The sequence below is a fragment of the Azospirillum brasilense genome (assembly GCF_005222205.1).
Taxonomy (GTDB): domain Bacteria; phylum Pseudomonadota; class Alphaproteobacteria; order Azospirillales; family Azospirillaceae; genus Azospirillum; species Azospirillum brasilense_G.
Genome location: NZ_CP032346.1, coordinates 1182672 through 1227500, shown reverse-complemented (window position 1 = coordinate 1227500; position 44829 = coordinate 1182672). Strand labels below are relative to the sequence as shown.

General features: G+C 68.8%; 38 protein-coding genes, 6 tRNA genes and 2 rRNA genes (2 of these 46 running past the window's edge). 25 read left to right on the top strand and 21 right to left on the bottom strand.

All coding sequences use genetic code 11. The annotated features are described in order from the left end of the window. The 3 genes from D3869_RS19615 to D3869_RS19605 form a co-directional block, all read left to right on the top strand. A 23S ribosomal RNA gene (locus D3869_RS19615) occupies nt 1-1187 on the top strand; it begins 1560 nt to the left of the window's first position. A 132-nt stretch (nt 1188-1319) separates the two neighbouring features. Further along, nucleotides 1320-1435, top strand: a 5S ribosomal RNA gene (gene rrf, locus D3869_RS19610). A gap of 95 nt (nt 1436-1530) precedes the next feature. After that, a tRNA-Met gene (locus D3869_RS19605) sits at nt 1531-1607 on the top strand. Nucleotides 1608-1795: 188 nt separating this feature from the next. Here D3869_RS19605 and D3869_RS19600 read toward each other — a convergent pair. The 4 genes from D3869_RS19600 to D3869_RS19585 all read right to left on the bottom strand — a co-directional run bounded on the left by D3869_RS19600 (nt 1796) and on the right by D3869_RS19585 (nt 5507). Continuing rightward, on the bottom strand, nt 1796-2422 hold the full coding sequence (locus D3869_RS19600; RefSeq protein WP_137141528.1) for a DAK2 domain-containing protein: 627 nt from the start codon (nt 2420-2422) through the stop codon (nt 1796-1798). Between the two features lie 2 nt (nt 2423-2424). Beyond that, nucleotides 2425-3423, bottom strand: coding sequence for a dihydroxyacetone kinase subunit DhaK (locus D3869_RS19595; protein ID WP_137141527.1), 999 nt, complete (start codon nt 3421-3423; stop codon nt 2425-2427). 146 nt (nt 3424-3569) lie between these two features. Beyond that, nucleotides 3570-4343: an IclR family transcriptional regulator gene (locus tag D3869_RS19590; RefSeq protein WP_282190183.1), complete on the bottom strand. Its 774-nt coding sequence runs from the start codon at nt 4341-4343 to the stop codon at nt 3570-3572. 249 nt (nt 4344-4592) lie between these two features. After that, a complete protein-coding gene (locus D3869_RS19585; protein ID WP_137141525.1) occupies nt 4593-5507 on the bottom strand; it encodes a dihydrodipicolinate synthase family protein in 915 nt (304 codons plus the stop codon). Nucleotides 5508-5698: 191 nt separating this feature from the next. Between D3869_RS19585 and D3869_RS19580 the strand changes: the two genes are divergently transcribed. The 11 genes from D3869_RS19580 to D3869_RS19530 all read left to right on the top strand — a co-directional run bounded on the left by D3869_RS19580 (nt 5699) and on the right by D3869_RS19530 (nt 18933). Further along, complete coding sequence (locus D3869_RS19580) at nt 5699-6688, top strand: Bug family tripartite tricarboxylate transporter substrate binding protein (RefSeq protein WP_137141524.1); 990 nt, start codon at nt 5699-5701, stop codon at nt 6686-6688. A gap of 51 nt (nt 6689-6739) precedes the next feature. After that, nucleotides 6740-7702 carry a Bug family tripartite tricarboxylate transporter substrate binding protein gene (locus D3869_RS19575; protein ID WP_137141523.1) on the top strand — a complete coding sequence of 321 codons (963 nt, stop codon included), beginning with the start codon at nt 6740-6742 and terminating at the stop codon, nt 7700-7702. Nucleotides 7703-7757: 55 nt separating this feature from the next. Beyond that, nucleotides 7758-8243, top strand: coding sequence for a tripartite tricarboxylate transporter TctB family protein (locus D3869_RS19570; protein ID WP_137141522.1), 486 nt, complete (start codon nt 7758-7760; stop codon nt 8241-8243). Next, nucleotides 8237-9739, top strand: a complete 1503-nt coding sequence (locus D3869_RS19565) for a tripartite tricarboxylate transporter permease (protein WP_137141521.1) — start codon at nt 8237-8239, stop codon at nt 9737-9739. Before D3869_RS19570 ends, D3869_RS19565 begins: the two co-directional genes overlap by 7 nt. Before the next feature lie 94 nt (nt 9740-9833). Continuing rightward, the gene (locus D3869_RS19560) at nt 9834-11435 is read left to right on the top strand and encodes an aldehyde dehydrogenase (NADP(+)) (protein ID WP_137141520.1); all 1602 of its coding nucleotides are present in this window, start codon (nt 9834-9836) and stop codon (nt 11433-11435) included. A 220-nt stretch (nt 11436-11655) separates the two neighbouring features. Further along, nucleotides 11656-13590, top strand: a complete 1935-nt coding sequence (locus D3869_RS19555; protein ID WP_137141519.1) for a sigma-54-dependent Fis family transcriptional regulator — start codon at nt 11656-11658, stop codon at nt 13588-13590. A 175-nt stretch (nt 13591-13765) separates the two neighbouring features. Beyond that, nucleotides 13766-14824, top strand: coding sequence for an ATP-NAD kinase family protein (locus tag D3869_RS19550; RefSeq protein WP_137115765.1), 1059 nt, complete (start codon nt 13766-13768; stop codon nt 14822-14824). 54 nt (nt 14825-14878) lie between these two features. Continuing rightward, a complete protein-coding gene (locus tag D3869_RS19545) occupies nt 14879-15862 on the top strand; it encodes a thiamine pyrophosphate-dependent dehydrogenase E1 component subunit alpha (protein WP_137115766.1) in 984 nt (327 codons plus the stop codon). Nucleotides 15863-15903: 41 nt separating this feature from the next. Then, nucleotides 15904-16935 (top strand): alpha-ketoacid dehydrogenase subunit beta, encoded by a 1032-nt coding sequence (locus D3869_RS19540; protein ID WP_137141518.1) that lies wholly within the window; start codon nt 15904-15906, stop codon nt 16933-16935. An 18-nt stretch (nt 16936-16953) separates the two neighbouring features. Then, entirely contained in the window at nt 16954-18087 is a 1134-nt protein-coding gene (locus D3869_RS19535) for an acetoin dehydrogenase dihydrolipoyllysine-residue acetyltransferase subunit (protein ID WP_137141517.1), read from the top strand. Nucleotides 18088-18147: 60 nt separating this feature from the next. Beyond that, entirely contained in the window at nt 18148-18933 is a 786-nt protein-coding gene (locus tag D3869_RS19530) for an SDR family NAD(P)-dependent oxidoreductase (RefSeq protein ID WP_137141516.1), read from the top strand. Nucleotides 18934-19381: 448 nt separating this feature from the next. Here D3869_RS19530 and D3869_RS19525 read toward each other — a convergent pair. The 5 genes from D3869_RS19525 to D3869_RS19505 all read right to left on the bottom strand — a co-directional run bounded on the left by D3869_RS19525 (nt 19382) and on the right by D3869_RS19505 (nt 19893). Beyond that, nucleotides 19382-19455, bottom strand: a tRNA-Gln gene (locus D3869_RS19525). A 1-nt stretch (nt 19456) separates the two neighbouring features. Continuing rightward, nucleotides 19457-19531, bottom strand: a tRNA-Val gene (locus D3869_RS19520). 34 nt (nt 19532-19565) lie between these two features. After that, a tRNA-Asp gene (locus D3869_RS19515) sits at nt 19566-19642 on the bottom strand. A 99-nt stretch (nt 19643-19741) separates the two neighbouring features. After that, nucleotides 19742-19817 (bottom strand) — tRNA-Ala (locus D3869_RS19510). Nucleotide 19818: 1 nt separating this feature from the next. Beyond that, nucleotides 19819-19893: transfer RNA gene (locus D3869_RS19505), tRNA-Thr, on the bottom strand. Nucleotides 19894-20070: 177 nt separating this feature from the next. On the opposite strand from D3869_RS19505, the gene D3869_RS19500 reads away from it, so the two are divergent. Continuing rightward, nucleotides 20071-21405 carry a class I SAM-dependent methyltransferase gene (locus D3869_RS19500; RefSeq protein ID WP_247895793.1) on the top strand — a complete coding sequence of 445 codons (1335 nt, stop codon included), beginning with the start codon at nt 20071-20073 and terminating at the stop codon, nt 21403-21405. Between the two features lie 114 nt (nt 21406-21519). Here D3869_RS19500 and D3869_RS19495 read toward each other — a convergent pair whose 3' ends face one another. Beyond that, the gene (locus D3869_RS19495; RefSeq protein ID WP_137141514.1) at nt 21520-21993 is read right to left on the bottom strand and encodes an RT0821/Lpp0805 family surface protein; all 474 of its coding nucleotides are present in this window, start codon (nt 21991-21993) and stop codon (nt 21520-21522) included. Nucleotides 21994-22229: 236 nt separating this feature from the next. Here D3869_RS19495 and D3869_RS19490 point away from each other — a divergent pair, with 236 nt between their 5' ends. Continuing rightward, nucleotides 22230-25019, top strand: coding sequence for a carbohydrate-binding domain-containing protein (locus D3869_RS19490; RefSeq protein WP_137141513.1), 2790 nt, complete (start codon nt 22230-22232; stop codon nt 25017-25019). 52 nt (nt 25020-25071) lie between these two features. Further along, on the top strand, nt 25072-25248 hold the full coding sequence (locus D3869_RS19485) for a YqaE/Pmp3 family membrane protein (protein WP_014197684.1): 177 nt from the start codon (nt 25072-25074) through the stop codon (nt 25246-25248). A 183-nt stretch (nt 25249-25431) separates the two neighbouring features. Here the strand turns inward: D3869_RS19485 and D3869_RS19480 are convergent, their stop codons facing one another. From D3869_RS19480 to D3869_RS19465, 4 genes are all read right to left on the bottom strand, one after another. Then, on the bottom strand, nt 25432-27135 hold the full coding sequence (locus D3869_RS19480; RefSeq protein ID WP_137141512.1) for a methyl-accepting chemotaxis protein: 1704 nt from the start codon (nt 27133-27135) through the stop codon (nt 25432-25434). 337 nt (nt 27136-27472) lie between these two features. Next, nucleotides 27473-28294, bottom strand: coding sequence for a metallophosphoesterase family protein (locus tag D3869_RS19475; protein ID WP_137141511.1), 822 nt, complete (start codon nt 28292-28294; stop codon nt 27473-27475). Between the two features lie 13 nt (nt 28295-28307). Then, nucleotides 28308-29528, bottom strand: a complete 1221-nt coding sequence (locus D3869_RS19470; RefSeq protein WP_137141510.1) for an ATP-grasp domain-containing protein — start codon at nt 29526-29528, stop codon at nt 28308-28310. A gap of 62 nt (nt 29529-29590) precedes the next feature. Continuing rightward, entirely contained in the window at nt 29591-30772 is a 1182-nt protein-coding gene (locus D3869_RS19465; protein ID WP_247895792.1) for a GNAT family N-acetyltransferase, read from the bottom strand. Nucleotides 30773-31188: 416 nt separating this feature from the next. Between D3869_RS19465 and D3869_RS19460 the strand changes: the two genes are divergently transcribed. From D3869_RS19460 to D3869_RS19450, 3 genes are all read left to right on the top strand, one after another. Beyond that, on the top strand, nt 31189-31638 hold the full coding sequence (locus D3869_RS19460; RefSeq protein ID WP_014197677.1) for a Fur family transcriptional regulator: 450 nt from the start codon (nt 31189-31191) through the stop codon (nt 31636-31638). Next, the gene (locus D3869_RS19455) at nt 31638-31889 is read left to right on the top strand and encodes a hypothetical protein (protein WP_137141508.1); all 252 of its coding nucleotides are present in this window, start codon (nt 31638-31640) and stop codon (nt 31887-31889) included. The genes D3869_RS19460 and D3869_RS19455 overlap by 1 nt, the downstream gene beginning before the upstream one ends. Before the next feature lie 90 nt (nt 31890-31979). Further along, nucleotides 31980-32195, top strand: a complete 216-nt coding sequence (locus D3869_RS19450; protein ID WP_137141507.1) for a SlyX family protein — start codon at nt 31980-31982, stop codon at nt 32193-32195. 17 nt (nt 32196-32212) lie between these two features. On the opposite strand, the gene D3869_RS19445 is transcribed toward D3869_RS19450, so the two are convergent. The 6 genes from D3869_RS19445 to paoA all read right to left on the bottom strand — a co-directional run bounded on the left by D3869_RS19445 (nt 32213) and on the right by paoA (nt 39321). Next, a complete protein-coding gene (locus tag D3869_RS19445; RefSeq protein WP_094305106.1) occupies nt 32213-32473 on the bottom strand; it encodes a hypothetical protein in 261 nt (86 codons plus the stop codon). 155 nt (nt 32474-32628) lie between these two features. Further along, nucleotides 32629-34314 (bottom strand): sensor domain-containing diguanylate cyclase, encoded by a 1686-nt coding sequence (locus D3869_RS19440; protein WP_137141506.1) that lies wholly within the window; start codon nt 34312-34314, stop codon nt 32629-32631. Between the two features lie 145 nt (nt 34315-34459). Then, nucleotides 34460-35251, bottom strand: coding sequence for an HNH endonuclease family protein (locus tag D3869_RS19435; protein ID WP_137141505.1), 792 nt, complete (start codon nt 35249-35251; stop codon nt 34460-34462). Nucleotides 35252-35491: 240 nt separating this feature from the next. Continuing rightward, nucleotides 35492-37684: an aldehyde oxidoreductase molybdenum-binding subunit PaoC gene (paoC, locus tag D3869_RS19430; protein ID WP_137141504.1), complete on the bottom strand. Its 2193-nt coding sequence runs from the start codon at nt 37682-37684 to the stop codon at nt 35492-35494. Nucleotides 37685-37690: 6 nt separating this feature from the next. Further along, nucleotides 37691-38641: an FAD binding domain-containing protein gene (locus D3869_RS19425; protein WP_137141503.1), complete on the bottom strand. Its 951-nt coding sequence runs from the start codon at nt 38639-38641 to the stop codon at nt 37691-37693. Further along, nucleotides 38638-39321 carry an aldehyde dehydrogenase iron-sulfur subunit PaoA gene (paoA, locus tag D3869_RS19420; RefSeq protein ID WP_137141502.1) on the bottom strand — a complete coding sequence of 228 codons (684 nt, stop codon included), beginning with the start codon at nt 39319-39321 and terminating at the stop codon, nt 38638-38640. The genes D3869_RS19425 and paoA overlap by 4 nt, the downstream gene beginning before the upstream one ends. Nucleotides 39322-39634: 313 nt before the next feature. Between paoA and D3869_RS19415 the strand changes: the two genes are divergently transcribed. Continuing rightward, a complete protein-coding gene (locus D3869_RS19415; protein ID WP_137141501.1) occupies nt 39635-40573 on the top strand; it encodes a LysR family transcriptional regulator in 939 nt (312 codons plus the stop codon). Nucleotides 40574-40707: 134 nt separating this feature from the next. Here the strand turns inward: D3869_RS19415 and D3869_RS19410 are convergent, their stop codons facing one another. Beyond that, nucleotides 40708-41292 carry a hypothetical protein gene (locus D3869_RS19410; protein ID WP_137142014.1) on the bottom strand — a complete coding sequence of 195 codons (585 nt, stop codon included), beginning with the start codon at nt 41290-41292 and terminating at the stop codon, nt 40708-40710. Nucleotides 41293-41714: 422 nt separating this feature from the next. Between D3869_RS19410 and D3869_RS19405 the strand changes: the two genes are divergently transcribed. The 4 genes in view from D3869_RS19405 to D3869_RS19390 are tightly spaced (at most 37 nt apart) and all read left to right on the top strand, a layout consistent with a single transcriptional unit that may run on beyond the window. After that, nucleotides 41715-42842: a CaiB/BaiF CoA transferase family protein gene (locus tag D3869_RS19405; RefSeq protein ID WP_137141500.1), complete on the top strand. Its 1128-nt coding sequence runs from the start codon at nt 41715-41717 to the stop codon at nt 42840-42842. Nucleotides 42843-42857: 15 nt separating this feature from the next. Beyond that, complete coding sequence (locus D3869_RS19400) at nt 42858-43697, top strand: FAS1-like dehydratase domain-containing protein (protein ID WP_137141499.1); 840 nt, start codon at nt 42858-42860, stop codon at nt 43695-43697. Between the two features lie 37 nt (nt 43698-43734). Then, entirely contained in the window at nt 43735-44598 is an 864-nt protein-coding gene (locus D3869_RS19395) for an HpcH/HpaI aldolase/citrate lyase family protein (RefSeq protein WP_137141498.1), read from the top strand. Between the two features lie 36 nt (nt 44599-44634). Then, nucleotides 44635-44829, top strand: partial view of an acyl-CoA dehydrogenase family protein gene (locus tag D3869_RS19390; RefSeq protein ID WP_137141497.1) — the start only. 969 nt of this gene lie beyond the right edge of the window; only the first 195 of its 1164 coding nucleotides appear in the window; it begins with the start codon at nt 44635-44637; its stop codon lies beyond the right edge, outside the window.

Genomic DNA, 44829 nt, shown 5'->3' with positions numbered 1-44829 from the left:
ATTGCCCTCGTAACTTCGGAAGAAGAGGGCCCCGTTGTGGCGCAAGCCATGGCGGGGGGCACAGACCAGGGGGTGGCGACTGTTTACTAAAAACACAGGGCTCTGCGAAGCCGTACAAGGCGACGTATAGGGTCTGACGCCTGCCCGGTGCCGGAAGGTTAAGAGGAGGGGTTCACGCTCCGAATTGAAGCCCCGGTAAACGGCGGCCGTAACTATAACGGTCCTAAGGTAGCGAAATTCCTTGTCGGGTAAGTTCCGACCTGCACGAATGGCGTAACGACTTCCCCGCTGTCTCCAACACCAACTCAGCGAAATTGAACTCTCCGTGAAGATGCGGAGTACCCGCGGTCAGACGGAAAGACCCCGTGCACCTTTACTACAGCTTTGCAGTGGTGCTAGGGATCTCATGTGTAGGATAGGTGGGAGGCTAGGAAGCCCGGGCGCCAGCTCGGGTGGAGCCATCCTTGAAATACCACCCTTGAGGTCTCTGGCATCTAACCGCGCTCCGTTCATCCGGAGCCGGGACCCTGCATGGCGGGTAGTTTGACTGGGGCGGTCGCCTCCCAAAGTGTAACGGAGGCGCGCGATGGTGGGCTCAGAGCGGTCGGAAATCGCTCGTCGAGTGCAATGGCATAAGCCCGCCTGACTGCAAGACAGACAAGTCGAGCAGAGACGAAAGTCGGCCATAGTGATCCGGTGGTTCCATGTGGACGGGCCATCGCTCAACGGATAAAAGGTACGCCGGGGATAACAGGCTGATGACTCCCAAGAGTCCATATCGACGGAGTCGTTTGGCACCTCGATGTCGGCTCATCACATCCTGGGGCTGGAGCAGGTCCCAAGGGTTCGGCTGTTCGCCGATTAAAGTGGTACGTGAGCTGGGTTTAGAACGTCGTGAGACAGTTCGGTCCCTATCTGCCGTGGGTGTCGGAGTTTTGCGAGGATCTGTCCCTAGTACGAGAGGACCGGGATGGACATACCTCTGGTGCACCGGTTGTCACGCCAGTGGCATGGCCGGGTAGCTAAGTATGGACGGGATAACCGCTGAAAGCATCTAAGCGGGAAACCCACCTCTAAACCAGAACTCCCTTGAGAGCCGTGACAGACCATCACGTCGATAGGAGGCATGTGGACGGGCGGCAACGCCTGAAGCTGAGCCTTACTAATCGCTCGATCGGCTTGATCCTTCCCAGCCGGCGGCCCGCGCGCAGCGGCAAGCCCTGGGCGCACGAGCCAACACCGCAAAGAACAAGAACGCATACGTCCTCGCTTAACGAAACCTGCCGTCCAGTCCGGATGGTTCGCGTGTGCCTTGGTGACCTGGTGGTCATGGCGAGGCTCCCAACACCCGATCCCATTCCGAACTCGGCCGTGAAACGCCTCAGCGCCGATGGTACTGCGTCTTAAGACGTGGGAGAGTAGGTCGCCGCCAGGTCACCACGGCACACGCCACACCACACCGGATGTGGACGCAGAAGGGCTCAAACACACTTGACAATCGTCGCACACCGTCCCTTCCCAAGGAACACCCGCGGGGTGGAGCAGCCCGGTAGCTCGTCAGGCTCATAACCTGAAGGTCGCAGGTTCAAATCCTGCCCCCGCAACCAAACATAAGCCCCTGGAAACAAACCGTTTCCAGGGGCTTTTTTGCATCCGAAATCACCGTCATCCGAAGCATCTTCGGAATCGAATCGGCTGCACGTCGCCTTCGATCACCGGTTCCGTATGATCCGACGCTTTCCCGCGCCGCCCCGCTTCGGCGCGGCGCGGAAAACGTGGATGGCAACAGGCTGACTCAGGACCCAACGTCACGGTCACGCTGACAGATACCCGCAGTGAGGCGCGCGAAGGCGAGCATGCCGGGATCATCCATGCCGATGCTCTTCTCGGCATACATGCGGGCACGTCCCATGCGGCAAGGTTCATTCCGGAAGCGGACAAGCGCCTCGTCACAGGCTGCGACCGCTCTTGAGCGGATCGCTGCCTGATCCCCGGCACCGGCCAAGGCCGAGGAAACCGCATCGAGCGCATCGACCACGGTCTTGTCCCCAAGCTTCGCGCCGCCTCGCGCCATGACGGCATCGCGCGCCTGTTCGAGAAGGGGGGCCAGTTCGCTCCAGGGGACTTCGGCCCGTCCCTTCGTCCTTTTCGACATCGTCAGGAGCCCGGTCGCGAGCAAGGTGCCAAGGCTCGATCCCGTGGCGGCGGCCGCGGCCTTGGCAAGGATGCCCAGGCTCACCCCGACATCGTCAATCCCATCCATCCGCTGCTCGGCCATGAGGTCCAGCACCCGGCGCAACATGCCGCCGGTGTCCCCATCGCCGAGCCTGGAGTCGGCCATATTGAGTTCCTGTTCAAGGGTTGTCATGCGCGCGTGCGCGAGAGAGACGCCGGCGGCAATGTGCGTGACGGTCAGGCCCATGATCAACCAACCTTCCAGAAGGGACAGGACGCCGGAGCGGCAAGAAGCCGTTCCAGCTCTTCATCGAGGAAGCAAAGGCTGAGCGACACGCCGGCCATTTCCATCGAGGTCACATAAGGTCCGACCAGGGGCTGGACGACCGTCAGCCCAGCCTTGTCCAGCCGTGCCGCAAGGCGCCGGTACAGGATGAAGAGCTCTTCCAGCGGGGTGGCGCCGAGGCTGTTGACCAGAACCGACACGCGACGTCCGCTGCCCTCGGGTCGTTCCGCCAGGAGGCGGTCGACCATCTCGTCCACGACGGCATCCGCCGGCTTGAGCGTGTCGCGCCAGATGCCGGGTTCGCCGTGGATGCCGATCCCCATCTCCATTTCGCCTGGGGCGATGCGGAACGACGGCTCCGCCGCGCCGGGGATCTGGCAGGACGACAGGGCGCAGCCGATGGTCCGCGTCCGCTCCACGGCCTTCGCCGCCGCCGCGGTCACCTCGGCCAGCGAGGCGCCTTCGTCGGCCCGGGCGCCCGCGATTTTGTAGGCGTAGACGATGCCGGCGACGCCGCGTCTCCTGTTGCGTTCGTCGGGGGCGGCGCTGGCGATATCGTCGGTGCCGAGGACCGTGCTCAGCTCCAGGCCATCGTCTTCCAGGAACTCCCCCGCCATATCGAAGTTCATGCGGTCGCCACCGTAGTTCCCGTACAGGCGCAGGACACCGCGCCCGCCGTCCGCCGCCTTGATCGCGGCTATGCAGGAATCCACGGTGGGGCCTTCGAAGACGTTGCCGATCGAGCAGGCGTCGACCAGGCCCGGACCGACATAGCCGGTGAACAGGGGCAGGTGTCCGGATCCGCCGCCGGTCACGATGCCGACCTTGCCCGCCCGGGCGCCTTCGGTGCGGCGGATCACCCGCCCCGCCGGTCCATCCCGCGTGAGTGACGGATGGGCTGCGCACAGCCCGTCGAGCATCTCGTCCACATAGTGCGCAGGATCGTTGATCAGCTTCTTCACGATGGATTCCTCCCGTTGCGCCGCGTCCGCGCGCCATGGCAGCCCTCCGCCCGCAGCGCTCCGGCGCTTCGGCGGCTGGAAGGGGTCGATGGTCGGATGCAGGCTTGTGGGGCTTGGGGCCGGACGCTGGGGTCCGGTCCCGCCCGTTACGTGATGGGTGTGGCGAGCGCCGGCGCCACGGCGTCGTCACCGTTGCTGTAGCCCAGCTGGAGCGAAATCGATTCCGCGTGGCTCATGACGACCGGGGCGAGGCTCTGCACCCGTTCGTGCGTCATGCGCGTGGCGGGGCCGCTCACGCTCACCGCGGCGAAGACATGGCCGCTGGTGTTGCGGATCGGCGCGGCGACGCAGCGCACGCCGATGTCGATCTCACCGTCGTCGATGGCGTATCCGCGCTGGCGGATCAATGCCAGATCCTCCCTCAGCCGGTCGGGGTCGGTGAGGGTGTTGCGTGTGTAGGCCGGAAGCCCCATCCCAAGGACGCGGTCGATGACGAGGTCCGATTGGAAGGCCAGGGTCGCCTTGCCGACACCGGTGCAATGGCAGGGCGACGCCTCCATCGTCGTCGTCGCGTTGTTCGGGCCGGATCGGCCCCCCGCGCCCCGCTCGATGAAGACCATCTTCATGCCGTCGAAGACGCACAGGTGGACGGTCTCGCGCGACAGGGTGCTGAGCGCGTCCACGTAAGGCTTCGCCACGCGGTGCACGTCCATGTTGGCCAGAACGATCGATCCCAGCTCGAAGAGCTTGATGCCGAGCCGGTACTCGTCGCGGCTGTGGTCCTGTTCCAGGAACCCGATTTCCTTGAGCGTGAGGATAAGGCGGTGCGCCGTGCTGCGCGGAAGCTTGGTCCGGCGCGCCACATCGGCGAGCGACAACCTGCGGTCGACCGTGGAAAAACATTCAAGGACGCTGAGCATCTTTCCAGCTGACTTGATGTTGTTCGTCTTCAAGAATGCCTGTTCCTTCTGCTCCCCTGCCGGACAGGCGTATCGGGCTTGGTCGTCGAGCCCCGTTCCGCCTGCTTCAGGCGCAGGGCGAAGCAAAGATCGGCCAACCGGCCCTTCGGGGTCAAGTCGTGTCGACGCGCTCATCGTCCCTCCCAGGGGATGCCACCCTCGCAAGCGCTTGCGAGGGTGGCCGGCATTCCTTGGCGTCGGCTGACGCCGCTATTCCGCCGCGGCCGTTGTCGGCGAGGCCTCGTAACGAAGCACCTCGCGCAGGGCGGCATCGATGCGCGCCTTCTGCGCCTCCGTGGCGGCGGGCATCGGCTGGCGCGGGACGCCGACCTCGCACCCCTGCCGGCTGAGCGAATGCTTGACGCACCCAGGCAGGTTGTCGCCGTTGATCGTGTTCCAGAAGGTCAGCAGACTCCGGTGGATCTCCAGCGCGCGCGGATGATCGCCGGCCTGCACGGCATTCCACAGCGCGACGGTCACGCCGGGCACCGCGGCCGGGTTCGCCGCGATGGTGCCGTGGGCTCCCAGCGCGAAGGACGGGTAGAGAAGCGCGTCCACCGCCGTGAAGACGAGCTTGCCCGGCACCTGCTCGTTCAGCAGATCGGCCATCAGCTTGAGGTCGCCCGCGCTCTGCTTGACGCCGATGACGCTGTCGATCTCCTTCATGATGCGGACCAGGAGCGACGGCGACAGGTAGTTCCAAGGCACCACGTTGTAGATGACGATCGGCATCCGCGTCTCGCCCGCGAGCGTGCGGAAATGCGCCAGCGTCGCGTCCTCGTCGGGTTTGAAGACGTAGTGGACGGGCGTCACCTGCAATGCCGCCACCGGCAGATGCTCCAGGGCCCTGGCCTTGGCGATGGCGTCGCGGGTGCTGTTGACGATGATGCCCGCCACGACGGGAACGGCGCCGTCGACCTCCTCGCAGGAAATGGCCACGAGACGCGTCAGTTCCTCGGTCGAGAGGGTATGCCCCTCGCCGGTGCTTCCTCCGACGCAGACCCCGTGGACGCCCTTTTGCAGCATGAACCGCACCTGGGCGCGGAACGCTGCCTCATCGATCTCCCCGTCGGCCGTGAACGGCGTGACCAGGGGAGGGATGATGCCGCTCAGCGATGTTGACATTTGGACGTTTCCTCTTTGCGTGTCCCACAATGCGGTATGTACATTCCAAGCCCATCGCCTGTCAACGCGCAACAGGCCCTTTCTGGCTGGACATGACGGGATGTTTGCTTGACGAACATCCCGTATTGTGGGATACGGCAGAAAAGGCGGGGCACCGAAGCGCCCTGCGGCATGTCTTGGAGGAGACGCTTATGATGGGACTGCCCACAGGCAGGCTCGGCCGTGGAACGGCGGCCACCGTTGCCATGCTGACGTGTCTTGCGGGGGCCGCTCCGGCTCTCGCCGAATGGCCCGAGCGGCCGGTGACGCTGATCGTCATCGCCGGGGCCGGGGGCGGCAGCGACTACACGATGCGTCTGCTCGCCCGGGAACTCGAAGCCAACCTCGGCCGCCCCTTCAACGTCGTGAACCAGCCGCAGGCGTCGGGCGTCGTCGGGATGACGACCTATACGACGGCCAAGCCCGACGGCTACACGCTTGGCCAGATCGCCCCGTTCGCCCAGTACAAGCTGCTGGGACAGGCCGATTTCACGTCGGCGAGCTTCACCCCGATCGCCCAGTTCAACGCCGATCCTGCGGCGGTGCATGTTGCGCAGAATTCCCCGCTGAAGAGCGTGGCGGACATCGTGGCCAAGCTGAAGGCGGATCCCGGCTCGCTCCGCATCTCGTGCGGCGGCACGTGCAACGCCAGTTGGGACATCCCCTTCATTTCCCTGCTACTCGACCAGGGCGTCGATGCCAAACGGCTCAATCTGATTCCGGCTGCCGGATCGGCGGCCGGGCTGCAGGAACTGGCGTCCGGCGGCGTCGATGTTGTCCTGTGCTCGCTACCCGAGGTCGACGCGTTGCGCGACGCGGGCCGGGTCCGCAGCATCGCGGTGATGAGCGAGACGCGCGTCGAGGGCTATCCGGACGTCGCCACCGTCGGCGAACAGGTCGGGAAGCCGTACAGCGGCGGCACCTGGCGCGGTCTGGCCGGTCCCCCCGGCATGGACCCCGCGCTCGTGGCGCGGATCGAATCGGCGGTGAAGGACGCGTTCGAGAGCGACCGCTTCCAGCACGAGATGAAGGCGCGCCGGTTCGGGGCGGCCTGGCTTGGACGGACCGAGCTGAAGGCTTTCATGGAGCAGCACGAGCAGGAGACCGCACGGGCGATCAACGCCGTCGGGTACAACAAGTAAGATATCGATCCGATGGCGTGCGCGCCTCGGACGGCAATGGGAGGAAAATCCATGCGTATCAGCGTTCTTGCATCCGTCCTGATGGCTTTCGCCGGGCTGGCCGGCACGGCGCAGGCCGAATACCCCGAGCGCCCGGTCACGATCATCGTTCCGGCGGCGGCCGGCGGCGGCGGCGATACGACAACCCGCATCCTGGCACGGGAACTGAAGGAGATCCTCGGGCAGCCAATCACCATCGTCAACCAGGGCCAGGGCGGCGGCGTGGTCGGCCTGACGGCGATCAAGAACGCCACGCCCGACGGCTACACCGTCGGGCTTCTCTTCCCCTACGCGGGTTACAAGGCGACGGGACAGGCCGACTTCTCGGCCGGGGACTTCACGCCGATCGCCAACTTCAACGGTGATTCCTCCTCCCTTCTGGTTGGTTCCGGGTCCCGCTTCAAGGACCTGAAGACGGCCCTGGAGGCGATCAAGGCCAACCCGGGCTCCTTCAAGGTTCATTGCAGCGGCGGCTGCGGCAGCGTGTGGGACATCCCGGTGGCCGGCATGATGCTCGACTATGGGATCGACGTTGCCGCGATCAAATGGGTGCCGGGCCAGGGCGCCGCACCCGGCCTCATCGAACTCGCGGCGGGCGGCGTGGATTTCCAGACCGCCTCCCTTCCCGAGGCGTCGGCCCTGATGTCGGCCGGCCGCGTGCGTCCCCTGGCCGTTCTGAGCCCCGAGCCGGTGCCCGGATTCCCCGACGCCCCCACCACCAAGCAGTCCATAGGCACCGCCGTTGACGGCGGAACCTGGCGGGCCCTCGGCGGTCCGGCCGGAATGCCGGGCGATGTGGTCGCGAAGCTGGACGCCGCGGTCGCCAAGGCAACGCAGAGCCCGGCGTACAAGGAGGCCATGGCGAAGGCGAACTTCGGGGTCAAGTACCTGAGCGGCAAGCAGCTTGAGGAGCTGATGCTGCGGCACGAGAAGGACACCGCCCGCGTCATGGACGCCCTTGGTTACGGCAAGTGATCGGCGGGGGGCCGGGCAAACCATGCATTCCTTCTGACGGTGGAGGCTATCCGCCATGAAAGTTCAAGACGTCCTCGTCGGCCTGTTCTTCATCGTGATCGGCGTCCTGATGATCGACCACGCGGCCGACCTGAAGCCGCCGCGCCACCTCAAGTTCGGCCCCGGATTCTTCCCGCTGCTCATCGGCTCGGGGCTGATCCTCGTCGGAGGGGTCATCGCGCTGCTCGGCCTCCGCACTTTGCGCACCGAACCCCTCTGGCACCGGCCGGAGTGGTCGCGGACCCGGCAGGGCTGGGTGCGGTTCTGCTCCATCCCCGCCGCGATCGCCCTCTACGTGCTGATCGTCGACGCGGCCGGCTTCCTGCTCACCGCCGTCCTGGTGATGGTCCTCGTGCTGACCGTCTCCGGTGAGCCCCTGCGCCGCAGCGTGCCGGCGGGAGCCGTCACCGCGGTCGTGCTGACGGCGATCTTCGCCTCCGTGCTCCACGTACCCCTGCCGTGGGGACCGCTTCAGACCATTTCGGGGTGGCTGCTATGGTGATCCTAACGGACGTTCTCGGCGTCCTGCTCGACGTCCACCTGCTGCTGGTGATCGTCGCTTCGGCCATCTACGGGCTGGTGCTGGGGGCGATCCCCGGCCTCACCGCGCTGATGGCCACGGCCCTGCTGGTGCCGGTCGTCATGTTCATGGAACCCGTTCCGGCGATCGCGGCCATCATCACCTCCTCCGCCATGGCCATCTTTGCCGGCGACATCCCGGGCGCGCTCATGCGCATGCCGGGCACGCCGGCGTCGGCGGCCTACACCGACGACGCGTACAGCCTGACGCGCGAAGGCAAGGCCGGACTGTCCCTCGGGGCCGGCCTGTTCTCCTCGGTCCTGGGGGGCCTGCTGAGCGCCCTGGTCCTGACCCTGGCGGCTCCGAACCTCGCCGAACTGGCGCTTCAGTTCAGCAGCGTGGAGTATTTCTGGCTCGCGGTCCTGGGCCTCAGCTGCGCGACCTTCGTCGGCGGCTCGTCGCTTCTCAAGGGGGTGGCATCCCTGCTGTTCGGGCTGGGGCTGTCGACCATCGGCATGGACCCGGTCTCCGGAACCCCCCGCTTCACCTTCGGCGTCACCAATCTGCTCGGCGGCCTCGGCCTGATTCCGCTGCTCATCGGCGTGTTCGCGATCTCGGAGCTGCTGCGCACGGTGACGCATCCGGCAACCGGCGGCCGGCATGCGCAGTCGGCGGTCGGCTCGGTCAGCGCCGGCATGGGCCGCCTGATGTGGCGACACCGCCGCGAGGTCCTGCGCGGGAGCACGCTGGGAACGCTCGTCGGCGCCCTGCCGGGGGCCGGCGCCGACATCGCCGCATGGATCTCCTACGCGGTCACCCGCCGGTCGCAGAAGGGCAAGGACCCGAACGCTCTCGACCAGAAGGTCGAACGCCTCGTCTCCGCCGGCGCGGCGAACAACGCCGCCCTGGGGGGAGCCTACATCCCGGCGACCGTGTTCGGAATCCCGGGGGACGCGATCACCGCCATCGTGATCAGCGTCATGTTCCTGAAGGGCCTCAACCCCGGCCCGACCATCTTCCTCAACAACCCGACGGCGATCTATTCGATCTTCGCGATCTTCTTCATCGCGAACCTCCTGATGATTCCGCTGGGCATCCTGTGCATCCGCACCTTCGGCCTGATCCTGAAGGTGCCGACGGCCTACCTGACGCCGATCATCCTGCTCTTCTGCATCGTTGGGGCCTTCTCGGTCGAGAACACGCTGTTTGCGGTCGGAATCATCGCCGTTGTCGGTTTGCTCGGCTATTTCATGGAAGCCAACGACATCCCCATGGCTCCGGCGGTGCTCGGTCTGATTCTCGGGCCTGTGATCGAGCAGACCTTCATGACGTCCATGTTGAAGAGCGGCGGCGACGTGTCCGTGTTCTTCGACCGTCCGCTCGCCATCGCCCTTGCGGTGGTGACCCTCGGCTCCTGGGCCCTGGCGGGCGCCTTGAAGCTCGTGGACGCAGCCAGGGCGCGCCCCGTCCTGACGTGACGCCTCGGCCCTTCCTCATCGTGACCACGCGTGGAGGGCTCGCGGGAGTCCTCCACGCCGCGGTTCCCGCAACCCCTGACAAGGTACCCATGCCATGACGATTACGGGCGAGATGCTGATCGGCGGCGACGCCGTGTATGGCAAGGGCATCGCCTTCCGGGCTGTCGGCCCCGCCACCGGCCGCGAGATGGAGCCGGCGTTCGGCGGCGGCGGCGAGGAGGAGGTGGAGCGCGCCTGCGCGCTGGCCTGGGAGGCGTTCGACATCTTTCGTGAAACAGGCCCGGAAACCCGCGCCCGCTTCCTTGAGACCATTGCCCGGCGCATCCTCGACCTGGGTGACGCGCTGGTCGAGCGGGCCGTTGCCGAGAGCGGCCTGCCGCGTCCCCGCATCGAGGGCGAGCGCGGCCGGACCGTCGGCCAATTGCGCCTGTTCGCCCAAGTGGTGCGGGAGGGCGGTTGGCTCGACACCCATATCGACCGGGCACAGCCCGAGCGCAGCCCCCTGCCGCGGCCCGACCTGCGCCAGCGCCATATCGCGCTGGGCCCCGTGGCGGTGTTCGGTGCCAGCAATTTCCCGCTGGCCTTTTCCGTGGCCGGCGGCGACACCGCGTCGGCCCTGGCCGCCGGTTGCCCGGTGGTCGTCAAGGCGCACGCCGCCCATCCCGGAACGTCGGAACTGGTCGGACGCGCCATTCAGACGGCGGTTGCCGAGTGTCGCCTGCCGGAAGGCGTGTTCTCCATGCTGTTCGATTCCGGCCATGCGGTCGGAACCGCGCTGGTCGCCGATCGGCGCATCAAGGCCGTGGGCTTCACCGGCTCTCGCCGGGGTGGCCTCGCGCTGATGAGCGTCGCGGCCGCACGGCGGGAGCCCATCCCCGTCTATGCCGAGATGAGCAGCATCAACCCGATCTTCCTGCTGCCTGCCGCTCTGGCGACGCGCGCGGCGACGCTCGGCAAGGCGTTCGCCGCCTCGTTGACCATGGGCGCCGGCCAGTTCTGCACGAATCCGGGGCTCGTCCTCGCGGTGGACGGCCCCGGCCTGGACCGCTTCCTGGAGGCGGCCTCGGCAGCCCTGCGGGAGAGCGCGGCGGCCACCATGCTGACGCCGGGCATCCACGCCGCCTATGACGACGGCGTGCGCCGGCTGACGGCGCGTTCGGACGTGCGGACGGTCGCGCGCGGGCGGGCCTGCGCCGGGCCGAACCAGTGCCAGGCGGCGCTCTTCGCCACCGACGCCGCGGCCTTCCTGTCCGACCCCGGCTTGCAGGAGGAGGTGTTCGGCTCCGCCTCGCTGGTGGTCCGCTGCCCCGAGGTGGCGACGATGCGTGCGGTGGCCGAGCGTCTGGAGGGCCAACTCACCGCCACCGTGCACGCCGACGACGCGGACGCCGACGAGGCCCGGCAGCTCTTCCCGACGCTGGAACGGAAGGCTGGACGGGTGCTGTTCAATGGCTGGCCGACGGGGGTCGAGGTGTGCCACGCCATCGTCCACGGCGGGCCCTTTCCGGCGACCTCCGACAGCCGCACCACCTCGGTGGGGGCGCTGGCGATCCGCCGTTTCCTGCGCCCCGTCTGTTACCAGGATGTTCCGGCGGCGCTGCTGCCCGACGCGGTTCAGGATGGCAACCCGCTCAACCTGTGGCGCCGTGTCGACGGCGATCTCCAGCGACCCGACGCGAAGAACGCCTCCGTTTGAGAGCCTGCCGGCAGCGGCGAGCGCGGCGCCCGCCGATCGCCGCGCGAGCGTCCGGAAGGTCGCGCCCGGCGGGGCGGGTCGAATATGGGGCGTTGACTGGGGCGCGGCACGGGCGCCTGCAATACCATTGCACAAATTGCCTGAGCGGCGCGGCGCTTGATATATTGCTCCGATTCGGCTGACCAGATCAGAGCGCTTGCGCTCCAGGGAGGATACGCTGATGGAGAACGCCAAAGCGGCGCACATCAACGAATTGGTCCGCGTTTCGGAAGGGGTCGCGTCGAAGCGCGACGCCATCATCACCGCATCCTGGCTCCGCTGCGTGGCCGATCACAAGCTGGACCCGACCGTCCGGCGCGAGGCCTACATCCTGCCGCACGAGCGTCTGTGCCTGCATCGCGACGCGATGGACGAATTCCTGCGCATGGCCCGCTTCGGGCTGGAGGCGCTGTATCGCCAGGTGGCCGGCATGGGCTACGCCCTGCTGCTGACCGACAGCAACGGCGTCACCGTCGACTTCATCGGCGACCGGGCGTCGGACGACGACCTGCGCCGGACCGGCCTCTATCTCGGCGCCGACTGGAACGAGGGCCGGGCCGGCACCTGCGCGGTCGGCACCTGCATCGCCACGGGCGAGGCGTTGACCGTCCACCAGACCGACCATTTCGACGCGACGCACATCCCCCTCACCTGCACGGCGGCCCCGGTGTTCCACAGCGGCGGCGGGCTTGCGGCGGTGCTGGACATCTCCGCGCTCCGTTCGCCCGAGCCCAAGATCAGCCAGTATCTGGCCCTCCAACTGGTCAAGGCCTACACGCACAAGATCGAAAACGCCAATCTCTACAACAATTTCCGCCGGGAGTGGGTGGTCAAGCTCTCCGCCTCCCAGGAGTTCGCGGAAGTCGATCCGGACTTCGTGATCGCGCTGGACGGCGCCGGGCGGGTCATCGGCTTCAATCACCGCGCGAGGCAACTGCTGGCCGGTGAGGGGGAGGACCGGGACCATCTCATCGGCCGATCCTTCTCCGACCTGTTCGACTGCCAGGTGGACGACCTCGTGCGGTTCGTGCGCTCTCTGCCCACCGACCAGCGCACCCTCCGCCTGCGGCGCAGCGGGACACCCCTGTTCGCGCAGGCGATGCCGCCGCCGGCCATCGCCGTTCCGCGCCCACGGAACGGAGACGAGGGAAGCCTGCCCAAGCCGCTCCAGGCAATGTGCGGCGGCGATCCGGCGCTGAAGACGGTGCTGACGCGCGCGGCGAAGCTGGTGAACACGCGGATGAGCCTGCTGATCCATGGCGAGACCGGCACCGGCAAGGAACACCTCGCCAAGGCCCTGCACCAGTCGAGCGCGCGCGCGGCCAAGCCCTTCGTCGCCGTGAACTGCGCCGCGCTGCCGGAGGCGCTGATCGAGAGCGAGTTGTTCGGCCATGAGCCCGGCTCCTTCACCGGGGCCGCGTCGCGGGGCAAGAAGGGGCTGATCCTGGAGGCGGACGGCGGGACCCTGTTCCTGGACGAGATCGGCGACATGCCGCTGTCCTCGCAGACACGCCTGCTGCGCGTCCTGGCGGAGCGGGAGGTCACCCCCATCGGCCGCACCAGGGCGGTGTCGGTGGATGTGCGCGTCATCGCCGCGACCCACCGCGATCTGGTCGACCTGATCAAGGCCGGGACGTTCCGCGACGACTTGTATTTCCGTCTCAACGGCGCGGTGTTCACCGTGCCGCCGCTGCGCCAGCGCGGCGACCTCGACTGGCTGATCGACCGGCTGCTGGCCGAGCGGACGGAGCGGGACGGCATCGCCTACACCATCGCCGCTCCGGCGCTGGCGGCCCTGCGCGCCCACGGCTGGCCCGGCAACGTGCGCGAGCTGGTGAACGCGCTCGACTACGCCTGCGCCGTCTGCACCGACGGGCTGATCGAACTGATGGACATTCCCGACCCCGTGCAGCGCAGCGGCGTGTTCGAGGCGTGGCCGGCGGGCGCTCCGACGCCCGTCCCGGACAGCGCCGACCCCGCGGTCCGCCTGCGCGAGGTGCTGCGCCGCCTGCACTGGAACGTGTCGGCGGCGGCGCGGGACATGGGCGTGGACCGCTCGACCATCCACCGCCAGATGCGCCGTTTCGGCATCGTCCCGCCGCACCGGCTGGATTGAGGCGTGCAACACCTGTTGCAACGCCCCTGCAACAGGTCATGCAACAGGTGAGGTGATCGCAACACCGCCGCTCGTCGTGCAAACTGTTGCGGAACCACGATAGTCAGCCGCACGCACATTTGGCACGGCTCTTGCCATAAACCCCTTCAAAACATCGAAGCGAAGGGGAGGGCGCGTGGCACCGGTCGTCGGCATCATTGCCAATCCAGTATCCGCACGCGACATCCGCCGGGTCGTCGCGAACGCGGCGAACCTCCAGATCACGGATCGCGCCAACATCGTCCTGCGGGTGCTGGCCGCGCTGCGCGCCTGCGGGGTCACCGACGTCCTGATGATGCCGGAGCATGGCGGCATCGGGCGTCATGTGGCGCGCGGGCTGTCGCGGGCGGCGGCGCACGGCGAGGCGCCCTATCCCGCCATCCACCCGCTGCCGATGCCGGTCAGCGGCACCGTTGCCGACACCCATCGGGCGGCGGACGAGATGCGCCGGGCGGGAGTCGCCGCCATCGTCGTTCTGGGCGGCGACGGCACGCACCGCGCCGTGGTGGCGCATTGCGGGGCGGTGCCCGTGGCCGGCATCTCCACCGGCACCAACAACGCCTTTCCCGAACACCGCGAGCCGACCATCACCGGGCTGGCGACCGGCTTGGCCGTGACCGGGCGAGTGCCGGCGCACATCGCCTTCGCGGCGAACAAGCGCATCGACGTGTCGCTCAACGGCCGGGTGGAGGAGATCGCGCTGGTCGATGTCGCCCTGGTGACCGAGCGCTACGTCGGGGCCCGCGCCCTGTGGAAGCCGGACAGCTTCCGCGAACTGTTCGTCACCTTCGCCGACCCGGAGGTCATCGGCATGTCGGCCATCGCCGGCCTGCTGGAGCCCGTGACGCGGGAGGAGAGCGGCGGGCTGATGGTGCGTCTCGGCACACCCGCACCCGGCACGGCGGCGTCCGGCGTGACGGTGCTGCGCGCGCCCATCGCGCCGGGGCTGATGGCCTCGGTCGGCGTCGCTGATTGGCGCCGCATGCCGGCCGGCGTGCCCTTCGTGCCGGAGGTGAAGGCCGGCTCCATCGCGCTCGACGGCGAGCGGGAAATCGCATTCTCGGCGCAGGACCGTGTCTCCCTGACGCTCCGGGACGACGCCTTCCGCACCGTGAACGTGGGCGGCTGCATGCAGCACGCCGCCCAATACAGGCTGCTGACCGGCACCCCGGCGCCGGTCACGGCCGAGCTTTAAAAACCTGCCTTTGAAAAAACCGCCTTTGAAAAACCAGACAAGGGAGAAACGTCCGTGACCGACAATCCTTATCCACTCGACAAAGCGGACCTGCTGCAAGCCTACCGGACTATGCGGACCATCCGCGAGTTCGAGGAGCGTCTGCACATCGACTTCGCCAAGGGCGACATTCCGGGCTTCGTCCACCTCTACGCCGGTGAGGAGGCCTGCGCCACCGGCATCATGATGCACCTGAACGACAACGACCGCATCGCCTCGACCCATCGCGGCCACGGTCATTGCATCGCCAAGGGGGTCGATGTCCACGAGATGATGGCGGAGATCTACGGCCGCTCCACCGGCGCCTGCCGGGGCAAGGGCGGGTCGATGCACATCGCCGACCTGTCGAAGGGCATGATGGGCGCCAACGGCATCCTGGGCGCCGGCGCGCCGCTGATCTGCGGGGCGGCGCTGGCCGCCAAGTTCCGGGGCGACGGCGGGGTCGGCATCACCTTCGTCGGCGACGGCGCGTCGAACCAGGGCACTTTCCTGGAGAGCATGAACCTCGCGGCGGTGTGGAACCTGCCGGTCATCTTCGTGGTGGAGAACAACGGCTACGCCGAGTCCACCGCCATGGAATGGGCGGTCTCCTGCGACAGCTACATCGACCGCGCCACCGGCTTCGGCCTGCCGGGCGTGACGGTGGACGGCACCGACTTCTTCGCGGTGCACGAGGCGGCCGGCGAAATCATCCGGCGCGCCCGCGAAGGCGGCGGCCCGGCGCTGCTGGAATGCAACATGATCCGCTTCTACGGCCATTTCGAAGGCGACGCCCAGACCTACCGCGCCAAGGGCGAGGTGGAGAGCCTGCGCGCCAACCGCGACTGCATCAAGCTGCTCGCCCAGCGCCTGACCGAGACCGGCACCGTCGCCCCCGCCGAGTTGGAAGCCATCGACCGCGAGGTGAACGCGCTGATCGAGGACGCCGTGCGCTGCGCCAAGGCGGCCCCGCTGCCCGTCGCCGCCGACCTGCTGAAAGACGTCTACGTCGCCTACTGAGCGGTCCACGCCAAAAAACGGCCTTCACCGGAGGAAACACCATGTCCCGCAAAATCAGCATGAAGACGGCGATCAACGAGGCGTTGGACCTCGAAATGCGCCGCGACCCGACCGTCATCCTCATGGGCGAGGACATCGTCGGCGGCACCGGCGCGCCCGGCGAGGACGACGCCTGGGGCGGCGTGCTGGGCGTCACCAAGGGCCTGTTCGCCAAGCACGGCGACCGTCTTCTGGACACGCCCCTGTCGGAATCCGCCTACATCGGTGCGGCCATCGGCGCCGCCGCCTGCGGCATGCGCCCGGTCGCGGAGCTGATGTTCATGGACTTCATGGGCGTCTGCTTCGACCAGATCTTCAATCAGGCGGCCAAGTTCCGCTACATGTTCGGCGGCAAGGCGGAGACGCCGGTGGTGATCCGCGGCATGGTCGGCGCGGGCTTCCGCGCGGCGGCCCAGCATTCGCAGATGCTCACCCCGCTGTTCACCCACATTCCGGGGCTGAAGGTCGTCTGCCCGTCGAACGCCTATGACGCCAAGGGCCTGCTGATCCAGTCGATCCGCGACAACGACCCGGTCATCTTCTGCGAGCACAAGAACCTCTACGGTTATGAGACCGAGGTGCCGGCGGAGTCCTACGCCATCCCCTTCGGCGAGGCGAACGTGCTCCGCGACGGCGATCACGTCACCATCGTCAGCTACGGCCTGACCGTCCACCGCGCCATGGAGGCCGCGGACGCGCTCGCCAGGGACAAGGTGGAGGCGGAGGTCATCGACCTGCGCACCCTGTCGCCCATCGACTGGGACACCATCATCGACAGCGTGGAACGCACCGGCCGGCTGGTCGTGGTGGACGAGGCGCATCCGCGCTGCAACCTCGCCACCGACATTTCCGCCTTCGTGGCGCAGAACGCCTTCGGCGCGCTGAAGGCCGGCATCCAGATGGTGACGCCGCCGCACACGCCGGTGCCCTTCTCGCCCTCGCTGGAAGACCTCTACATCCCCAGCGCCGAGGCCGTCGCCGCCGCCGTCCGCCGCACGCTGGCCCCCTCGCCCCGCAGCACCCTCGCCGCCTGATCCCGGAGCCGCTTTTTCATGACCACACCCAACGAGCGCATCAAGCCCATCGTCATGCCCAAGTGGGGCCTGTCCATGTCGGAGGGCAAGGTCACCGGCTGGCTGAAGCAGCCGGGGGCCACCGTCAACCTGGGCGACGACCTGCTGGAGGTCGAGACCGACAAGATCACCAACGTGGTCGAGGCCGGGGAGGCCGGCGTGCTGCGCCGGGTGCTGGGCGAGCCCGGCACCGTCTACCCGGTGAAGGCGCTGATCGCCGTGCTGGCCGAACCCGACGTGCCGGACAGCGACATCGACGCCTTCATCGCCGGCTACGCCGTTCCCGCCGCCGACGGCGAGGAGGACGGGGCGGACGTCGGTCCGCGCTACGAGTTCGCCGAGACGGCGGCGGGCACCATCCGCTACGCCAAGCGCGGCGACGGGCCGACGACCGTTCTGCTGGTCCACGGCTTCGGCGGCGACCTCGACAACTGGCTGTTCACCATCGACGCCCTGGCGGAGGGCGCCACGGTCTACGCGCTGGATCTGCCGGGGCACGGCCAGTCCGCCAAGACGCTGCCCGACCCGACGCTGACCGGCCTGTCGAGAGCGGTGCAGGGCTTCATGGACGCGGTGGGCATCGGGGCCGCGCATCTGGTCGGCCATTCCATGGGTGGGGCGGTGTCCATGCGCACGGCGCTCGACGCGCCGGAGCGGGTGGCGTCGCTGTCGCTGATCTGCTCGGCCGGCCTGGGGCGGGAGATCAACCAGGACTACATCACGGGCTTCATCGACGCGGCCTCGCGCCGCGACCTGAAGCCGGTGCTGGAGACCCTGTTCGCCGACGCCGGGCTCGTCAGTCGGCAGATGACCGACGACCTGCTGAAATACAAGCGGCTGGACGGCGTGGACGGTGCGCTTCGGGCCATTGCGTCCTCGATGTTCGGGAACGGGGAGCAGACGGTCCTTCTCGGCGAGGCGGTCGGGGCCGCGAGGGTGCCGACGCTGGTCGTGTGGGGCGCGGAGGACCGGGTCATCCCCGCCGCCCACGCCACCGCGCTGGGCTCCGCCGCGCGGGTCGAGGTGGTCCCGAACGCCGGTCACATGGTGCAGATGGAGGCGGCCGGAAAGGTCAACGCCCTCGTCAAGGACCACGTCACGAAAAACGCCTGACCCTTCCACCCGTCCGGCCGGCTTGCGGTTCTTCCCCAGGCCGGCCCTTGGAGACGCACCATGCCCAACCTCAAGGACAAGAGCATCATCGTCACCGGTGCCGGCCGCGGGATCGGCGCCACCATCGCCCGCGCGCTCGCGGCCGACGGCGCGCGGCTGGTCATCGCCGATCGCACGGAGGACGATGCGAAGACGGTGGCGGAGTCCATTCGTGCGAAGGGCGGCGACGCCGTCGCGGTCACGGTGGACGTGCGCGACCGCGCCGCGGTCCGCCGCATGATCGATACGGCCGTCGCCTCCTTCGGACGCCTCGACGTCCTCTTCAACAACGCGGGCGTCGCCCAGACCAAACCCTTCCTCGACATCACCGAGGAGGACTGGCGTTTCGTCACCGACGTCAACGCGTTGGGCGTGCTGATCGGCATGCAGGAGGCGATCAAGACCTTCCGCGCGCAGGGCAGGGGCGGAAAGATCATCAACACCGCCTCCATCGCCGGCAAGCAAGGATACGAACCACTCGCCCATTACTCGGCCAGCAAGTTCGCGGTGGTCGCCCTGACCCAGGCGGCGGCGCGCGCCTTCGGCAAGGACAGGATCACCGCCAACGCGATCTGCCCCGGCGTCGTCGCGACGGAGATGTGGAAGATCATCGACAAGGGATTCCGTGACACCGGCCTGACGACGGCCGAGGACGAGGCGTTCAACCAGTTCGCGGCCGGCGCCGTGCTGGGCCGTCCGTCGGCGGCGGAGGATCTGGTCGGGGTGGCGCGCTTCCTCGCCTCGTCCGATTCCGACTTCATGACCGGCCAATCCCTGCTGGTCGACGGCGGGATGGTCTTCGCCTGACCGCAACCCGGCGATTTCGAGCCGACGCGCACCATTCATTCAACGACAAGATCGGAGGAAACGACCATGAGCACCATGACGGCCGCCGGGTAGCACGGCCGGGGAGACATCCGGGTGGAGGATGTTCCGCTGCCCGCGACTCCGCCCGGTGGGCGCGGATCAAGGTTCATTGATGCGGCATCTGGGATGCGGCATCTGGATGTGTGCGGGGCTTGCCCGAGCGCGCCATGTCCCGCATCCCGCAAGGTGCGCGCCCGGAAGCCCTCCATTCTGGCCTGGATCGAGCGGCAGGGGGAGGCGCTCCGGCGTGTGTGTCGCACGGAATTTGGCAACGCCTGTGACGCGTTGATCCACTTCGGTTTTGGTCCGAAGCGTGGTGCAACACGCAGAAACAGCAAAGCCCACCGGAACGGCGGGCCCATATGATTGATTTTCAAGGCTTTGGAGTTGGTTGGGGGACTAGGATTCGAACCTAGGCTGGCGGAGTCAGAGTCCGCTGTCCTACCGCTAGACGATCCCCCAATGGTGGTCCCGACTGGGATTGAACCAGTGACCCCTACGATGTCAACGTAGTGCTCTCCCGCTGAGCTACAGGACCAAACCGCGAGATACTTAACCTGACCACTAGAAAGTGGCGCGAGTGACGGGACTTGAACCCGCGGCCTCCGGCGTGACAGGCCGGCGCTCTAACCAACTGAGCTACACCCGCGTCGTAGGCGACCTTCTAAAGAACAAAGACCGCCGAAGCAAGCACTAAATTCAACCTTACCCAACTTACTCAAGTCAACCAACCAACCGCCGAAGAAGTTGGTGGAGCCGAGGGGGATCGAACCCCTGACCTCCTCATTGCGAACGAGGCGCTCTCCCATCTGAGCTACGGCCCCATGGTGCTGCCAGAGAGGATTGAACTCTCGACCTCTCCCTTACCAAGGGAGTGCTCTACCACTGAGCTACGGCAGCGTCCGGCGGGAGCGGGTGAATAGCAATCCAGGCGGCCCCCTGTCAAAGGGAAAAATATCGAAGGGGGCATTTCTTTCTTTTCACCCCGGCAAGGGCCGCAGGTGGGGCTTGCATCCCGCCGCCGACGCGGGGCATCTCATGCCCCATTCCGACCATGCCGACCGACAGGTTTTCCCCGTGGATGAGGTTCTGACCGAGGCGCGCCGCCTGATCGCGGCGCGGCATTACCGGCAGGCGGTGCGCCTGCTGCGGGACACCGCGCCGGAGTCCGGCGGCTTCGCCGAGCGCGACCGGGCCGAGCGCGACCGGCTGACCGGCATGGCCGCTCTCGGCCGGCGCGACGCCGCGGCGGCCACCGCCGCGCTGCGGCGCGCCCTGGCGCGCGAGCCGGCGCATGCGGAGACCCTCCATCATCTGGCCCAGGCCGTGCTGGCCGGCGGGGACCGCCTCCAGGCGGTGCGCTGGCTGGAGCGGGTCGCCGCGGCCGATCCCGCCTTCCCCGGCCTGCGCGAGGCGCTGGCCGGCGCCTACCGCCGCGACGCCCTCTATGAGGAGGCGCTGCGGGTCACCGGGGAGGCGCTGGCCGCCGGGAACCGGTCGGCGGACATCCTCTATGAGCGGGCGGTCAGCCTCGCCCATCTCGGCGACGCCGCGGGCGCGCTGGCGGTCTTCGACGAGCGGCTGGCCGACGATCCGGAGCACGCCGCCGCGTGGTTCGGCAGCCACGCCGCGGCGCTCGGCCTGAACGGGGTGGAGGACGCGCTGCGCCGCCTGCGCCGGGCCGCGGACTGTCCGGGGGCGGCGGGCAAATACTGGGGCTTCCTGTGCGCCTACCTGCTGCTGCTGGGCCGCGACGCGGACGCCGCGACGCTGTATGGCGAGAAGCTGGCCGGACAGCCGAAGCGCTTGGCCCTGGTCGAGGCGGTGACGGCGATTCGGCCGCAACTCGCCCCGGACGTGCGGCTGTTCGGCGTGGGAGCGGAGCTGCTGCGCTTCGCGTTGGAGCGGGCGGAGATCCCTGGTCTGGTGCTGGAGTTCGGTGTGCGCCGCGGCACCTCGCTGAACCAGATCGCCGACGCGGCCGGGCAGCCCGTGCACGGCTTCGATTCGTTCGAAGGGCTGCCGGAGGGCTGGGTGAACGCGCCGCGCGGCGTGCTCAGCACGGGCAAGAGCCTGCCGCCGGTGCGCGGCAATGCGGTGCTGCACGCGGGCTGGTTCGAGGACACGCTGCCGCCTTTCCTGGCGGCCCACGACGGCGCGGTGCGCTTCGTCAATGTGGACAGCGACATCTACTCGTCGGCGCGGACGGTGCTGACCGCCCTGGCGCCCCGATTCCGGGCGGGGACGGTGCTGGTCTTCGACGAGTTCATCGGGAACCGGACGTGGCGCGAGGACGAGTACCGCGCCTTCCTGGAATACGCCGCCGAGTCCGGTGCGGCCTGGGAGATCATCGCCGTCAGCCCGCACACCAAGCAGGTGGCGATCCGGCTGACCGCGCTTCCGCCTTCGTGACTTTGGCGTCGTGACTTTGGCGTCATGACCCCGGCGTCGTGAGGGGGCTCCCGCCCCGGCCGCCGTTTCCGCGGCTTGCGGAAGGGGCGGCCGGGGCAGGGGGCGCGCCGGGTGTTAGGACACGATGCGCCAGCTGCCGTCCGGCTGCTGGCAGGCGGTGCCGTTGGCCCGCTCGGCCTTGCCGCCGACATAGACGGTCTGCTGGTACTCGCGGCAATAGTTGCCGGAGTTGTCGCGGCCGTCGCGGATCGGGGTGATGGTGCCGCGGTTGCCCGACTCCGGGTTGTTCCACTGGATGGTCGAACCCATCGGCGCCGAATAGGCCTGGGTGGCGGCGCGCTGGGCGTAGCCCTCGTCCGCGCGGTCGAGCGACTGGCCGAGCTCGCTGCCGAGATAGGCGCCGAGCAGCGTGCCCACACCGGTGGTGATGAGCTTGCCGGTGCCGCCGCCGAACTGCGAACCGATCACGCCGCCGGCCGCCGCGCCGCCGAGCGCGCCGACCGTCTGCTTGGTCCCGATGCCGCTGCCGCCGCTCTGGCAGGCGGCAAGCGACAGGGCGACAAAGGCGGTAACAGCAATCTTCTTCATGGGGTCTCTGCCTCTTGGTTCCGTATAAGCCATCAACACGTAAGGCTTCGCTTTAATCCGGGGGAGCCTGCGCTTTGGTGCGTATCACTCCCGTTCAACCGCCTCTCCCGTCATAGGCGGTGGCGGATACAAGCACGGACCCGGTGGCCCTCGCCTGTTATCAAAATGGCGCACAAATGTCCGGCCGGCCCCGCCATGCTCGCGGCCGTTGAGCATAAGAGCGAGGGAACCATCCAATGGCTTCGACCACCACGGGCAAGACCGACGCCAAGATTGTCGTGAGTGCCTATGGGCAGTCCGCCGGAGGCATCTGGCCGCATTTCCGCCTGCTGATCGATGGCGTCGAGGTGGGCCAGGCAACCGTCAACGCCAGCAGTCCGGCCGCCTACAGCTTCACGGTGCCGGTCACCGCGGCCCAGGCGCATAAGGTGCAGATCCAATACGACAACGACGCCGTGGTGAACGGCCAGGACCGCTCGCTGATCGTCAGCGGGGTCTCCATCAACGGCAAGACCTACAAGCCGACCGACGCCAACGTCACCTACGACAAGGGCGCGCTGGACGGCAAGGACGTGATCAAGGGCCAGTCGGGGATGTGGTGGAACGGCACGCTGGTGGTGGACACCCCGGCCGCCGACTTCCCCGCCCCGGCGGCGCCGGTCGCCGGAACCTCGACCTTCGTGGTGAACGCGCAGGGCATCGCGGCGGGCGGCACCAACGCGCATTTCAATCTGCTGGTCGACGGCAAGAAGGTGGGGGAGGGCACGGTCGGCACAGCGGCCAAGGACTACAGCTTCACCGCCAACGTGGCGCCGGACCAGGCGCACAAGGTGCAGATCCAGTACGACAACGACGCCGTGGTGAACGGGCAGGACCGCAGTCTGCTCGTCAACAAGGTCACGATCAACGGCAAGTCCGTCCTGCCCACCGACGGCGTCGTCACTTACGACAAGGGTGCGCTCGACGGGAAGGACGTGGTCAAGGGCCAGTCCGGGATGTGGTGGAACGGCACACTGGTCGTCGACGCCGACAAGAGCTTCTTCGCGACCGGCGGGTCCACGCCGACGCCCACCCCGACCCCGACTCCCACCCCGTCCCCCGCCCCGACCGGGCCGGCGATCTTCGTGGCGACCAACGGCAAGGACAGCTGGTCCGGCAAGCTGGCCGCTCCCAACGCCAACGGCACCGACGGGCCGAAGGCGACGCTGACCGCCGCCCGCGACGCCATGCGCGCCGACCCGAACATCGACGTGACCTATGTCCGCGGCGGCGACTACTACATGAAGGACATGCTCTGGCTGGACGGCCAGGACAGCGGGGTCCGCTTCGCCGCCTACGGCAGCGAGAAGCCGGTCTTCCACGGCGGTTCGCTGGTCGACAACTGGGTGTCGCGCGGCAACGGCCTCTACAGCGCGCAGCTTCCCGGCGGGTCCAAGGCGGTGCTCGACCTGTCGATGGACGGCGACCGCCAGACGGTGGCCCGCACGCCCAACGCCGACCCCAGCCACCCCATCGACGGCGGCTGGCTGATCGCCACCAAGGCCGGGGCCAACGCCTACACCCAGCTCGGCTTCAAGGCGGGGGCGATCCCGACCTATGCGAGCACGGACGGGCTGATGGTCAGCGTTTTCAGCCAGCACGGCTACGACAACATGACCGTGCCGGTGAAGAGCATCGACTACGGCAGCAACACCATCACGCTGGCCCAGAGCACCTACGACGCGCTCGGCGCCGGCAGCCGCTTCTACCTGTTCAACGGCAAGGACCAGCTCGACACCACGCGGGAGTGGTTCTTCGACAAGGCGTCCAACCAGGTGCTGTTCAAGCCGGAGGGCGGGGCGGTCGCCGGGCACAAGGTGGTCGCGGCCCAGCTTCCCGTGCTGGTCGGGCTGGGCGGCGCCAAGAACGTGACGATCGAGGGGCTGACCCTGACCGACGGCGCGCCGGACGGCCACGCGGTCTACGCCAACAACGCCGCCGGCCTGACCTTCAAGAACAATACCGTCACCAACACCGGCTACGGCATCACGGTGGAGGGCAGCGCCAACAGCACCGTCACCGGCAACCATTTCGCCGAGACCGGGCGCGAGGCCGTCTACGTCAAGGCGGGGTCCAACTTCACCAAGGTGTCGGACAACCTGATCCAGCACGCCAGCGCCGTCGACCACGGCGGCGACGCGCTGTGGGTGAACGGCAGCAACGACGTCTCCATCACCCACAACCAGATCGAGGACACGCCGGGCAAGGCCATCGCGGTCGGCTCCGTCCAGGCCTCGGGCGACGCCACCTACCGGGCGACCATCACCCACAACAAGATCATCGGCGCCAACCAGGAGACCAGCGACGGCGGCGGCATCTACCTGATCAACCGCCAGCAGGACTTGGCCGGCCACACGGTGGCCTACAACGAGGTGTCGGGCACCACCGCCTTCGGCAACGTGACCTGGGACGGCAAGGTCTCCCCCACCTTCCTCGACCCGACGAAGCTGGTGAGCTGGGGCATCTATCTGGACGACTGGACCAGCGGCACCACGGTGAAGGGCAACGTCGTCCACGACAACGTCGGCGGCATCTTCCTGCACGGCGGCTGGAACAACACGGTCACCGACAACATCCTGGCCGACAATCTGGGCACCCAGATCGGCCTGCAGCAGAGCGTCGGCTGGGGCGGCTGGAAGGGCACGCCGATGGCGAACAACACCATCACCCAGAACATCGTGGACGCGGGCGACGGGCGCGCGGTCGCCCTCGACGGGCCGAAGACGGCGGGGACCTTCACCGGCAACTTCTACGCCGGCCTCGACCCCAGCGAGGCGCTGTTCCAGGCTTGGCCGCAGGTGATGGCGAGCGGCGCCACCGGCACGCTGGCGCAGTGGCAGGCCGCCGGCTACGACAAGGGGTCCTTCACCTTCGACCCGCAGTTCACCGACGCCGCGCACGACAACTTCGCGCCGGCGGCGGGCTCCGCAGTGTACCAGCACGGGTTCGATCCTCTGCCCTTCGACCAGATCGGCCTACTGGGCTGAGGATCACGAAAGGCGAAGGGAACCGGGGGCGGGGCGGGAGCGTTATCGCGGCATGGACATCATACGCATCATCCTGGCGCTTCTGCTGCCGCCCGTCGGCGTCTTCCTCCAGGTGGGGTTTGGCGCCCAGTTCTGGATCAATGTGCTGCTGACCCTGCTCGGCTACATCCCGGGCATGATCCACGCGCTGTACGTCATCGTGAAGTACAAGGACCGCTACCCGGCGTGAGGTCCTGACAAGACAATCGCATCATGCTTCCTCTCCCGCCCCGGGAGAGGGAAGGGGCCCGCGCAACGCGCGGGAAGGGTGAGGGTACCGGCAAGGATCAGGGTTTGATCCTCGCAATTACCCTCACCCGCCCGCTGCCGCGGGCACCCTCTCCCCAGGGGGGAGAGGGAATAAATCGCCTCATTACGCCGCGCGGACCTTTGCCAGGAAGCCGCTGACCTCCGTCCGCAGACGCGCGGCGGAGCGGCTCAGCTCCTGGGCGCTGCCCAGCACGCGGCCCGCCGCGGTCCCGCCCTGCGAGGCGGCGCCGCTGACCTGCACGATGGCGCCCGACACCTCCGCGGTGCCCGCCGAGGCCTGTTGGACGTTGCGGGCGATTTCCTGTGTGGCGATGCCCTGCTGCTCGACCGCCTGGGCGATGTCGTCGGCGATCTGGCTGCTTTCCCCGATGACCTGGGCGATCTCCCGGATCGACTGCACGGTGCGTAGGGTCACGTCCTGGACCCCGGCGATCTGGGCGGTGATGTCCTCGGTCGCCTTGGCGGTCTGGTTGGCGAGATTCTTCACCTCGCTTGCCACCACCGCGAAGCCCTTGCCGGCCTCGCCGGCGCGCGCCGCCTCGATGGTCGCGTTGAGCGCCAGCAGGTTGGTCTGCTGGGCGATCGAGTTGATGAGCTGCACCACCTCCCCGATCTTCTGCGACGTGCTGACCAGACCCTCCGCGGTCGCCTGGGTGTCCTCGGCGTTGCGGACGGCGCGGTTGGCGATGTCGGCGGACTGGCGGACCTGCTGGCCGATGCTGCTGACCGACCCGGCGAGCTGCCCGCAGGCCGCCGCCACCGATTCCACGTTGGCGGTTGCCTGGGTCGCCGCGGCGGCGACGGTGCCGGCCTGATCGTTGGCGCGCTCCATGGTGGCGTTCAGCGTCTGGGCGGCGCCCTCCAACTCGGCGGCGGCGTGGGAGACCAGCTCGACGATGGAGCCGACGCTGCGCTCAAACTGGTCGGCCAGTCCGTTCATCGCCTCGCGCTTCTCGGCCTCGGCGCGGCGTTCCGTCTCCTCCTTCTCCGATTCTATGCGGCGGGCGCGGACCATGTTGTCCTTGAAGACCTGCACGGCGCGGATGATCTCGCCGACCTCGTCGCGGCTGGTCGCCTGCGGCACTTCGATGCTCAGGTCGCCTTCGGCCAGCTTCAGCGTGGTGTCGGTCAGGCGGCGCAGCGGCCGTACCGTCAGGATCGACCACCAGGCGAGCCCGGCGCCGAGCAGGACGGTCACCGCGCACAGCGAGATCATCAGCACCTGGAAGCTCTCGGACACCGTCCGGGCGTGCTTCGCCACCGCCTGGCTCTCGGCCTCCTGAAGGTCGATGAAGGCGTTGATGCGGGCCAGCCACTCGGTGAAGCCGGGGCGGGCCTGCTCGACCAGGATCTTGACGGCGCGGGTGGCGTCGCCGGCCTGGCGCGCCTCGATGACGCCGCGGGCCAGCGGCAGGGTCTTGGCCTCGGTCTCCTTGATGGAGGCGAGGATCTCCCGTTCCCGGGCGGTGATGTGGGTGCCGACGGCGAACATGCGGTCCATCTGCTCGGCCGAGCGCGCGTAGTCGGCGGCCAGACGGTCGATGGTGGCGAGTTCGGCCTTCAGCGCCGCGGCGTCGGACAGGAGCGTGACGTCGCGCAGGCTGATCGCCCGGTCATGCACGCTGCCGCGGAAGTTGATGGCGTAGCGCTGCTTGACGTTGTTGACGTCGTTGATGGTGGAAAGGCTGTCGTTGATGCTGTTGACCTTGTAGATGGCGATGGCCGCCAGCGCGACCATCAGCACCAGGATGCTGGAGAAGCTCAGCATCAGCCGGATGCCGACCTTGGCGTTTCGGAACCAATTCATTGTCCACACTCCCGCCGGTCCGTGTCGTCGAAGACTCGTTGGATGCTGCCGGTCGCCGAAAGCCCATCCTGCGGCGGAACCGACGATAGCACCAAAGAGTTGATACGGATTTTCCGAGAGATTGGATCAAAAGGAAAATTTTTCAGGACGCGGGAAGGGATGGCTGGGTTGTGGGATTTGTCACAGAAAATCGCCCGCCGTCCGGCTACAGTCGCGCGCGTTCACAGACCCCCCTCACGAGACCCCGATGGCCGGTTCCATGCTCAAGCTGCTGCTCGCCCTGTTGCCGCTCGGCGCGTCGCTGCTGATGCTGGCGACGGTTCAATGAGAGGACGGGTCACGAGTTGATGACCCGCCGGACCATCTCGTAAATCCCCATCCGCCGCAGTCCCCCCTGGAGGGCGGCGCGCAGCGGTGCCGGGATGGCCAGCAGGCGCCGCGGCTCGATCCCCGCCCGGCGCGTCTTGTCGAAGGCCGTGCGGTCGTCGTAGGCGACCCGCCGCACGCTCACCGTCCGTCGGCCGGTGTCGAACAGCATCCAGGTCGCCCGCCGCTCCTCGCTCCGCGGCTCCCCCACCGTGCCGGGGTTGAGCAGATAGCAGGAGCCGCCGCGCAGGGCGACCTCGCTGTCGGGATCGTGCTCGAACAGCTCGCCGTTGCGGTATTCATGGATGCCGAGCCGGTGCGTGTGCCCATAGGCGCAGACGCGGGCGCCGGAGGGGTGGGCGAGCAGGGCCTGGGCCGTGCGCCGCATCCGGTCCTCGCTGTTCAGCCGGACCAGCTCGCAGCCCCGGTCCACATGGAGCGCCCCGTGAACGGCGACGAGATGCTCGCCGACATTGGTCTTCAGCGGCAGGGCGGACAGCCACGCGACGTCCTCCGGCGGCAGGCGCTTGCGCGTCCAGGCGATGGCCCGGATGGCGCGGACGCTGAAGCCGTCGGTGGGGATCTGGCGGGTCACCGCGCGGTCGTGGTTGCCAGCGACGCAGACCGCCCCGGCCTCGCGCAGCAGCCTGATGCAGGGCGACGGGTCGGTGTTGTAGCCCACGACGTCGCCCAGGCAGACGACGCGCTCCACCCCGGCGCCGCCCATGTCGGCCAGCGTGGCTTCCAGCGCCTCAAGATTGGCGTGGATGTCCGACAGGATGCCGATCCTCATCGCCGCGGCACCCTCATTGGGCCTTCATCGCGCCGCCGGGCGCGTCATGGTGCGCGCGCGACGGCAGGAAGCGGGCGAGCTGGTTGTGCAGGAAGGGCATCGGGTCGTCGAGCGCGATGGCCTTGGCCTCGCAGCCGAGCACCCAGGGCAGCCACGCGGCCATAGACAGGCCGCTGTCCTTGGCGGCCAGCCGGTCCTTGGTGATGTGGCACCAGCGCGCCCCGGCCCGCGCCTTGCCCACCGCCGGGCGCGGCAGGCCGAGCTGGTCGGCGTGGACCAGCGCCGGCAGGTTCACCCCGGCCACCGCCCCCAGATGGTGCCACAGGTTGAAGCGCGGGTTGACCTCCAGCAGATGCAGCGCGCCGTCCGGGGCGCGCTTGAAGTCGAACTTGGCGACGCCGCGCAGGCCCAGCCGTTCGGTCAGCGAGCGGCCGAGCGCCGCCACGTCCGGCGCGTCGGTGATGGTCAGGGCGGTGCTGTGCCCGTAGGCGAGCGGGTAGGTGCGGATCTTGGCGCCCGTGAACTCCCCGGCCACGCCGCCGCCCTCGTCGACATAGACGTGGTAGCTCTCGATCCGGGTCTCCGGACCGGGGATCATCTCCTGGACCAGCAGGTCGAGCCCGACCGCCGCCAGTCGCGGCCACAGGGCGCGCAGCTCGTCCGCGGAATCGACCTGGATGGCCTTGGCGAAGCCGTCCGCCTCGTCCCACACCCGGCGGCGGGTCAGCGGCTTGACGATCAGCGGAAAGCGCAGGTCGACCACGTCGGGCGCCGCCTCGCGGGTCGGATAAAGGCGGCGGGTCGCCGGGACGGGCAGGTTCAGCCGCTCGGCCAGCGCCTGGAAGCGGCCCTTGTCCACCAGATCCTCGACCAGCTCGGCGTCGGCGATGGCGAAGCGGAACCCCTCGGCCAGCCGGTCGCGGTTGCGCGAGACGAGCAGGAGCTGGGTGTCGTCCTGGAAGTATAGGACCGGCTTTTCCGGCTGGCCCTTGGCGAAGGCCATCATCACCTCGACCAGCCCGTCCGGGTTGCGCGCCGGGTCGTCCCACAGGATGGCGTCCTTGGTGAAGCGGGAATGCAGGGCGGGGGCGCCGGGATGGGTGACCACGGCGCAGCGCAGCCCGGCCAACCCCAGCGGGCGCACCATGTCCATGTCGCCCATCACGCAGGCCAAGGCGGCTTTGGTGATGGCGGTTTTGGCGGCGGCGGTTTTGGCGGCGGGAGTGTTCTTCATTCTCGGCATCCTCCAACCGCCCCGTCGGCGGCCCTGCGGTTGCGGCGTTGCTGTCGGCGGCGTCAGCGGTTCATCAGGGGAAGCGGGCTGCGGATCAGCCGTCTCATCCGGTCGGCCAAACCCGCCTTGACGCGGCGCAGGCGGGTGTCGATCTGGCGGCTCAGCCGGTCGGGGCCGAGCGCGATCCAGTTCATCGGCTGCTCGGTGTTGGACAGCAGCGGCTTGTGCCCCGCCGGGGTGGACATGAAGTCGTAGCAGTCCTCGCCGCGGGCCAGCGTGTCCTCGATGGCCAGCACATGGGCGACCAGACCGGGCTTCAGCCGGTTGTCGGCCTCGTAGGCGAAACCGCCCTGGTAGTTCATCACCCGCCCGCGATGGACGAAGTTGTAGAGATAGCCGATGACCGCATCCCCGGCGCTGACCCGGCACAGCCGCACCGTCCCCGCCGGCACGCCGCCGGCGATCAGCCGCTCATGGAAGGGGCGGAAGGCCGGGTTGGAGAAGGCGCCGGACTGGCCGCGGGCGTTCCAGCTTGCCTGATGCAGGATCTCCATGGCGTGGAAATCCTCCAGCGCCTCCTCCGCCGTCGCGGCGACGCGGTAGGTCAGCGGGCCGCGCTCCGTGTAGAGCCGCATGGCCCGGCGCACCGCGGCGCGGGTGTTCTTGCCGAGGCTGGCGAGGTAGCCGGCACCCTGCCGGCGCACGCCCTCGAGGTCGACCCACTGGCAGCTGTCGGCCACCCGCACCTGCAGCGCGTGGCCCTGCTGGGCCGCGGCGAGCCGCACCGCCGCTTCCGCCTGCGGCTCCAGCCCGCCCAGCACCAGTTCGTCCCAATTGGTCAGGCGGCGCCCCAGCCAGTCGAAGCAGGCGGCCAGCACCGCGTCAGCGCAGCTCCGGTCGGCGAGGATGCCGTTGTATTCCACGAACAGCCGGTCGAAGGTCCGCTCCCCGGTCTCGTGCAGCAGCCAGCAGCGCGTGCGCAGCAGGCCGAAGCGCCACTGCGTGCGCGGGCAGAGGAGCGCCAGCCCGACGACCCGTCCGTCGCGCCGCGCCACCAGCGCGTGGGGCCGCGTGCCGCGGGGCAGGGAGGCCAGCCAGTTGCCGATCCATTGCCAGCTCAGGAAGAAGGACCCGTCGGCCCGCGGCTCCAGATCGCTCCAAAGCTCTTCAAGTTTGCTGGGATTTTCTACAGGCTGCAGCGTGATATCGATGGTGTTGCCGTCGTCCTCAACAAGAGTCCTCATGTCCATGGGCTCGGTCTTCCCGGGGGCTGTTGATGAAGGGGCGGCTTCGAATATCTACGTGCAGAAAATGGGATTGGATCGACGTCTCGAAAACTTTGACCTCATCCGATCTTTCCTATGCTTTGACGTCTGCATCATGTACGGACGACTGTGACAAAAAACGCGGTGGCGGAAGGTGGGTTGCGGCGTCCCGGTGGGGGAACCCGTCCGGGTCATCGGGGGTATCGGGCGGTGATGCAACGGCGGGATGGGGGTGCCCGTCTGCTCTCGCGATGATCTTCCGTCCGATGCGATGGGCCTAGTGCCGGCCATTCGTCACGGCCATTCGTCGGGGTCTTGCGGATGGCCGTTGTTCTTTTGGGCTTTCCTCTCCATCTCTTGACTCCATGGGTTAGGCATCGGAAAGGACCGGCCCCGTGACCACGCCCGAAGAAGCCCTGCCGTCGCGGCTGGAACGCGCCTGCGCCGAGCGGGGGTTGAAGATGACCGGCCAGCGCCGGATCATCGCCCGCGTCCTGTCGGAAGCCGCCGACCACCCCGATGTGGAGGAGGTCTACCGCCGCGCGGCGGCGATCGACGCCGGCATCAGCCTAGCCACCGTCTACCGGTCCATGCGGCTGTTCGAGGAGATCGGGATCATCCAGCGCCACGATTTCGGCGATGGGCGGGCCCGCTACGAGGAGGCGCGCGGCGACCACCACCATCACCTGATCGACATCGAGACCGGCGAGGTGGTGGAGTTCCAGGACCCGGAACTGGAGGCCGCCGTCACCCGCATCGCCCGTCACCTCGGCTTCGACATGATCGGGCAGCGGCTGGAGATCTTCGGGCGCCGCATCCAGCGCAAAGGTCCGGAGACGGCCTGATGGCGGCCGAGCGGAGAAGCGGGCCGGAGCGCGATCCGGCGGAGCGGTTCGCCGCCTGCGAGGCGGCGGTCTGCGGCTGCCGCCCGGTGGTGGAGCGCGCCTACCGCGAGCTGGTCGATTGCGGGCGCCCAGACCGCCACGCGCTGGAGGCCGCCACGGTGGTGCTGCGCTGGCATCATCCGGAGCTGGACGTGCCGCAGGCGCTCCAGATCGTCGAGCGCTGGGTGGTCGCCGGGGACCGGCTGCATTGATGCCGGCGGCATCGACGGCGCATTGATCTTGCCTTGTCCGACGGAGCGGTTCTAAAGCTCTGTCCCTTCCGCGACACCGCAGGGCCATCCATGGACGCCGACGCCGAAAGCCGCCTGACCGAGCTGGAAACCCGCCTCGCCCATCACGAACGCATGGCCGAGGAAATGTCCGCCGTCCTGTTCGAGCAGGGGCGGACCCTCGACCTCATGACGGCGCAGATGCGCCGCCTGCGCGACCGGATCGCGGAGTTGGAGTCCGGGGTGTCCCGCGCGCCGCAGGACGAGCCGCCTCCGCCCCATTACTGACGCTCTTTTGCGGAGGCTTACCGCATCTTCCAGCCGCCGCGCGGGCCGCACCAGCTGAACTGCGGGCCGGCGGGCGGCTGGCGCGAGCAGTCGGCCTGGGCGCAGCCGCAGGCGGGGAACAGGCAGCGGTCGCCGTTGACGTCGGTGGCCTGGACGGCCAGCTCGTAGCGCGTGCCCCGCATCAGTTGGGCGCCCGCCGCGCTGTTGCGCTCGTAATGCTCGACGACGGCGAGCAGACGCAGCATGCGGGCACGCTGTCCCTTGGTGTCGAGGCTCATCTTCCAATCTCCCGCCATGGCCGTCCGAGTCGTGCTCCGATGGACATGAAACGGCAGAAGAGGTCCAAGGCTCCAGCGTGCAACGGCTTTACCCACCGCTGGCCGGAGGCCCGCCGGACGCGGTTCCCCGCTTGGCGGAGGCTTGGCCGCGGGGCCTAGGACGCGGCGTTCTTCATCGCCTCCGCGGCTATGCCCTGGCTTCCGGCAGGGGCGGGCGGCAGGTCGGCCGACCAGCGGATGCCGCGGTTGCGGCCCGCGCGCTTGGCTTGGTAGAGCGCCTGATCGGCGCGGCGCAGGGCTTCCGCCACGTCCGGTGAATCCTCGGGCCACAGGGCGATGCCGAGGGAGCAGCCGACCCGCACCGCCTCGCCCTCGATGCTGACGGGCTCGTTCACCGCCTCGATGATGCGGCGGGCCAGCCCGTCCAGATCCGGCGGCTCGGCGCCGGCGCGCTGCGGCAGCACGGCGGCGAACTCGTCGCCGCCCAGACGGGCCACCACGTCGTCGCCGCGGAAGCAGGCGGCCAACCGCTCTCCCACCTGACGCAGCACAAGGTCGCCGGCCTCGTGGCCCAACCGGTCGTTCACCGGCTTGAAGCCGTCCAGATCGATGTAGAGGAAGGCGGCGGAGCCGTTGCCGGCGGTCGTCGCCTCCACATACTGCTCGAAATAGCGGCGGTTCGGCAGGCCGGTCAGCCGGTCCTGGTAGGCGATGTCCTCCAGCCGGACCAGCGCGGCGTCGCGGTGGGTCAACCCGTCCACCAGATCGCGCAGAGTCGCCGACAGCGAGGTGATCTCGGCGCTGCCGCCCAACACCGGCATTTCCGCGCCGCGCTCGCCGCTGCGGATGCGCTCCGCCGCCTGGGCGATGCGGCGCAGCGGCCGGGTGACCCGCCCGGCGGCCATCCAGCCGAGCACGCTGAACAGCAGCACCATGGTTCCGCCGGCCAGCACCGTCTCGACCATCTGGGCGGTGGCCGGGGCGTAGGCGACGGCCAGCGGCTGGCGGGCCACCACGCTCCAGCCCAGACCCGGATAATTCAGGTACCCGTTGCCGAACGCGTAGCCGGTCAGGTAGCGCTCGCCGTCCGGCCAGCGCTCGACGACCCAGCCGCTCTCGTTCTTCTGCGCGCTGCGCACCGCCTCGATGTCCAGGCTGGTGCCGAGCAGTTCCCGAGGGCCGAGCAGCACCGTGCGGTCCGCCGCGACGACGATCAGCTCCAGCTCCGCGCGGCCCCGCATGGTGTCGAGCAGGGAGCGGCGGATCTCACGCGTCCATTCCCAGCTCAGATGCGTGGCCAGCACGCCGATGACCTCGCCCCGCTCGTTGTGCACGGGGGTGGAGATGTCCACGAACTTCATGGCCTCGCCGGTCGGGTTCGGCAGCAGAAAGGCCAGCATCACCGCGTCGTGCACGTCGCCGACGAACAGCGTTTTCTGCCCGTTCTGGAAGACCGGGCGCTTGGAAATGTCCACGCCATCCAGCAATCCCCCGGTGGCGGCGAGCACCTTGCCCTTGGTGTCGGTCACACCCATCCAGGACATGGTCGGAAAGAACGCCTGGAATTGCTCCAGCAGCCAGCGCAGCCGGACCGGGTCGTCCATGGCCGGCGTGATGCCGAGCTTGGCCAGCATGCCGATCTCGCTGGCGCGCGACCACATGGAGCGGTCCAGCCGGTCGGCCATGTTGTGGGCGGCCTCCGCCAGGGAGTGACCGATCTCGCTCTCGATCCGCTCGCGGGAGCGCAGGCCGGTCAGTGCCGCCAGCACGACGGAGACGCCAAGGACCAGAACGGCGCCGGTCAGAGCCACCGTCGTCCGCAGACCGCGTTCCCTCGCCATGACGTCCGGCCGCTCCCTTCAACACCCCGCCGCCGTTCCGTCAGGAAGACCGCATACGAAGGTTCTACCAAGTTTGGCCAGGTTTCAAAAGTGACATCAGGGCACGGCCGTGCATGCCGGCGCATGAATTTTCCGGTCCGGCGGCTCAGCGGGCGGGCCGCGCTCCCACGGCGGTGCGGCGGCAGTCGGACAGGATGTTTCCGACGGTGACGCGCTCCCGCTCGTCCATGGTCAGCTCCCAGCGCGCCTTCACGGCGATCCAGCCCGCCACATAGGCGCAGATGTACTCTTCGCGCGGCGGCAGCCAATCCTCCGGCCCCTTCGACCCTTTGGCGCGGTTGGCCGCGGCCGAGACGGTGACGAGGGTCAGCGGGTCGCTGAGGTCGTTGGCGTAGGCGGCGCGCTTCTCGCGCGGCCAGTCGTAGCCGCCGCTGGCGTAGGTCTCCTCCAGCGGCACGCGGTGGTCGATGTCCACCTGCTTCGGCTCGGTGAAGGTTTCGCCGGTGTAGGGATCGTTCCACACGCCGGACAGCACCGAACAGCCGTTGGCCGACAGTTTCGCCGGCTTCGCGGAGTCGCGGATCAGCACCTGCTCCCGCGTGTTCAGGCATTTGGAGTCGATGGTCAGCCAGTGCGGCCATTCGTCCCGCACATAGCCGCGGCGGCGCTCCTCCTCCACCCGGATGCGGTCGAGCTGGGCGGCGACGGCGGCGTAGTCGATGCTGGCGTCGGGCACCGGGCGGGGGATGGGCCTGGGGTTGGGGCGCTGGGCCCTCTCCTCGCCGAGGATGGAATCCAGCGTACCGGGCGGGATGAGGTGGAAGCGCTCCGCCGTGTAGACCGCGGCGAGCACCAGCAGAACGGCGACCAGCCCGCCCAGCGTCAGGGGGCGGCCCCTCCGGCTTCCCCGCGGTGCTCCGCCTCTCCGTCGTGCCATGCCTGCTTCCCTCAGCCTGATGTGCGCCATACGTGGATATGGTGGCGGGCGTGTTCTATGGCGCTTTGGGCACAAGGGTGCAACGGCCATGGACAGGTTTGGGGTCCGTTGACCGTCATGGGACGTGTGAAAAAGAAGCGGCAGAGTCCGGGGCGTGACCCAAACTCTGCCGCTCGTTGCGGAGGCATTTTCCGAGCCGATCGTCCCGTTCGGCCGGGCGGCCCCTCAATCCACCGTCACTCACCCCATGGCCGGCAGCCGGTCCAGGAACTTGTCGAGCGTGATCGGGTAGTCGCGCACCCGCAGGCCCGTCGCGTTGTGGACCGCGTTGGCGACTGCGGCTCCCACCCCGCACAGGCCCAGCTCGCCCACCCCCTTGGCCTTCATCGGCGAGGAGATCGGGTCGGCCTCGTCCAGGAAGATCACCTCCTGGTGCGGGATGTCGGCGTGGACCGGCACCTCGTAACCGGCAAGGTCGTGGTTGACGAAGAAGCCCGCCCGCTTGTCGAGCGCCAGCTCCTCCATCAGTGCCGCCCCGACTCCCATGGTCATGGCGCCGATCACCTGGCTGCGCGCCGACTTCGGATTCAGGATGCGGCCCGCCGCGCAGACCGCCAGCATCCGCCGCACGCGGATCTCGCCGGTCGCCGCGTCCACCGCGGCCTCCACGTAATGGGCGCCGAAGGTCGATTGCTGGTATTTCTTGTCGAGGTCGCCGTATTCGATGCCGTCCTCGGCGGACAGGCCATCGGCGCCGGCCGCCTCGGCCAGCGGGACCCTGCGGTTGCCGGCGACGACCTGACCGTCGGCGAAGCGGGCGTCGGCGGAGTTGACCCCGAGCCGCTGGGCCACCGCCTCGCGCAGCTTCACGCAGGCGGCGTAGACCCCGGCGGTGGCGTTGTTGGCACCCCATTGGCCGCCCGATCCGGCGGACACCGGGAAGCTTGAATCGCCGAGCCGCACCGCCACCTTGTCCAGCCCGACCCCCATCATCTCCGCCGCGGTCTGGGCGATGATGGTGTAGCTGCCGGTGCCGATGTCGGTCATGTCGGTCTCGACCGTGACGATCCCGCGCTGGTCGAGCCGCACCCGCGCCGCCGACTTGGTCAGCAGGTTGTTGCGGAAGGCCGCCGCCATCCCCAGCCCGACCAGCCAGCGCCCGTCGCGCACCTGACCCGGTTTCGGGTTGCGCTTCGCCCAGCCGAACCGCTCCGCCCCCAGGCGCAGGCATTGCACGAGCTGGCGCTGCGAGAAGGGCCGATTGGGGTCGGCCGGGTCGGTCTGGGTGTCGTTGCGGATGCGGAACTCCACCGGGTCCATGCCCAGCTGCTCCGCCATCTCGTCCATCGCGACCTCCAGCGCCATCATCCCCGACGCTTCGCCCGGCGCGCGCATGGCGTTGCCTTCGGGCAGGTCGAGCGTGGCGATGCGGTTGCCGATCAGCCGGTTCGCCCCGGCGTAGAGCAGCCGCGTCTGGTCGGTCGCCGTCTCCTCCGATCCGCCGGGCAGGTTGCCCGACCAGCTTTCATGGGCGATGGCGGTGATCGTGCCGTCCGGCGTGGCGCCGATGCGGACGCGCTGGATGGTGGCGGGCCGGTGCGTGGTGTTGTTCATCATCAGCGGCCGCGACAGCCCGACCTTGACCGGCCTCCCGGCCTCCCGCGCGCCCAGCGCCGCCAGCAGCGCGTCGGCGCGCAGGAACAGCTTCCCGCCGAAGCCGCCGCCGATGAAGGGGGAGATGACGCGCACCTTGTCCTTCGGCATCTTCAGCGTTGCCGACAGGTCGGTCACCATCCAGTCGATCATCTGGTTGGACGTCCAGACGGTCAGCCGGTCGCCTTCCCAGGCGGCGATGGTGGCGTGCGGCTCCATCATCGCGTGACTCTCGTCCGGCGTGGTGTAGGTCTCGTCGAGCTTCACGGGAGCCGCCGCGAAGGCGCCCGCGAAATCGCCGACCACCGAATCGCCGTCCTTGGTCTTCTCCGCCTTGTCCTTGACCGCCGCCAGATCATAGGCGCCGTCCGCCGGCCGATAGTCGATGCGGACCAGCCCCGCGGCGGTGCGCGCCTGCTCGAAGGTCTCGGCCACCACCAGGGCGACGGCCTGCTGGTAATGCTCGATCTCCGGCCCGCCGAGCAGGGTCGCGGTGTTGCGCTTGCCCTTGTCGAGGGAGCCGGCGTTCTCCGCCGTGACGATGGCGACGACGCCGGGGGCCTTCCGCGCCGCCTCCAGGTCCATGGACGCGATGCGCCCCTTGGCGATGCCCGAGCCGATGACCCAGCCATAGGCGACGTTCGGCGCCACGTCGTGCCATTCATAGGCGTAAGTGGCCTTTCCCGTCGTCTTCAGCGGGCCATCGATGCGGTCGGTCGGCTTGCCCACCACCTTGAGCTGGTCGATCGGGTTGGTGGTCGCGGGAGTGTCGAACTTCATGACGTCTCAACCTTTCGCTTCGGCCAGCACCGAGGCGAGCGTCCGCTCGACCAGGGTCAGCTTGAATGCGTTGTCGTGCGTCGGCTTCGCATCGGCCAGCAGCCCGGCGGTCACCGCCTTGGCGCCGCGCGGCATCTCGGCTTCGGCGGCCTCGACGCGCCACGGCTTGTGCGCCACGCCGCCGACCGCCACGCGTCCGCTGCCGTCGCGCTGCACCACCGCCGCGACGGAGACCAGGGCGAAGGCGTAGGACGCGCGGTCGCGCACCTTGCGGTAGACGTGGGTGCCGCCGACCGGTTTGGGCAGCGTCACCGCGGTGATGAGTTCGCCGGGCAGCAGCGCCGTTTCGATGTGCGGCGTGTCGCCGGGCAGCCGGTGGAACTCCGCGATGGGAATGGTCCGCGTCGTCCCGTCGGCCCGCACCGTCTCCACCGTGGCGTCCAGCGCGCGCATGGCGACGGCCATGTCGCTGGGGTGGGTGGCGATGCAGGCGTCGCTCGACCCGACCACGGCGAGCTGCCGGCTGTAGCCGCCGATGGCGGCGCAGCCGCTGCCGGGCTGGCGTTTGTTGCAGGGCTGGTTGGTGTCGTAGAAGTAGGGGCAGCGCGTGCGCTGGAGCAGGTTGCCCGCCGTCGTCGCCTTGTTGCGCAGCTGGCCCGACGCCCCGGCGAGCAGGGCGCGCGACAGCACGCCGTAATCGCGCCGCACCCGTTGGTCGGCGGCCAGCGCCGTGTTGCGCACCAGCGCGCCGATGCGCAGCCCTCCGTCCGGCGTCGCCTCCACGGTGTCGAGCTTCAGCCCGTTGACGTCGATCAGATGGGCCGGCGTCTCGATCTCAAGCTTCATCAGGTCGAGCAGGTTGGTGCCGCCCGCGATGAACTTGGCGCCCGGCCGGCGCTCGACCGCGGCGGCCGCGGCGGCGGGGGAGTCCGCCCGCTCGTAGGTGAAGGGTCTCATGCCTCCCTCCGTGCAACGTCCGAGATCGCATCGACGATGTTGGAATAGGCGCCGCAGCGACAGATGTTGCCGCTCATCCGCTCCCGGTACTCGTCCACGGTGGCCTGCGGCGCCGCGGTCAGGTCGGCGGTGACGTGGCTGGGCACGCCGGCCTTGATCTCGTCCAGCATCGCCACCGCCGAACAGATCTGGCCCGGCGTGCAGTAGCCGCACTGGTAGCCGTCATGCTCCACGAAGGCGGCCTGCATGGGGTGGAGCTTGCCGGGCAGGCCCAGCCCCTCGATGGTGGTGACGCTGCCGCCCTCGTGCATCACGGCGAGCGTCAGGCAGGAATTGATGCGCTGCCCGTCCACCATCACCGTGCAGGCGCCGCACTGGCCGTGGTCGCAGCCCTTCTTGGTGCCGGTGAGGTGCAGATGCTCGCGCAGCGCGTCGAGCAGCGTCGTCCGCGTGTCGAGTTCGAGGTCGCGGCGCTGCCCGTTCACGGTGAAGGTGACCTTGGACAGGACGGGCGACAGGGACGGCGCGTCGGTTCCGGTCGCGGGGGGTGGCATGGCGGTCTCTCCAACGGTGGCCGCCCGCGCCGGCGCCCGGAACGGCGCCGCCGTCAGCGCGGCGGTGGCGGCGGTCCCAAGCAGGAGGCCGCGCCGCGTCATGTCGAGGTCGCCGGAATGGTGCATCGGTAAAATCCTCTTCCCTTCCTGGCTGTGATCCCGGCCCCCTTGGGGCGGGGCGCGGGCGTGCGGACGGCTCATCCGCTTGTGCGGATGGGGAAAAGCTAGGCCGTGCCGCTCCGGCGATTACCCGCCGGTCCCTGATAAGGCTTATGAAGTGAATCAATGGAACGCCGCGGTCCTGCGGGCGGTTGAACCGGGTTTGCCCGGCGCTTCCTCATCCACCCGCCTTGATCCGCCTGCGACGCCCCGACATGATTGGCCGAGGCGGGAGAGTGTCGCTCCCGCCGGCAAAGGGCCGGGCAAAGGAAGGTGAGCGTTGGATCTGCGTCAGTTGCGGTATTTCATCGGCATCGTCGATGAAGGCTCCTTCACGGCCGCGGCTCAGAAGCTGAACGTCGCCCAACCGGCCCTCAGCCACAACATCCGCAACCTGGAGGCGGGCCTCGGGGTCAAGCTGCTGACCCGCGGCGTCCATGGGGTCAAGCCGACCGCCGCCGGCACCCGGCTGTACGAGCATGCGGAGATCATCCTGCGCCACGTCGCCCAGGCGACCGAACAGGTGCGCAACTGCTCGGGCACGCCGAGCGGGCTGGTGACCGTGGGCTTCACCTCGTCGGTGGCGCTGGTGGCGGCGGTGCCCCTGGTGCAGGCGGTCCGCGCCGAGCTGCCGCAGGTGTCGCTGCGGGTGGTCGAGTCCTTCAGCGGGACGATCCTGGAATGGCTGAACGACGACCGGCTGGATTTTGGCTGCATCTACGACGTGACGCGGTCGCGCACGCTGCTGGCCGAATCGCTGGTGCGCGAGGATCTCTACCTGATCGGGCCGCCGGGCGGCGGGGACGGCGCCATCGCCTTCGACGAGCTGGCCGGCAAGGATCTGATCCTGCCGAGCCGCCCGCACAATCTGCGCGACCGCATCGAACGGGTGGCGCGCGAGACCTGCACGATCGTCACCGTGGCGGTGGAGATCAACGGGCTCCCGCAGATCAAGACGCTGGTCGCCAAGGGGGTGGGGTACTCGGTCCTGCCGATTTCGGCGGTGATGGAGGAATGGCGGGCGGGCCAGGTCTCCGCCCGGCTGATCGTGTCGCCGTCGCTGCGCCGCTCGGTCCATCTCTGCCGGCCCCGCGGCGCCCCGGTGACCGAGGCCGCGGCGGCGGTGCGCGAGACCTTCCTGCGGGTGGTGCGCGATCTGGTCGGCGGCGGCGACTGGCCCGGCACCCTGCTGCTGGACGAGGAAGCGGCGGCGTCCTAAAGCGAACTTCCGTTCGCTTTAGACTCACATCGCCTCACTTGCCGGCGGGCTTCGGCCGCATGTGCGGCCGGGACCGCCGTCGCGATCCAAAGCGGATTGCAACCCGCTTTAGCGCACGGCCGAAGACATAGGATTCACACTGTGCCGGCAGCGGACCGCCGACGCTCCGGGTACCAGGATGTGAACTTGATCGCGCCGACGAGCGCCAGCACGGTCGCGACGATGCCGAAGCGAGGCGGAAGATCGGGCCGGTAGAGCAGGATGAGGTCCGCGATCACCAGCACGAGGAACGCCAGAGCCCACACGCCCGTGATCACGTAGTTGGTGTGGATGAAGTGTGGGCTCTCCCAGAATTCGTGGGCGACCTGCTCCCGCGCGTACTGCAGCGTGAAGGGGCGCCGCAGCGCGATGGAGATCAGCACGATCAGCAGGAGCCCGGCATCGACGAGCAGCCGAACCCCCATGACGGACCCCACCATGACGGACCCCCCTAAGACGGACCAAGTCGGTCCGCCGGCCACGGCGTAGAGCGCCAACCCACCGAACAGCAGCACCGTGCCGACTTCGAGAATTTTCGGTGTCTTGCCGGGGCTCATCCAGTCGCGCAGCAGCATGGTGGCTGAAACGAGGGCACCGGCGATGAGTCCCTCCACCGGCCCGACCAGTCGGTCGAGGACGGCGAAGGCGATGAAGGGCGCGAAGGCCAGGAGAATTCCCATCACGTCTCCTTTCCAGCCGAGGGGTCGGCCCATCGGAAGGCTGCGGACGCTGAACGAGACACGTCGTCGAGGCTGAACCGCGTCGAGGCTGAACCGTCGCATCGACGACGACAAGGAGGCTGCTCGCATAGGTGGATGGGAATTGCGGGTATGACCGCCGCAACCAAACAGCCAGTGCACGGCCCCATTCAAAAGCTTCGGGGAGCCGGTCGATTTTGGCGGGGATGTCCTCGACCTTGGCGGCAAAGGCCGGATCGCTGCAATGCTTGACGGCGCGCAGGCGATGGGGCTGACGGCGATTTGGCCTCATAGCGCTTCGTTATGCGATGCATGCCCCATCTGTATTGGATCGGGGCCGGTCCGGCTGTTTACCATCGCGGCCACGGACGATTGGCCCTGGCTTACAGCGGAGACTTTGCACAATGACTTTACCCCTGTCAGGACGGCTGGTCGTGTCGCTGGAGCAGGCGGTGGCGGCACCGCTCTGCACGTCGCGTCTCGCCGACGCCGGGGCGCGGGTCATCAAGATCGAACGGCCGGAGGGCGACTTCGCCCGCGGCTACGATGCCGTCGTCCACGGGCAGAGTTCCTATTTCGTCTGGCTCAACCGCGGCAAGGAGTCGGTCGTCCTCGACATCAAGAAGCCCGAGGATGCCGAACTGCTGGAGCGGCTGATCGCCCGCGCCGACGTCTTCGTGCAGAATCTGGCGCCCGGCGCGGCGGAGCGGGCCGGTTTCGGCTCGGACGCTCTGCGGCGGCGCCATCCCCGGCTGATCACCTGCGACATCTCCGGCTACGGCGACGACGGCCCCTACCGCGACATGAAGGCCTACGACCTGCTGGTGCAGAGCGAGACCGGGCTGGCATCGATCACCGGGTCGCCGGACCAGCCGGGGCGCGTCGGCGTCTCGGTGGCTGACATCGCCTGCGGCATGAACGCCTACACCGGCGTGCTCCAGGCGCTGCTGGAGCGCGAGCGCACCGGCGAGGGATCGGCGGTGGCCGTGTCCCTGTTCGATTCGCTGGCGGAGTGGATGATGGTGCCGCTGATGCACCACGACCATGGCGGCAAGGCGCCGGGACGGGTCGGGCTGATGCACCCGAGCATCGCCCCCTATTCCGCCTTCGCCCTGGCCGACGGCCGGCAGGTGGTGCTGTCGATCCAGAACGAGCGCGAATGGGCGGCCTTCTGCGCCGACGTGCTGCTGCGGCCGGAGCTGGCGACCGACGAGCGCTTCGCGACCAACAACCGCCGCGTCGCCAACCGTCCGGAGCTGGACGGCCTCGTCGCCGCCATCTTCCGGACCATGGACCACGCCGAGGCGGTGCGCCGCCTGAACCGCGCGCGCACCGCCTTCGGCTCGCTCAACGAGGTGGCGGACCTGTCCACCCACGCGCAGCTGCGCCGCGTGACCGCCGAGACGCCGGGCGGACCGGTCGACGTGGTGGCGCCGCCGGTGCAGGTGCGCGGCCGACCCTACGCCTCCGGCGCCGTTCCGGCGCTGGGCCAACACACCGACGCCGTCCGGCGTGAAGTCTTTGAACAATAAGGGGGGAGCATGAGCATGGACCATTTGCGCGACTGGATCGGCCGGTCGGAAAGCGCCGAGGACGTCGCGGCGCCGGTGGCGCTGACCGGTCTGGCGGCGATGCTCGACCACGACAACCCGCCCTGGCCGGCGGGCGAGGTGCCGCCGCTGGGGCATTGGCTGTACTTCCTGCCCAAGGCGCTGCAGCGCGACATTGCCGAGGACGGCCATCCGCACAAGGGCGGTTTCCTGCCGCCGGTGGAGCTGCCCCGCCGCATGTGGGCCGGCGACACCCTGACCTTCCACCGTCCCATCCGCAGCGGCGAGGCGATCACCCGCCGCTCGACCATCGAGGAGGTCACTCCCAAGGAGGGCCGGTCGGGCCGGATGGTCTTCGTGAAGGTCCGGCACGAGATCAGCACCGCCGCCGGTGTCGCCATCACCGAATTCCACGACATCGTCTACCGCGAGGCCGCCAAGCCCGGCGACGCTCCCGTCCCCGGCGAGCGCCCGGCGGGCGAGGCGGTGTGGCAGCGGCGCATCCAGCCCGATCCCGTGCTGCTGTTCCGTTACTCCGCCCTGACCTTCAACGGCCACCGCATCCATTACGACCGCGACTATTGCCGCGACGTCGAGGGCTATCCGGGGCTGGTGTTCCACGGCCCGCTCAGCGCCAACATGCTGATGGACCTGTTCCTGCGCGAGAATCCGGGCGCGCGGGTGACCGGCTTCCGCTTCCGGGCCAAGCGGCCGCTGTTCGACATCCATCCGCTGACCCTGTGCGGCGCGCCCACCGAAACCGGGGCCACGCTGTGGGTGACCGACCACGAGGGCTTCGTGGCGATGTCCGCCGAGCTGGACGCCGAACGGTCATGACGGCGGCGCATTGCGACACGGTTGGAGGAAACGTCTGATGTCCCTGCCGTATCAATCCTATCTCTTCGTCCCCGCCGACAACGCCAAACTGCTGGAGAAGGCCCACCAGCGCGGGGCGGACGCCCTCATCCTCGACCTGGAGGACGCGGTCCTGCCCGCCGGCAAGCCGGAGGCCCGGCGCGGGTTGTCCGTGCCGATCGACCGGCTGCACGGGCTGGGCGTGCCGGTGCTCGTGCGGATCAACAGCGGCTGGCGCGACGCCGTCGCCGATCTGGAGGCCGCCGTGCGCCCCGGCGTGGCCGCCCTGGTGGTGCCCAAGGCCGAGGACGCCGGGGCGCTGCGCGTCCTCTCCGCCATGATCGCGGAGTGGGAGGCGGAGCGCGGCCTGACGCCGGGCGCCATCGGCCTTGTCGCCCTCATCGAAAGTCCGCTGGGGTTGGAGCGGCTGGCCGGGATCGCCGCCGTCCCGCGCGTGGCGGCGCTGGCGCTCGGCAGCGAGGATTTCGCCCTGACGCTGGGGGTGGAGCCGACCGAGGCGCTGCTCGCCCTGCCGTGCCGCCAGATCGCGCTGGCCGCCGCCGCCCATGGTCTCGCGGCGATCGGCCTGCCGGGTTCGCTGGCCGAGTTCCGCGACCTCGACGCCTACCGCGCCATGGTGGCGCAGGCGCGGGCCGTCGGGATGACCGGCGCGCTGTGCATCCACCCGGCCCAGCTGCCCGTCGTCCGCGACGTCTTCGCCCCCTCCGCCGCCGACGTGGCTTGGGCCGGGCGGGTGGTCGCGGCGTGGGACGAGGCCCAGGCGGCGGGGCGCGGCGCCGTACAGGTGGATGGGCGCATGGTCGACCGCCCGGTCGCCGAGCGGGCGAAGGCCATCCTGGCGCGCAGCGCTCCCAAGACCTGAAACGCGGCCACAACGAAAAAAGCAGGGTGACGAGACATGAAGACCAGCATCGGTCAGGGCTTCGACGAGATCCGCGACGCCGTGCGCGCGCTCTGCGCCGAATTCCCCAGCGAGTACCATCGCCGCATCGACGAGGAGCGCGGCTATCCCGAGGAATTCGTGGACGCGCTGACCAAGGCCGGCTGGATGGCCGCGCTGATCCCGGAGGAATACGGCGGTTCGGGCCTCGGC

Coding starts and splice junctions, on each gene's coding strand:
- D3869_RS19600 (WP_137141528.1), bottom strand. CDS start 2,422: ATGGGCCTGACCGTCACGCACATTGCCGCCGGCGTCTCTCTCGCGCAC.
- D3869_RS19590 (WP_282190183.1), bottom strand. CDS start 4,343: ATGCTCAGCGTCCTTGAATGTTTTTCCACGGTCGACCGCAGGTTGTCG.
- D3869_RS19585 (WP_137141525.1), bottom strand. CDS start 5,507: ATGTCAACATCGCTGAGCGGCATCATCCCTCCCCTGGTCACGCCGTTC.
- D3869_RS19580 (WP_137141524.1), top strand. CDS start 5,699: ATGATGGGACTGCCCACAGGCAGGCTCGGCCGTGGAACGGCGGCCACC.
- D3869_RS19575 (WP_137141523.1), top strand. CDS start 6,740: ATGCGTATCAGCGTTCTTGCATCCGTCCTGATGGCTTTCGCCGGGCTG.
- D3869_RS19570 (WP_137141522.1), top strand. CDS start 7,758: ATGAAAGTTCAAGACGTCCTCGTCGGCCTGTTCTTCATCGTGATCGGC.
- D3869_RS19565 (WP_137141521.1), top strand. CDS start 8,237: ATGGTGATCCTAACGGACGTTCTCGGCGTCCTGCTCGACGTCCACCTG.
- D3869_RS19560 (WP_137141520.1), top strand. CDS start 9,834: ATGACGATTACGGGCGAGATGCTGATCGGCGGCGACGCCGTGTATGGC.
- D3869_RS19555 (WP_137141519.1), top strand. CDS start 11,656: ATGGAGAACGCCAAAGCGGCGCACATCAACGAATTGGTCCGCGTTTCG.
- D3869_RS19540 (WP_137141518.1), top strand. CDS start 15,904: ATGTCCCGCAAAATCAGCATGAAGACGGCGATCAACGAGGCGTTGGAC.
- D3869_RS19535 (WP_137141517.1), top strand. CDS start 16,954: ATGACCACACCCAACGAGCGCATCAAGCCCATCGTCATGCCCAAGTGG.
- D3869_RS19530 (WP_137141516.1), top strand. CDS start 18,148: ATGCCCAACCTCAAGGACAAGAGCATCATCGTCACCGGTGCCGGCCGC.
- D3869_RS19495 (WP_137141514.1), bottom strand. CDS start 21,993: ATGAAGAAGATTGCTGTTACCGCCTTTGTCGCCCTGTCGCTTGCCGCC.
- D3869_RS19490 (WP_137141513.1), top strand. CDS start 22,230: ATGGCTTCGACCACCACGGGCAAGACCGACGCCAAGATTGTCGTGAGT.
- D3869_RS19485 (WP_014197684.1), top strand. CDS start 25,072: ATGGACATCATACGCATCATCCTGGCGCTTCTGCTGCCGCCCGTCGGC.
- D3869_RS19480 (WP_137141512.1), bottom strand. CDS start 27,135: ATGAATTGGTTCCGAAACGCCAAGGTCGGCATCCGGCTGATGCTGAGC.
- D3869_RS19475 (WP_137141511.1), bottom strand. CDS start 28,294: ATGAGGATCGGCATCCTGTCGGACATCCACGCCAATCTTGAGGCGCTG.
- D3869_RS19470 (WP_137141510.1), bottom strand. CDS start 29,528: ATGAAGAACACTCCCGCCGCCAAAACCGCCGCCGCCAAAACCGCCATC.
- D3869_RS19465 (WP_247895792.1), bottom strand. CDS start 30,772: ATGAGGACTCTTGTTGAGGACGACGGCAACACCATCGATATCACGCTG.
- D3869_RS19455 (WP_137141508.1), top strand. CDS start 31,638: ATGGCGGCCGAGCGGAGAAGCGGGCCGGAGCGCGATCCGGCGGAGCGG.
- D3869_RS19450 (WP_137141507.1), top strand. CDS start 31,980: ATGGACGCCGACGCCGAAAGCCGCCTGACCGAGCTGGAAACCCGCCTC.
- D3869_RS19445 (WP_094305106.1), bottom strand. CDS start 32,473: ATGAGCCTCGACACCAAGGGACAGCGTGCCCGCATGCTGCGTCTGCTC.
- D3869_RS19440 (WP_137141506.1), bottom strand. CDS start 34,314: ATGGCGAGGGAACGCGGTCTGCGGACGACGGTGGCTCTGACCGGCGCC.
- D3869_RS19435 (WP_137141505.1), bottom strand. CDS start 35,251: ATGGCACGACGGAGAGGCGGAGCACCGCGGGGAAGCCGGAGGGGCCGC.
- paoC (WP_137141504.1), bottom strand. CDS start 37,684: ATGAAGTTCGACACTCCCGCGACCACCAACCCGATCGACCAGCTCAAG.
- D3869_RS19425 (WP_137141503.1), bottom strand. CDS start 38,641: ATGAGACCCTTCACCTACGAGCGGGCGGACTCCCCCGCCGCCGCGGCC.
- paoA (WP_137141502.1), bottom strand. CDS start 39,321: ATGCACCATTCCGGCGACCTCGACATGACGCGGCGCGGCCTCCTGCTT.
- D3869_RS19410 (WP_137142014.1), bottom strand. CDS start 41,292: ATGGGAATTCTCCTGGCCTTCGCGCCCTTCATCGCCTTCGCCGTCCTC.
- D3869_RS19405 (WP_137141500.1), top strand. CDS start 41,715: ATGACTTTACCCCTGTCAGGACGGCTGGTCGTGTCGCTGGAGCAGGCG.
- D3869_RS19400 (WP_137141499.1), top strand. CDS start 42,858: ATGGACCATTTGCGCGACTGGATCGGCCGGTCGGAAAGCGCCGAGGAC.
- D3869_RS19395 (WP_137141498.1), top strand. CDS start 43,735: ATGTCCCTGCCGTATCAATCCTATCTCTTCGTCCCCGCCGACAACGCC.